The organism is Photorhabdus noenieputensis (assembly GCF_018448935.1).
Taxonomy (GTDB): Bacteria; Pseudomonadota; Gammaproteobacteria; order Enterobacterales; family Enterobacteriaceae; genus Photorhabdus; species Photorhabdus noenieputensis.
Map to the genome: position 1 here is coordinate 115,343 of NZ_RCWC01000005.1, position 57,671 is coordinate 173,013.

Genomic DNA, 57,671 nt, shown 5'->3' on the forward strand with positions numbered 1-57,671 from the left:
TTTAACCGTGGATCATACTTCATCTTATAACTCCATCTGTATAATATATCTTATTGAAATTTTATTTCATATTTTATCGGACTTAGCTATTTTTTCTTTAATTTTTCTGAATTGTTGGGAGCTGGATCAAGTTTACCTGTTGAGGATTGACACTCTGTTTTAATCTGTTCGATAAGATGATAAGTGGCTGCAATTGCGTTTGGCAAAAATCTTCCTGAGGCAGCCGCATTATCCAACTGTTGTCAGATGAATACTTGCGATCAACATGCACAGATATTCATTCTATTTGCAAATAGTCTAGAACGTTTACCAACGCAACTACAGTTTTCCTTGCGGTACGCATATAAATTATATAATTTAGCTAAATTATCTAGATGTTCGATGGTAAAGGTTATGATAAACGAACAAGATATTTATGAAAGGATCAAGCAGGTTTTAGCGAATGCGCCACGCAATCAGTACACGGCTGAACTACATCTACAAATGATTAAGTATGCCGATGAGCTGAAGAACATTACAGCTAAAGACTTTTGTGAAGGTGTTGGGCTTACCCAGAGTTTTGGCACTGAATTCAGTAAAATGCGCAATTTGACGCAGCGTTTGAAAACCGCAGGACTTAATACAGATCTGCTTTAAAACAATTTTATCGATGTAAATTACCAAGACCTGAACGATGAATATGCCTGTATAAGTGGAGTATAAGTATGACTATTCAGACCAATAAGTACGCTAAAGCACGTTTTTTCAAGTGTGCATTGCAGGTAAATTCTTCAGGCTACATAAAATATCGGGGGCAGCAACAGGCGCTTTCTGAAGATGACTATAACCAGCAATTGTTAAATGCTGCGCTAGAGATGGAAATTAAAGTCATTGGCCTGGCTGATCATGGGTCGGTGAATGGTTTTGAAAAGATCAGAGATCTCTTTGCACAACATGGAATCGTGGTGTTCCCCGGCTTTGAAGTTGCCTCCAGTGAGAAAATTCACTTCGTTTGCTTATTTGATGAATCAGCTTCGGCTGATCTGATAAAAATGCATTTGGGCGCATTGGGTGTGGATATAAACCAGCCGGAAGCCCCAGTGCAGAAATCTGCCACGGATATTATTAATTACGTAAACGATAAGGGTGGTTTCATTTTCGCGGCCCACTGTACTAATGATGATGGCGTGTTAAAACGGCGGATGAATCATATTTGGCAACATAAAGGGCTGTTGGCTGCTCAGATCCCAGGTCCAGTTGAGGATTTAAAGAGTGTAGAGAGCGACTTTTATCGTAAAGTTTTCCTGAATAAGGATGATAACTATCACCGCGAGCGGGAAATGGCTGCCATCAATGCCGCTGATGTGGCGAAGCCTGAAGATATTAAAGCTGATGGCGCTTCTTGTTTAATTAAAATGACCAAGCCCTGTTTCACTTCTTTCAAGCAAGCTTTTTTAGATGCTGGCTCCAGAGTGCGGCTAAATTCAGACAAATCGGAAAACTATGCGTCAGCTATCGAACGTGTTCGTTTTGTCGGTGGCTATCTTGATGGTATGGATATTGAATTATCGGATCACTTAAACGCGGTGATTGGTGGTAGAGGTACGGGCAAATCAACCCTGCTGGAGTGTATTCGCTATACTTTTGATTTAGAACCTTTTGGTAAAGCATCGAAAGCTCAGCATGACGCTATTGTAAAAAATAACTTAGGTCTCGAAAAAGGTATGGTTGAAGTAAGAGTTCGCTCTGCAACCATGCATGGCCGCATATTTACGGTGAGCCGCAAATATGGAAACCAGCCAGTAGTGGTGGAGAATGAAAACGGCAGAATTTCACCTTATCACCCCAAAGATTTACTGCCTGGCGTTGAGCTGTACGGTCAGAATGAAATTTATGAAATGACTCGGGATGTGCAAAGCCGAAACCTCCTTATTGAACGATTCTTGGAAGGTGAGCACGAACAGTTTGATAAAACCATAGCCAAAGTGCTAGAGAGCCTTAAGGATAATCGTGAAACCATTATTCGTGCGCTTAGCCAAAAAGCAGATGTTGAGGCAGAAGTTGAGCGCTTACCCAAGTTATTGGATCAGGCTAAACAATTCCAAGCGCTGGGTATTGATGAAAAGTTGAAAGTGATTCCAAAGCTGGAAAAGGAAAAACAACTGAGTGAGAGAGTTAATGAAGAAATTACTCGAATAAAAGAAGCTATCAACATCTTAAAAGACAGTTTGCCAGATACAGTATTTTTAAGCGACGCCAGCTTAGAAGGATTACCACACTCAGATCTTTTAAAACAAAAGCGTCAAGTTTTAGAAATGTTAAAGAGCTCTTTAACTCAATGTTTAATCCGGGTTGAAGAGCTCTCCAGTAAAGCCTCGGGTGATTTACTTCCTCTACAGCAACAACTGTCGGAAAGGTTGCGAGCGGAAGAACAACAACTTGAAAATGCGTTTAAAGACATACCTGCAAGTCAGGGTAAAACGGGTCGGCAGATTGGTGCTGAATATCAAACCTTACTAAAGCAAATTGAACAGATCCGCCCAAAAGAAACTGCCTTGCAAAACCGACAAACCCAACTCAACGAGCTCTATAGTCAGCGGAAGAAACTATTGCTTGAATTAGATCAGCAGACCAGTGCACGTGCTAGCGCCATGCAGAATTCGGTTAAACGGCTCACTCGCAAGTTGGATCAAAAGGTACGCCTTAGCCTGAATTCTAAAGGTAACCGCCAAGAACTAGTGAATTTCCTGAGTGGTTGCAACTTGGAAGGTGTTGGGCAGGAAAGACTAACGTGGGTTTTAGAGGGTGAGTTCACACCCGCTAATCTTGCTGCCACTATTCGCCAAGGTGAAGCTGAATTAACCTCTAATTTCGGTATATCTAATTCCGTTGTACGAGCGTTAAGCCGTTTGCCTGAGCGTAAACTGCTTGAGCTAGAAGAGTTGCTGCTTCCCGATACAATGGGGATTGAGCTGAATATCACTCACGGTGAACGGGAGGCCGTTTTCCGCCCAATTGGGGAACTATCGACCGGCCAACAATGTACAACAATTTTGCACCTGTTGCTATTGGACAACCCAGATCCGCTTATCCTTGATCAGCCGGAGGATAACCTTGATAACGCCTTTATTGCTGAGCGTATAGTTGCTGAGCTGCGCAGAACCAAACTAAGCCGGCAGTTTTTGTTCGCAACCCATAACGCCAATATTCCGGTATTTGGTGACGCGGAATGGATTGGTGTGCTGAGTGTGGAAGATAACAAAGGGTTGATCCTGCCAGAACAGCAGGGTGCGATCGATATGCCCGAAGTGCAAAAACTAGCGGCAGATATATTGGAGGGTGGTAAGAGTGCGTTTAATCAACGCCGTGAAAAGTACGGCTTTAACTGAATGCTTTACTTCCTTGGGAGAGAACGATGTTAAAAACAGAATTGTTGGAAATTATTGCCAATGGCGAAAACTCAGGTGTGGAGTTTAAGCGAGATGATATACGTCCTGAGCAGTTAGCCAAAGAAGTTGTTGCTATGGCCAACTTTCAAGGGGGACGGGTACTGCTGGGTGTGGAAGATGACGGCACTATTAGTGGCGTACAAAGGCACTCTCTTGAAGAGTGGGTTATGAATGTCTTTCAGGGCAAAATTCATCCGATGATTCTGCCGTTTTACGAAGAAGTGAAATTGGATGATGGCAAACTGGTTGCTATCATTAGCTTTCCCATCGGCATTTCGAAGCCCTACGTCGTTCGCCATAGCGGAAAAGAGGAAATCTATATTCGTGTTGGGACAACATCGAGGCTGGCAACTAGAGAGCAGCAGATGCGATTGTTCGAATTGGGTGGAATGCTGCATACCGAAGTAATGCCTGTGCCTCGTACAGATATGAGTTGTTTGGATGACGCTCGCCTAACCAATTATGTAAAGGACATCTTACGAGATCCCGATGTACCTAAAACGCCTGATGAATGGCAAACAAGGCTACTTGGACTGGGTTTTTTAACCGAAGCCGCAGGCAGTGTTTGCTGCACAATAGCTGGCTTGGTGTTATTTGGTAAAAGCCCGAGACGCTATCTCAAACAAGCGGGTTTACGAGTCATGGTATTTCATGGTGAAGATAAGGAATACCAAGCTGCGTTGGATGACATCATTGATGGCCCAATGGTCGGGCGCTGGGATCTTGAAAATGGTGATAAACGGCTAGTCGATGGCGGCGTTATTGAAAGATTTATAGAGGCTATGAGTCCCTTTATTTCTCAAGAGTCTGATCAGGTGAATGAAGAGTTAAGGCGAGAGACGCAGTGGTTTTATCCACTTGAGGCCGTTAGAGAAGCATTGGTCAATGCGCTGGCGCACCGCGATTGGACGCGTTTTGTTGAAATTGAGGTATCTAGTTATTCCGACCGGCTTGAAGTAATTAGCCCAGGTTCGTTACCAAACTCCATGACGGTAGAAAAAATGAAAGCAGGACAGCGTTCACCCAGAAATATCATTGTCATGGAAGTATTACGTGATTATGGCTATGTCGATTACCGAGGAATGGGTGTGAGGACAAAAATTATGCCCCTAACGAAAGCATTAACAGGTAAAGATCCTGAGTTTGATTTGACAGACGATCATTTAAAAACAATCTTGTTTCGGTAACAGATGTTGTGGCTGTTAGAACAGCGTATACCGCACTGTATTTGGCGCTATTTTTTTAAAAGCAATCGGAAAACGACTTTGCAATGCGCGATAGTATTTTGGTAAAACAGATCAAAGCGAAGTAAAAAAGAAAGTACTGTTATATATAAAAGTTTATATATAACAGTGCGTTATGTTTGATATGTTTCGATGGATTTTGAAGCGTTACACTTTAAAAATGACTACTTCACTTCCCAATACAAAAACTCGAAAAAATCCTTCCTAGCAGATCATCGGAGGTAAATTCACCCGTGATCTCACTCAACGCCTGCTGCGCCAGACGCAGCTCTTCTGCCAGCAATTCACCCGAACGGGCAATCACCAATTGTTCATGGCCCTGTTGTAAATGTTCTGCTGCGGTATTTAATGCTTGTAAATGACGACGACGAGCCAAGAAACCACCTTCGGTATTACTGCTAAAACCCATCGTCTCTTTTAGATGATCGCGCAATAAATCGATGCCTTCACCGCTACGGGCAGAAAGTCTAACCAGTGAGTAACCACTTGCTTCTGCAATACTTGTCTCTTCATCGGTCATATCTGTCTTATTACGAACGACTGTGATAGGAAGCGATTTAGGCAGGCGAGCCATAAATTCAGGCCAGATTTCCACAGGTTCAACCGCGTTCGTTGTCGTACTATCCACCATAAACAGTACACGATCAGCCTGCTCAATTTCCTGCCAAGCACGCTCAATACCAATACGCTCAACTTCGTCACTGGCTTCACGCAAACCCGCGGTATCAATGATATGCAACGGCATACCGTCAATATGGATATGTTCACGCAGCACATCACGGGTTGTACCGGCAATATCCGTCACAATCGCCGCTTCACGACCTGCTAATGCATTAAGTAGACTGGACTTTCCTGCATTAGGGCGACCGGCGATAACAACTTTCATCCCTTCACGTAAAAGGCTGCCCTGACGTGCCTGAGAACGCACTCGCTCAAGCTCAACTATCACTTCATCCAACTCAGCTTCGATTTTCCCATCAGAAAGGAAATCAATCTCTTCATCTGGAAAATCAATAGCCGCTTCTACATAGATTCGTAAGTGAGTAAGTGCTTCCACCATTTGATGAACTTGAGTAGAAAAAGCGCCCTGCAAGGAGTTCATCGCTGAACGGGCTGCTTGCTCCGAACTGGCATCGATCAGGTCAGCAATGGCTTCCGCCTGAGCTAAATCCAGTTTGTCATTAAGAAAAGCGCGTTCAGAAAACTCACCTGGGTTAGCGATTCGCACACCAGGCAGAATCAGAATACGTTTAAGCAGCAAATCGAGAATAACCGGCCCACCATGCCCTTGAAGCTCCAGTACATCTTCTCCAGTAAAAGAATTCGGCCCCGGAAAGTAAATAGCAATCCCCTGATCAAGTACCCGGCCATCTACATCACGAAATGGTAGATAATCTGCATAACGGGGTTTGGGTAATTTACCTAATACCACCTCAGCGACCTGCGCGGCTTTCGGGCCGGAAACCCGCAAAATACCAACCCCTCCTCGTCCTGGTGGGGTAGCCTGAGCAACAATCGTATCTGTGGTATTCATGGTTATCCCTCTATTGACTTTTTCGCTCAAATTACTTTTCACTCAAACAGTTAAGGCGGTCAATGACCGCCTTAACTGTTACAACGGCCAGCATATATTCATTCTGGCTGAAGCTATGTTTTATTTCGCTGGCTTTTTCTCACGACTATGCAAGCCGCGTTTTTCCAACCCACGATAAATTAATTGCTGCTGGATAATTGTCACCAGGTTACTGACGATATAGTACAGAACCAAACCTGATGGGAACCACAGGAAGAATATGGTAAATATGACAGGCATATAAGTCATAATCTTCTGTTGCATCGGATCTGTAATTGTTGTCGGAGACATTTTCTGAATGATGAACATTGTCACACCCATCAGCAATGGCAGGATGTAGTAAGGATCTTGCGCAGACAAGTCATCAATCCAGCCAGCAAATGGCGCATGACGCAATTCAACAGAACCCATCAACATGTAATATAAAGCAAGGAAGATTGGCATCTGGATCAACAGAGGCAAACAACCACCCAGTGGGTTCACTTTCTCTGCTTTATACAGTGCCATCATTTCTTGGCTCATACGCTGTTTATCATCACCAATACGCTCGCGCATAGCCGCCAATTTCGGCTGTAACAGACGCATTTTCGCCATTGACGTGTATTGTGCCTTGGTCAGCGGGTACATGATACCACGCACAATAAAGGTGATAACGATGATGGAGAAGCCCCAGTTACCAATAAAACCATGCAGGAACTTCAACAGCTTAAATAATGGCTGAGAGATAAACCACAACCAACCATAGTCTACCGACAGATCCAAGTGAGGCGCTACAGCGGCCATTTCATCTTGAATTTCCGGGCCAATCCACAATGTAGAGGAGATAGTTTTCTCACTATTAGCCGCAATAGAGATTGGCGCACTTTTATAGCCAATCGCAGCCATCTCTTTACCTAATGCGGCAGTGTAGAAAGTACTAGTTTCATTTGCCACGGGAACCCAAGCGGTAGCAAAATATTGCTGCAACATGGCAATCCAGCCACCTTTGGTGGCCACAGACAAAGGTTCACCTTCAATATCGCTAAAGCTATATTTTTTGTATTTGGTATCGTCTGAAGAATAGGCTGCACCACGGTAAGTATGCAGTGCGAAGTTACTGCTGCCTGTATCACGATGCTTTGGCAGTTCAACACTCTGTTTCAACTGACCAAAGAAAGTCATCTGTAACGGTTTTTCCGTCGTGTTATTAATATGGTAATCCACACTAATCGCGTATTCACCACGTTTCAGGACAAATGTTTTAACATAAACAATGCCATCTTTAGTGACGAAATTCATCGGGATACGCAATTCATCCTGCCCATCAGCCAATACATAGCTATCCTGTGCTGCGGTATACAGCGGGCGTTCACTATTCAGCGGATTATCTGGACCATCTTTCCCCGTCAACCCACTTTGCGCTTGATAAGTGAAAGCTGATGTTGTTTCCAATAACTTGAATGGCTGGTTTGAACCCAAGGTATCAGGATAGGCTAACAGGTCAGCCTCTTCGATATCACCTCCACGAGTATTGATGGTCAAAGAGAGCACATCAGTTTTAACCGTGATAAGTTTACCTTTTCCACTGCCTGGTACAGCTTGATTCTCACTGCTCGGCATATCCGTTTGTTGCGTGGCCTGTACTGTCGTTGGCTGCGGATTTTTATCTGTTTCCCATGCTTGCCAGACCAAGAAAGAAACGAACAGCAAAGCGATGAGAAGAAGATTACGTTGCGAATCCATCGTTAGTGTTCTCTGTTATCGTTGTTTTTTACGGGTGGGACAGGATCATCACCACCTTCATGTAAAGGGTGGCATTTTAATATGCGTTTCACCGTTAACCAACAGCCTTTTATCACCCCAAATCGGCATAATGCCTCAATGCCATATTGAGAGCATGTAGGATTAAAGCGACAACGAGGCCCCAACAGCGGGCTTATGACCAACTGATATCCCCGGATTAATGCGATCAGGAAGCGCGAGCCAAACGACAGTGACGACGCCATAATTTACCCAACGCCTCCGTTAACTCACGATTATCAAGCTCAGCAACACCTTTCTTAACCAATACCACAAAATCCATAGGAGGCAACTTATGTTGGTTTAAACGGAAGCTTTCACGGGCCAACCGTTTAATCCGGTTACGCTCATGAGCACGTTTAACATTTTTCTTGGCTATAGTAAGACCGATACGGGGATGCCCCAGCTCATTCAGGCGACCAAGGATAGTAATCTCTGGCGAACTTGCCCGTTGGGGTTGCTGGAAAACATAAGTGAAATGCTTGGGAGTTAACAAGCGTAACTCCCTCGGAAAAGCGAGCGTAACCACTAGATGGTTAGCTTTATTACTTAGAAACGGTCAGACGAGCACGGCCTTTTGCACGACGGCGAGCCAGAACCTGACGACCATTTTTGGTAGCCATACGAGCGCGGAAGCCGTGAGAACGGTTACGCTTCAGTACGGATGGTTGGAAAGTGCGTTTCATAGCGATTTCTACCTAACTTAAAATTATTACTGATTCAGTAAATGCGTTGGCAGCCAGTGAGAAATAGACACCGATGCCTCAATCGCAACATCAATATAAAAGAAGCGGGATTGTAATAAAATGTACAGCTCTGAGTCAATTTACATAACACAAAGTCGGCCGGCTTTTCTACTGAGTTGGATGTTTACCAACACTCTGCCCATGCGTACACCAGAAACCTTCACCAAGAATTATCGGTAAAAAACTCTGGCATCGCATATAGGGTGCAACATTATACGGACTACTGAACAAAGCGCAACGATCACCGGCAGATCTTCGTTTTCTGTTATGATCCTTAGTCCGATTTTATTTTAAATATCAACTTATTCTCGATCTGCATTTGACCGCCGCCATAACTTCACTACAACCCCTTTACAGCCCTATATTTCACAGACAATTTTATCCTGTGGATAAAAAGCGCTTAAACTGTGTAAAAGAATGAAGATCTATATCGTCTTTTGCGCTATGATCCCCAGCCATGATTTGGATCTTATCCTCGGATCATGGGGGGAGCGATGACATTAAAAATCGCCATACACATGACAATTGATCCTTCCTCACCTTAGAGGAGTCGTTGTTTTGTACCCAATATAATGAGCTAACCACTCCGATTTCTTTAATTGTTAATTGGCCTTGTTTTAGGGGAGTCCACCGTGTCACTTTCGCTTTGGCAGCAATGTCTTGCCCGATTGCAGGATGAATTACCTGCCACAGAATTCAGTATGTGGATACGCCCCCTTCAGGCAGAGCTAAGCGGTAACACTCTGGCACTTTATGCCCCAAATCGGTTTGTTCTGGATTGGGTAAGAGAGAAGTATATCAACAACATCAATGGGTTGTTGAACGACTTCTGTGGAGCAGAAGTACCATTATTACGTTTTGAAGTTGGCAATAAACCCGTTTCCCAAAACGATAGCCCACCACAAAGGGTTGTTGCTCACACGCCGGTTGCACCTGCACCACAAAACACATCAGTACGCCCTAGTTGGGATAACACTGCGGTACAACCAGAGCTATCTTATCGCTCTAATGTTAACCCAAAACATACTTTTGATAACTTTGTTGAAGGTAAATCCAACCAACTTGCTCGCGCTGCGGCAAGGCAGGTAGCTGATAATCCCGGCGGTGCTTATAATCCACTATTTCTTTATGGTGGTACGGGGTTGGGTAAAACCCATCTATTACATGCCGTAGGCAACAGTATTATGGCACGTAAGGCAAATGCCAAGGTGGTCTATATGCATTCTGAACGTTTTGTTCAGGATATGGTCAAGGCATTACAAAATAATGCAATAGAAGAGTTCAAACGCTATTACCGCTCTGTCGATGCATTACTGATCGATGATATTCAGTTTTTTGCCAATAAAGAACGCTCTCAAGAAGAGTTCTTCCACACATTCAACGCATTATTGGAAGGTAATCAACAGATTATTCTGACATCAGATCGCTATCCAAAAGAGATCAATGGGGTGGAAGATCGGTTAAAATCCCGTTTTGGCTGGGGGTTAACCGTTGCAATTGAACCACCGGAACTGGAAACCCGTGTCGCTATCTTGATGAAAAAGGCTGACGAAAACGAAATCCAGTTGCCCGGAGAAGTTGCTTTCTTTATAGCCAAGCGTCTGCGTTCTAATGTCCGTGAGCTTGAAGGGGCATTGAACAGGGTAATAGCAAATGCCAATTTTACCGGTCGAGCAATTACTATTGATTTTGTACGTGAAGCATTACGTGACCTGTTAGCACTGCAAGAAAAACTGGTTACCATTGATAATATTCAGAAAACAGTCGCTGAGTATTATAAAATCAAGGTGGCCGATTTACTTTCCAAACGGCGCTCCCGTTCCGTTGCCCGTCCAAGGCAAATGGCAATGGCGCTGGCAAAAGAGTTAACCAACCACAGCTTGCCTGAAATCGGGGATGCCTTTGGTGGACGTGACCACACAACTGTGTTGCATGCTTGTCGTAAAATCGAGCAATTGCGTGAAGAAAGTCACGACATCAAAGAGGATTTTTCTAACTTAATCAGAACATTGTCTTCCTAGTGCTATGAAATTTATCATTGAACGTGAGCAATTGTTAAAACCACTGCAACAGGTCAGTAGCCCGCTGAGTGGACGCCCTACTCTGCCTATTCTTGGTAATTTATTACTACAAGTTACAGAAGGCTCCCTGTTGCTGACCGGCACAGATTTAGAAATGGAAATGATGGCAAGAGTCGCGCTTTCATTGCCACACGAAGAAGGTGCAACCACGGTACCGGCACGTAAATTCCTTGATATCTGGCGAGGTTTGCCAGACGGGGCCGAAATCAGTGTAGAGCTGGATGGTGACCGCCTATTGGTGCGTTCTGGTCGCAGCCGTTTTTCGCTCTCCACATTGCCCGCGTCTGATTTTCCAAATCTTGATGACTGGCAAAGTGAGGTAGAGTTTTCACTGCCACAAGCCACATTGAAGCGCCTTATTGAATCAACTCAGTTCTCAATGGCTCACCAGGATGTTCGCTATTACCTCAACGGTATGTTGTTTGAAACCGAAGCAGAAGAGCTACGTACAGTTGCAACCGATGGTCACCGTCTGGCTGTCTGTTCTATGGGAATTGGTCAAAAGCTGCCTTCTCATTCGGTTATCGTGCCACGTAAAGGCGTGATTGAACTCATGAGATTGCTGGATGGCGGCGATACTCTGCTACAGTTACAAATCGGCAGTAACAATATTCGTGCCCACGTTGGCGACTTTATTTTCACCTCTAAATTGGTGGATGGGCGTTTCCCTGATTATCGTCGCGTATTGCCAAAGAACCCGGATAAAACCCTGGAAGCTAATTGCGATATGCTGAAACAGGCTTTTTCACGCGCGGCAATTCTCTCTAATGAAAAGTTCCGCGGAGTTCGCCTCTATTTCAGTAAAAACCAGTTAAAAATCACAGCAAATAACCCTGAACAGGAAGAAGCCGAAGAGATTGTCGATGTCAGCTACCAAGGTGCTGAAATGGAAATAGGCTTTAATGTTAGTTACGTGTTAGATGTTCTCAATACATTAAGATGTGAAGAGGTTCGTTTATTGCTGACGGATGCTATTTCCAGTGTTCAGATAGAAGACTGTGCCAGCCACAATGCGGCTTATGTCGTGATGCCAATGCGCCTGTAACCGGATTTATATTTCAGGTATATGACTCTCACGCGTTTACTTATTCGCGATTTTCGTAATATCGCCGCCGCTGATTTGCCTCTAGCTACCGGATTTAATTTTCTGGTTGGATCTAATGGCAGCGGCAAAACCAGCGTATTGGAAGCAATTTATACGCTGGGTCACGGACGCGCTTTTCGTAGCATTCAGACAGGACGGATTATCCGCCATGACTGTGATGAATTCGTTCTGCATGGGCGGCTAGGGCAACCGGAGAGTGAGCGGGAACAATCTATCGGTCTGAGTAAAAACCGTAATGGCGACAGTAAAGTCAGAATTGATGGCAAGGATGGTTGCAAAATTGCCGAGCTGGCCAAGATGTTACCTATGCAGCTTATTACCCCAGAAGGTTTTACCCTGTTAAATGGCGGGCCAAAGTATCGACGGGCCTTTATTGACTGGGGCTGCTTTCACAATGAGCCACGCTTTTTTTCTGCATGGGTAAACTTAAAACGGCTACTCAAACAACGCAACGCCGCACTACGACAAGTTACCCGTTATAGCCAGATACGGCCTTGGGATCAAGAATTGACACCACTCGCTAACCAAATAAATCAGTGGCGTGGTGAATATGTTACAAACATCACTCAGGATATTACAGATACCTGTAAGCAATTCTTACCTGAATTTACATTAAGTTTCTCTTTTCAACAGGGATGGGACAAAGAGAGTGATTATGCTGAATTACTGGAGCGCCAATTTGAGCGTGACAGAACGTTAACCTATACAGCTTCCGGCCCACATAAGGCAGATCTGCGCATTCGTGCAGAAGGAACGCCTGTAGAAGATATGCTATCCCGCGGTCAATTAAAGTTACTGATGTGCGCACTGCGGCTAGCACAGGGTGAATATTTCACCCGACAGAGCGGACAACAATGTCTGTATCTGCTTGATGATTTTGCCTCCGAACTGGATACCGGCCGCCGTCAATTGCTGGCCGCACGTCTAAAATCCACGCAAGCTCAGGTATTTGTCAGTGCGATAAATCCCGACCAAATAACAGACATGCTTGATGGAAATAGCAAGATGTTTCGCGTGGAAAATGGCAAAATAGAGGTTCAACCACAGGATTAAAAATGAGCGAGAAACGTTGATGTCGAATACATATGACTCCTCAAGTATCAAGGTATTAAAAGGGCTGGATGCGGTGCGTAAACGTCCGGGCATGTATATCGGTGATACAGACGATGGTACCGGCTTACACCACATGGTCTTCGAGGTTGTCGACAACGCTATCGACGAAGCCCTCGCTGGCCACTGTAGCGAAGTTATCGTCACTATCCATGCTGATAACTCTGTCTCCGTACAGGATGATGGCCGCGGTATTCCTACCGGTATACACGAAGAAGAAGGTGTTTCAGCAGCCGAAGTTATTATGACCGTGCTGCATGCGGGGGGTAAATTCGATGATAACTCTTATAAAGTCTCCGGCGGTTTGCACGGCGTAGGGGTTTCTGTTGTTAACGCCTTGTCTGAAAAGCTGGAATTAGTTATCCGCCGTGACGGCAAAGTTCATGAACAGACTTATCACCTTGGTGTGCCACAAAGCCCACTGAAAGTCGTTGGAGAAACTGAACAGACAGGTACCCGTGTCCGCTTCTGGCCGAGCATGGATACTTTCCGTAATAACACAGAATTCCAACATGACATTCTGGCTAAACGCCTGCGTGAACTATCCTTCTTAAATTCCGGTGTATCTATTCGCCTCATTGATAAGCGCACTAATATAGAAGACCACTTCCATTATGAGGGTGGAATTAAAGCGTTTGTTGAGTTCCTAAATAAAAACAAAACACCCATTCATCCAAATGTTTTCTATTTCTCTACCGAAAAAGATGGCATCGGCGTTGAAATTTCAATGCAATGGAACGATGGCTTCCAAGAAAATATTTACTGCTTTACCAATAATATCCCACAACGCGATGGGGGAACTCACTTAGTTGGCTTCCGTACTGCGATGACACGTACCCTTAATAGTTACATGGATAAAGAAGGGTACAATAAGAAATCCAAAGTCAGCGCCACCGGTGATGATGCTCGTGAAGGTTTAGTTGCCGTTATTTCCGTTAAAGTGCCTGATCCAAAATTCTCTTCTCAGACTAAAGATAAACTCGTCTCTTCCGAAGTGAAAACTGCGGTTGAAACGTTGATGAATGAGAAGCTGGTGGAATACCTACTGGAAAATCCAAACGACGCTAAAACTGTCGTCAGTAAAATTATTGATGCTGCTCGCGCTCGTGAAGCAGCCCGCAAAGCACGTGAAATGACACGTCGTAAAGGAGCACTGGATTTAGCTGGCCTGCCAGGCAAATTGGCTGATTGCCAGGAACGTGATCCGGCACTCTCTGAACTCTACTTAGTGGAAGGGGACTCTGCGGGTGGCTCGGCAAAACAGGGCCGTAACCGCAAAAATCAGGCAATTTTGCCGCTAAAAGGCAAAATCCTGAACGTCGAAAAAGCGCGTTTCGATAAAATGCTCTCTTCCCAGGAAGTGGCAACCCTGATTACCGCATTAGGCTGCGGTATTGGCCGTGACGAATATAACCCAGATAAACTGCGTTATCACAGCATTATTATCATGACGGATGCGGACGTCGATGGTTCTCATATTCGTACTTTATTGCTGACTTTCTTCTATCGTCAAATGCCAGAAATCATTGAACGTGGTCATGTGTTTATTGCTCAACCACCGTTGTATAAAGTCAAAAAAGGCAAACAAGAACAATACATTAAAGATGATGAAGCAATGGATGAGTACCAGCTATCCATTGCATTAGATGGCGCTTCACTTTACACCAATGAGCATGCGCCAGCCTTAAAAGGTGAACCACTGGAAAAACTGGTGACTGAATTTAATGGCGTTCAAAAAATCATTAAACGCATGGAACGTCTGTATCCGCTAAGTTTATTGAATAGCCTAATTTATCATCCGAAGCTGACCGAAGAAGCATTGTCTGATAAGGCGAAAGTTGAAGAATGGATTGAAATGCTGGTCACTCGTCTGAATGACAGTGAACAAAACGGCAGCAGCTACAGTTATCGCCTCCATGAAAATCGTGAGCGCCAAATGTACGAACCGGTTCTGTGTGTCCGTACACACGGAGTTGATACTGATTATCTATTGGACTTCGATTTTATCCACGGCGGCGAATATCATCGTATTACTCAATTAAGCGATAAACTTCGCAATCTGATCGAAGAAAGTGCCTATATCGAACGTGGTGAACGTCGCCAACCGGTTAGCAGTTTTGAACAAGCGCTAAACTGGTTGACTAAAGAGTCACGTCGTGGGTTGTCTATACAGCGTTATAAAGGTTTGGGAGAAATGAACCCTGAACAGTTATGGGAAACGACCATGAACCCGGAAACTCGCCGTATGATGCGTGTGACAGTAAAAGATGCCATTGCAACTGACCAACTGTTTACAACTCTAATGGGTGATGCTGTTGAACCTCGTCGAGCATTTATTGAAGAGAATGCCCTGAAAGCAGCCAACATTGATATCTAATTGATATTATTATCAATTTAAAAAAGCGCTCATATTGATTCTTTATGAGCGCTTTTTTTATCTGTTATTTCCAATAGATAAAGTGTAATTTATTTTATGATTTTACAAAATATAACTTAAAACTAATTTTTATATTTTCTTGGTAACATGCAAGCATATAAAATAGAAAATATCACACTACCTACTCTAATTACCTCACTATTTAAATTAATAAACATTGATATAATTTCATGATAACCATCATATTTAACAATGAATAATTGAGCAGTTCCAAACATGATTATTATAAAGAATGAAAAAACAGAGAGAATATAACTCCCTCTTTTCTCTATAATAACTTTAATAATAAAAAGTAAAAATAATATTACCAAAGACAAAAAATAGTACAGTAAAATATCCTGCCAAGTAGATTGAGTGGAAATTATAACATCTATATAGTCCATCATTATTTTTCCCTTTCTAGCTGATAAATACTCAGAGCTGTAGCGTTATCAACAATTAGTTCAGTAAATAAATTAATTTTGACATTTTATTATATCTTTGAAAAAATCATATAGAATATCTTCTTGGCATTAAAATAATATACAATAAGGAAAATATAAAACCACCAATCTTTATACTTTCGATTTTAAAATTAATAAAATTGGGTATATTGTACTCATATCCTGTTAAAGTTAATTGAGCACTATATAATATAAGAACCAAGATAACACCAAAAATAACCATAAGATTGTTATTTTTTTCTTCTATTATTATCTTAAGAATAAATAGAAAAAACAATATAACAAGAGATAAAACATAATAGTATAATATATCCAGCCATGATGATTTAGTAGAAATAATAATTTCGGCATAATCCATTATTCTTTTTCACCAATAATTTATCGTCAACATTTAAACTTCCTTGGGAACATTATCATGATTAAAATTGAAAATATCACCGCACTTACTCTTATTACCTCATCATTTAAATTCAAAAATATAAATGGTGGAATCAAGGAATAACTAAATTTAGATATAATTAATTGATCTGTACAAAAAGAAAACAAAAACAAAATATTAAGTATAAATATAGAAATGCTTTTTTTACTTTCTGTGTATTTTTTAAAAAATAAAAAAATATAGAAAAAAGCATCATAAATAAAAAATATAATACAAAATCCATATTAGATGATTGGGCAGATATAATTAACTCCTGACTCATATTATTTCTCTTCTCCTGTTGTCTTATAAACACTCCGAAGAGCAATACCATCAACCACTATCTCCATAAAAACGATTTACTGTATATTTAGATAAAAATAATTAAAATACTTTATATAATATAACAAAAATAAACCAACAAAGAAACAATGAACAGAGATATATAGAGCAATCCACTCGAATAACGAGTGGATTTTCATATAAATAGATAGATTAAAATTATTAAATCAAGATACGTAGCATACGACGCAGAGGCTCTGCTGCTCCCCACAACAATTGGTCACCTACAGTAAAAGCAGATAAATACTCTGGTCCCATATTCAGCTTACGTAAACGCCCCACAGGAGTATTCAACGTTCCCGTTACGGCTGCCGGGGTTAATTCGCGCATACTTAATTCGCGATCATTTGGAATAACACGAACCCAGTCATTATGCGCAGCCAGTAATTGCTCAATATCAGGAATCGAAATATCTTTTTTCAATTTCAGAGTAAATGCCTGACTATGGCAACGCAGCGCCCCGATACGTACACACAAACCATCCACAGTAATGATGTTATTACCGGTATTGAGGATCTTGTTGGTTTCTGCCTGACCTTTCCACTCCTCACGGCTTTGGCCATTATCAAGCTGTTTATCAATCCACGGAATCAAACTACCTGCCAACGGTACGCCAAATTGCTCAGTTGACATAGCACCGCTACGGATGAAATCCGTTACTTTTCTTTCAATATCCAGAATAGCCGATGCCGGCTCTTGCAGCTCTGTTGCTACCTGAGTATGCAAAGATCCCATCTGAACCAGCAATTCCCGCATATGACGAGCGCCCGCACCAGAAGCTGCCTGATAAGTTGCAACAGAAGCCCATTCAACCAAATCATTAGCAAATAATCCCCCCAAAGACATCAACATTAGGCTAACGGTACAATTACCACCAACAAAAGTTTTTATGCCTTTATCAAGACCTTGCTGAATATGCGTATGGTTAACTGGATCAAGAATAATGATGGAATCATCATTCATACGCAGCGCTGACGCCGCATCAATCCAATATCCCTGCCAACCTGTCGCTCTTAACTTTGGATAAATCTCATTAGTATAATCTCCACCCTGACAGCTAATAATAATATCCAAAGCACCAAGCGCTTCGATATCGAAAGCATTCTGTAACGTACCTTGCTGACCAGTAAAATCAGGTGCTGGCTGTCCGTGTTGTGATGTCGTGAAGAATACCGGACGAATAACATCAAAATCCCGCTCTTCAATCATACGCTGCATTAATACTGAGCCGACCATCCCGCGCCAGCCGATAAAGCCCACATTTTTCATCATTATTGTCCTACTTTGGTGAGTGTTGATCAGTGATTCTGATTACACCAAAGCTGACAAAATATGACCAAGGACGCAAGTGAATTTATTAATTAATTCACAAGATATTTAGCAACATAGCTAGCAGCAAGATATATAACGAATCTGGCATCCGAGTAAAAAGCCACCTGTTGGTGGCAAATATTTACAATTAACTTTTAATTTTCAAGTCACATTCAATGGAGTTTTAGTTTTTTCTTTGGGATGCGGCTTAACACTTATTACTTCACCAGGTTTGGAAATAAAGCGGACAAACGTTTCATGGCTGACGAAAGTTGCACCACAATTGATGTTTTGACATTGATTATAACGTTCTTTTGTATGACTGGAATGCTCAAAGCTGCTGCGTGCATGAGCCGCTTTACCACAAAGAGGACACTTGATCATATTTTCTTACCCTTAACTAAAACATGAACTCTCATAATGTGAACAATATAGCAATGAGATCTCACTTAAAGAACAATTATTTCATATCGAGATCATCAATTTTTAATTCCAGAGTCAGTGCTGTTGTAAAACCACCAGATCCATTCACTGTGTGAGTAACCGTCGTTAATGTCCATTCGGCAGCATCTATTTCTGGTTTAAAGCCGGTAACCTTAATGGGTATTTCAGGGTAGAGATCTGCACGCCCCTGAGCCAGTTGAATCGAAAACGTCGCTGCCCCACGTTGCATTTTTTCCCAGGCAACCTTAGCTGCACGTTTAGCACTAGCCTCATCAGCATAAGTACGAGAAAGCTCCAATACGTTACCTTTGCTACCGATCAAATAAGATTTTAATTTATCAGTATTTCCCTTATTTTTTCGTTCAACGGTTACAGTATGTTTTTTCTCTGGTTTACGGACGTCCAACCAGTTGGCTACCACACCGGTATAAGCCTCACGATCAGACAGGGTAAAATTATGATTGTCACCTGACCGACGTGTAATCACTAATGCAGGAATAACCGCACCACTAGCTGTTTTATTCTGTCCTTGCCGGATAAATATCAACTTGCCATTTTTTACTGAAGCAATTGCCCCTTCCTGCCTTGCCAAGCGGGTAAGAAAACTACCATCTGACTCATTCGTCTGATCAATATGGCTAATCAATATCTTCGCAATATCTTGATGCAAATCGGCGCTAAGGTTATTTCTAGCAGCTATAGTATGGACAATATCACCTATCGTTTTCTTATGATAAGACTCTTCACGTCTCATATTGAGAGATTCACGGAAATCAGCACTACGGGCACGAATCGTTAATTTGTCCGGTGCTCCACTGTAGCCAATTTCATCCACAGTAAAACGCCCTTTACTGATCAGTGGCTGATCACGCCATCCCAACGCCAATGAAATCACATTACCTCTGGAAGGTAGCACCAAACTTCCATCGGCATCATCCAGTTCAATATCAAGTTGGTCGGCTTCAAAGCCACGATTATCTGTCATTGTTAGTGACATCAGGCGCGATTGAATGCGCCCACTGATATCTTTATTATCAATTTCCAAAAGAAATGAAGGTGCACTGCCTTTTTCGGTCCCTTTGCCAAATTCAGACGTCATGACAATACCTCTCTAACTCTATCTGACAAATTGTCTGTAAGCATAGAGAACTGCTCCTGAAGATCACCGAACATTTCAATTAGAGAACTATCCACTCGCTTCAATGTTAACGTGAAATCAATTTTGCGGGCAGAACCATTCGACATAAATTCAGTTTTTGTCTGGTCGATACTCTGAATGACAAACATACCGTAAACCGTGCCGCTGCCATCGATAAAGGACCAAGCCTTACCGCTATCAGCCATCACTTGTAGTACCGTCAATGATAAACGACCACCAGTAATTTCTGGATATAACGAACCGGAAAGTGTCATTGTGTCGTTGTCCGGCCCCAGAAATTGCCAGGCAGGCCGCACCCCGATACGGCTATTAAAAGCATGTCGCCACGACTGATTATATTGCATACTCTGGTATGGTGTGGTTTTCAACATAAAAACAAATAAACCCAGTGCAGCCATCATAATTAGAATTCTCCTCTATCAGAGAATGAACTACGTAAACGAGCCTGCTGTCTACGTTCCCGATCATCCAATTCACGCCTAACCGCTGCTGCAATATCCTGCACAGACTGATCCGGCGCACCATAGATATTTATATGATAGACCGGAGATTCACTGCGGTACTCTATCACCTGACGTTTGTCCGCTTTCTTTTCCTGAATCTGCGGATAAGCATGAACCGGTAAACTCTGAACATGCAACGGTGCTGTTCTGGCTGCGGTAGAAGGTGCCATTACGCTTAAAGAAAATGCCGCAGCGGCAGCAAGTTTAGCAGTCTGTCGTCGGCTAATAACATTAACAGGGCCAGTGACAATCTCTGGTCCATATTCACCAACAATACCAAATCGACCAGCCGGAATAATGCCCCCTTTGTCATGTTTGGGCAGAACCGAATTAACATTAGGACTCACATTATTACTGGCATCTTTTGAAATATCTTCCTTTGACCGCATCCAGTCAGGGAGATATTCAGACAATGAAGTCAGTTTCTGTTTCAGGGCTTCCCATTTTTCATTAATCCCCTCCAATAAACTGTTAATTATCGCTGTGCCAACCTCTTTAAATTTACTGGGTAGATTCATTACGTCAGTAATAATTTCATTCCATTTATCCGAGATCGATATTTTAATATTCTCCCAGATATCCAATGTATTCTGTTTAACTAATTCCCAAGCATTACTGATACTAGTTTTAATATTTTCCCAAGTTTGCAGAACACTCTGTTTAATGGATTCCCATTTCTCAATGAGGTTAATTTTAATATTTTCCCAAAGCTGAGAAAATCTCGGCCCCAATGTTTCCCAGTTTTGCCAAATATAAACAGCAGCCATCGCAATGACACCAATAACGGCGAGGATTGGGTTAGCCATCATTAAACGACCGACAATCATCATAGTGCTACCCAACATTTTCAGAGCATTCCCGACTAATCCGAGCGCTCTCACACCAGTACTACCAAAGAAAGTAAGACTATATTTCGCTACAGCTAATGGAAGCAATATCGAAGCGATCGCCTGTGCCAATGCGCCAAACACAGTTAACATGCCTCCGACTACCATCGTAATAGTCGCAAGCGTTGCAGCCAAACGTGGATTGGCTTCCATCCACTCACTGACTTTATTGACTACATTGGTTACTTGCTGAGTGACTTCTCTTGCAGGACCTTCTACGCCAGAAAACATCTGAACGCCTAGATTACTCCAAGCAGCATTGAGTTTTTGGATATCACCAGTGAGATTATTCCTCACTACAGAGGTAACTTTTTGGGATTCACCTTGAACATTTTTCAGTTCAGCGATAAACGTCTGCAATCCCCCCTGCCCTGCCTGATTTACCAATACATCCAAAGCAGGAGCAGCATTTTCACCACCAATTGCTGTGAAATAACTTGTACGTTGTTTACCGCTCATTGAACGGGTTTTATCATCTAGTTCAACGAGAATATCAGGTAATTGCCGTAAATTACCTTTAGCATCACGAGTTTTAATATCTAGTTGTTTCAATGCGGCAACAGCAGCTCTAGGCGGTTCAGCCAATCGGCTTAGCACATTACTCAAAGCCTCTCCAGCTTCACTTCCCTTAATATTGGCATCACTTAGCTTTCTTGTAGCAGCCGCAACGGTTTCAATATCAATCCCCAAAGAAGTGGCCGCTGGAGCGACAGATTTCATGGTGTCACCCAATCCCGCCAACGTTGTTTTTGAACCAATAAGCGTTGCCGTCAAAACATCACTAACATGCCCCATCTCTTCGGATTGTAATTTAAACCCTTCCAGTACATTAGTACTAATATCAACCACATTGGCGAAATCTGTACCGCTTGCCTGCGACATTAATACCGCACCAGGCATCACATTCTTTATCTGGTCAGGAGAATACCCCTTGGAGGCATACAGGCCCTGTCCCTGTGCAATCTGACTGGCCGGAATCCCTGTACTTTTGCTCAACTCACGACTTTGGTTGAGCAACATGGCGTATTCAGGAGAATTTTTTTCAATATTGGTTTGTGCCTGAATTTTGGACATTTGAGCACTGAGATCATAACCCGGCATCAGAAAACTTTTACTGGTTGTCAGTATCTTACCGCCTGCCGATTTCGCATTAGCGCCATATTGGCTAACTCGATCACGAAGCTCTTTGATTTTGCTATAACGATTTCCACCACGATTTTCTTCCCTTTGGCTACTGATATGCACAGTTTCCTCGGTGTTTTTACTCAGCTCGCGACTTTGATTGAGCAACATGGTGTATTTAGGAGCATTTTTTTCAGTATTGGTTTTTGTCTGAATTTTGGACATTTGAGCACTGAGATCATAACCCGGCATCAGAAAGCTTTTACTGGTTGTCAGTATCTTACCGCCTGCCGATTTCGCATTAGCGCCATATTGGCTAACGTGGTCACGAAGCTCCTTGATTTTGCTATAACGACCTTCACCGCGATTTTCTTCCTTTTTGTCACTGGTATGCGCAGTTTCCTGCGCATATTCAGGAGCAGAATAAAGTTTAATTGCTTTATAAGTCTGATTTAATCGCTTGAATTCATCGCGATTTTGCCGGATAGAATCCGCCAACCTTTTATTATTTCGCTGTGCGGATTTCAAGGCGCTGGTCAGCTTATTAACGGACTGTATTACCAATTTAAGCTGTGACTGTGTATTACTCATTTTCTGCACCACTTCGTAAGATGGCCCGATGTCGCCAGTCCAGTAATTCCGGTAGTGACATTTCATCTGTCACTGCCGGAGACCAGTGGAAAACGGTGGCAATATCTGCCACCAATTCATCTACGGTTAGTCGGTCTGGAAACCGGACTTCGCCGACTTCGGTAACAAAAAATTGACCACCTCAACACTGAGATTAATCAGATCGCCGGGAGTCATTGACAACAGGTCGCTTTTAGTGAGCGCAGGTATGGTCACGCGTGGCAAAACCAATATCATTGAGTCCACATCCATCTCCAGCAAAGCCTGTAGCCGAGCACCACGCAGCGCGCCACTGTTCGGTTTGCGCACCACCACTTCAGTAATGTTGCTACTACCACGTGCAAGCGGTTCTTCTAATACGATTGTGCGCTGCTCGTCGTTTTGAGTAATTAGTGTTTCTGTCATGGTTCAACCTTGTTTATCCGATTAGATTAAAGACCCATAGCGCGACGGTGATCTGCCAAGCGATCCTCACCATTAACGACTTCAACCATGTTAACGGTATCCACCTCGATCAGAACTTCACCATCCCATGTCAATTTGAAATAGGTATTTTTAGCGCTGATTTTGGTCTGAGTATTATCTCCCTGCTTATAAGTACCGTGGTCAAACTCATGGAAACGGCCACGCATCACGATTTCAACAGCAATCACATCGCTGGTATCATCGCGCTGGTAGGAGCCCGCAAAGCGCAACATTACGCCGTCGGCTTTGGTCAGCCCCCATTGCCGATAATGTTGAGCTTCCATACCTCCTAGAGTAAATTCAACGTCCAATGCACCTTCATCCAAGCCTAAGTCCACGGTTGCGCTACCGTTCATACCAGCGCCACGATAGGTTTCCAGTTTACGACTCAGCTTAGGCAGAGTAAGTTCTTCCACTATTCCCTGATAACTATTGCCATCATTAAACAAGTTCAGGAATTTAAGTTTGCGAGGTAATGCCATCTGTGTCCCCTTAGCCGTTTATGCTTTTCGCGAAATCCATCAGGTAACGATCTGTAATACGCTGGCGTAACATCATGTTTTCCAGTGGTGGTACAGGTGTATAGTCGTAATCGAGGGTCAATTTGCCCGCTTTCAAGGTGTCTTTATCATTGGCGTTTTCGTCATACCAACACTGACCGTCAATAATGTAGCCCCCAGATTTCAGTTCACGGAACTTAGCATTGATACCTTCGATAATGTCTCGTACCAGTGAAGGAGTTAGTGGCTTATCGATTGCCCACATATGTGCTTCTGCCATAGTGTCAGCTAATACTTGAGCAGTACGAGTGTAACTTTCGAACTGGAACAATGGGTCATCAGCGCAGGTACGGGAACCCCAGAAACGGAAGCCATTTTTACGGATAAGTGTCGTGATACCATTTTGGTTTAACAAACCAGCATCAGTTGCTGGATCTTGAAGATCCCAGAAGACGTCTGCTGAAAGGCCGGTCACACCATTGACACCGATGTTGGACAGTGTTTTATGCCAACCTGTTTCTTCATCAATTTTTGCACGTAAACCCAGTGCACGAGCAGTAGCGTAGGCGATAGTGTCTTTATTAGAAACAGTATCCCAACTCAGGAAATCAGGCCAAATCAACATCAGCTCTCGTTGACTGAAGTTTTTGCGATATTCGATAACTTCTGAGATAGTCTTACTACCATAGGCGCTGATATAAGCCATTGCTCTCAGTTTCTGCGCGATACTCGCCAACTCAACAGCAACAGCCTTCGTATCCAACCCAGGAACGCCCAGAATACGTGGCTTCACACCTAGCTGGCTTTGTGCTGCCAACAGTGCCTGTATACCGGTTTTCTTACCTTCATTAGTTGTAGTACCAATGATGTTGCTGGTAGTTTGCTCTTCCGTTTCACCTTGTGCTACACGGACAACAACAGTAACGGGTTTAGACTGGTCTGAGATAGCTTTGAGTGCCTGAGGCAATGTACCGGTTTTACCAGCTTTGCCAATGGCGAGTGAAACATCAGTAATCAAGACCGGAGTATTTAATGGAAAAGTTTTTTCGTCTGCTTCAGGACCAGTACACACCATACCAACAATAGCGGTACTAACTGTGGTGATGGTACGTGTGCCTTCGTTAATTTCCTGTACACGGACGCCGTGATGATAATCTTGTGCCATATTAGCGGTTCTCCTGTTAAGGTGTTCCGCTATGTTGAAGTATCCGAATTATTAAATCATTCGATGAGAAATGTGTGAGAGATGATACAAATCAGGTTGCTTAATTTATTATTTTTTCTAATAATTTAATTACCTGTACTTCATAGATAGAGGAAAAATAAACCTCTATAAATCAATATCTGCTTCTTCTGTCGCAAACTTTTAGCTCTGTTCATCGATTATTTTTTCACAGATTTTACCGACCAAAATAGATGATAATTTATACATATCAACGCATTTCTCTGTAAACCACAGTTCTGGTCATTTATTGACACCTGAATATAGCCAATTTTCATCATATGAGCCCCTGCTTAGTACCAAGACGAAACTATTCTCTCGGAAATTTCACGGATAAATGAGTTTTGAAAAATCTTGGTTTGATAGAAACAGTGAATTTGGCGAAAAATGCTCTTCCTAAGGACTCAACTGAATCATTCACGTCCGGCAATCACAATATTAAAACAGGTGGAAGTTATTCCAGTTTGTCACTCACAAAGGGAGATGGCCGATATGTTTTCATAGAAACTACTTCTCATGAAGAAGGCTCTTTTTGTGCAATAGGATATCGTGAGTTTGATTCCTCAAATATAAATGTTGTTCACCTCCCTCGAAAGAGCGGCTATGTTGCAATAGCTAATGAGCATTATTCTAAATCAGAATCTGACAGTCGATTTATTCAGTTAAATACGAATACAAAAACATCAGGTTATATATTAGCTAAAACCGTAAACTATTATGATGATCCTAATTCACGTCATTTGGGGCGTTCGGGATTTTTGAGACCCAATGGAATTGATAATCTAGGGGCATTAGCAATTCATATAGCTCATCCTGGAGTTGATAGCTCTCAGCATGCTCACGGGCTTTCTTTCGGGTATGGAGGTTATTCAGAAGCATTCAGCATTTCTACTTACGCTTTCGATGAAAATGGTAACTTCAGAGGAAAACGTAAGATATTAACAGAGGATGATATCCTTGTTGGTATTCCATTGCCGTGGTCTAAGCCAACTGCACCAGCAGGTTATCTTATTTGTAGTGGTCAGCAGTTTAACAAATCTATGTACCCTAAATTAGGGGAAGCATATCCCTCTGGTACACTTCCTGATCTACGTGGTGAATTTATTCGAGGTTGGGATAATGGGAGAAGTATTGATTCTGGGCGGGAGATATTATCCCATCAAGACTCAACAAAGTTACCTAATCTTTACACCCATGCAGCCTCTGCAAATATAGGAGTATTGGTATCTCCTCCTATTAATCGCTTTTCAAGTAATTATCCATCAGAAATTATGGCTAGTGATTTTGAGGAAGCAGAATTCGGGAGCGGCCAATATTTTTCAACCCAATTAAGTCCTTATGGTTCAGTTTCATTATCTACAATTAGAGTACGCCCCCGCAATATCGCATTTAACTACATAGTGAGAGCAGCGTAATGACAACACAGAAACAAAAATATTCCCTAGAACCAGAAGCCGCAATATTGGGAAATAACGGATTAGCAACCAAGGCTGGTTGGCTGACAATCTACCAGGCAGAGCCTTATTCCAGAGAATTTATTGGTGCCAGACCAGAATATTTAATGGAAGGAGTGGGACTTCCTGCCAATTCTTATCCAGATGCACCAAAAATTCCAGATTCTGATAATATGGCTGTTTGCCGCAGCGAAGATAAAAATTATTGGCAAATTGTACCTGATTACCGAGGAAAAATAGTTTATAACACACAAACCTTAGCACAATATGAAATTACAGAGTTAGGTGAACTACCAGAATTTCTGACATTCAAACAACCTGTCACTGATTTTGATAAATGGGATGGTAAACAGTGGGTAACTGACAAATATGCTATAAAGGATAGCCAGATTAAACAGGCAAAGCAGCAGCGGATAGCACTATTACGACAAGCGAATGAAAAAGTTACATTATTACAACATGCTGTAGATATTAAATTGGCCTCAGAAAAAGAAAAGTTATTGTTGTTAGATTGGAAAAAGTATTTAGTATTACTGAGTCGTATTGACATTTCATCATCGCCAGATAATATTAACTGGCCTGAAAAACCAGAATAAAATAATAACGGCCTGTTTTTCAGGCCGTAGATTTAAAACTTATAAAATAATTTGTAAGTGTTTATCGTTTCTGAAACCATTTTTATATTAAACTGGCGGATTCGACTAATAATCCACAATTAATTTCAAAACAATATGTATTTATATTTAATTACATATTGTTGTAACTAAACCAGTAACACTCAATGTTTCTTGGTAGTTCACAAAAATCACTAACAATAATAAGGAAATTATAAACAATCATTTCTCTGCAATAAGAATTGATGACTATACAATTAGCAATGTTATTTAGAGTATAGAATGTAAAAATTGAAATTATATAAATAGCCAACTCAATATGGTTGGCTATTTATAGATGATAATGTTAAATTAAAAATTATCACCATAAAAATAATTTATTTTATTCTGGTTGCTCTGGCCATTCAATATCTTGTACCGTGGTATCCAGTCGATTTAACGCTACGCGATATTTTTTCCATTCCATCAGCATTGTTATTTCGTTATCAGTAGCAATGCCTAAATCGATAGCATCCTGCAATGGTGCCATTTTAATTGTCGCTTGTTCCAATAAATAATATTGTTGTCGGTGATAGGCTTTATTTTTCTGTTCGATAATGGCCTTCTGATATAATGCTTGAGCCTCTTGATCACTGAAACCCATAGAGATTAATTGATGGGGTTCAGCTGGCACATTAACATATTCATAGCCATTTCTATCTATTAACTTATTTAATGTTATCATATATCCTCATTATGGTTTCTTTTGATAACGTGTGTCATATTCCAGAGAGTAAGGTGTTGTATTATCATTATATTCTTCGCCTAATAATGGTTCGTTAATAGATAACGATTTCACCATCCACTTCATTTCACGCTTAAGATCTGCACTTGACCATCTATATATTTCAACCTCGCCTTCTTCACGTGAATAATGGATTGGTTGGAAATTACTAGTCACAAAATAGGTTAAACCACCACGTAAATAACAACCACTATAAACGTAACAACCTACAACATTACCAGATTTAACATCACCATAGAGAGGGTATTTACCATCGGCGGGTCTGGCGATGCTTATCATGGCGTAGCGGATCGCTTTTATTGTTTTACGATAGGTTTGATTTATGCGTTTAATATTTAAATATTGTGCATCACCACCCCACAGATGCTCTCCCCCTTCTATTTGTGTAAATAGTCCAGCAACATGTGTCACGCCTTCACCGAATGGCTTTTTTTCTGCATCATATGGATAGGGCCTATGAAGTGTTAACCAGGAATTCGCTCCGATATTAGGTGGGAAGCCCCACCAAACCGGATAATAACGGTCAGTACTTAGGCCAGTAAGATCAATTGTAGTGGTATAGCGCGGTTCACTCTGAATATCTGACGCCGTAGGTCTATTGAGTGTGTTATATTCTTGAGCCCAAGGCGTCCACGGTAAATTATGATATTTGCTGCGCGTATATATTCGACTGCTGTTATAAATAAAATAACGTTGAGTCACAGCATTATTTTTCAGAACGACGAGTGAACCAGCAAGCGATTCAGGGTAGTTAGCACCATTTTGGGCATAAATATTGTAATCTTGGTAATAGATCCCTGGTATTTTGTAGTTATCCAAATTTGCCTTATCACCCAAATAAACCGCCTGCCCATTAAAGATATCCTGGGACGTAATATTGATATCCTCAGTCAGGACTTTGTCATTCACTTTCCGGCTATTCTGCACCGCTCCCTTAGCCAAATTCACCGTTTCTATCAAACCAAGGTTTTTAAAAATTCGCTAATCCGTGATAATTTCGACAATAATAGTCTCATATTGGTATTGAGTGGGGTTACATATGGCGAAGATTGGCTATATTCGGGTGTCAACAAATGACCAAAACAGTGATTTACAGCGAAACGCATTGATAAGTATAAATTGTGAGCAGATTTTTGAGGATAAAATTAGCGGAAAAACATCCAACAGACCAGGTTTAAAACGAGCTTTAAAACAACTTAAAAAAGGTGACACTTTAGTTGTTTGGAAACTGGATCGATTGGGGCGTAGCGTAAAAAATATGGTAACTTTAATTTCTGATTTAAGTGAACGCGGTATTCATTTTCAAAGCTTGACTGATAGTATTGATACCAGCACTTCTATGGGGCGATTTTTCTTTCATGTTATGAGTGCTCTGGCTGAAATGGAACGGGAATTAATCGTTGAAAGAACAAATGCAGGATTAATAGCAGCTCGTGCCCAAGGGAGAATTGGTGGCAGGCCAGTATCACTTTCATTCGTTGAGCAACAACAAGCAGCAAGATTGCTGGCAAAAGGCCACACACGGAAACAGTTATCATTAATTTACAACACATCGTTATCTACAATATATAAGTATTTTCCAGTAGATAAAAAAAATTGTCGATAAAATTAGTATTTGCAGTGCGGCTAGTTAAACATTTAATTTTGTATTCGTAATATCCAAGGCTAATTGGTTATTAATTTATGCAAAATATATCACGTTTCTTTATCTATACAAAAAAACTTCCGCCGCACTATACATACTATAAAGGAGCACAGAGTAAGTTAACAATTAACTATTCTAGCAAAAGAATTTATTGTGTATGAAATTCACTGCATCTGGCCGTTTTTTGGGTAATGAATTACCATCAGCATAGATTTTACACATCTCAGTAAATTAATTTACTTACACTTTAAAAGTGTGTCAGTGCCTGGAAATCACCAGGTAAACACGCCCAATAAAGTTGATTTCATTAATTGCGCAGTCAAAAGTCACATCGTTATCACAAACTCGGATCTTACTGACTGGGATTTTTGTGATTTTTTTAATGCTATGCATGCCTTCAATATCAATTAACCATAAACCATCCTGAACATCAGGTTCTTCTGTGTCTAGCAAATACCAAGAGTTATTGTTATCTACAATCAGAGGTTTTTTTATTTCTTTAGCAATAAGTTGATTATCTAAAATCACCGGCTCGTCATTGTTCAGATTTCCACCAATCAGTTTAACGCGTTGTATTGTTGGAGTAATCATGTTTTTTAAAGATTCCCTTTTTTTTTCTCCGTTAGGGAACATTTCTCCTTGTCCTGTGCTTAGCCATAACAATGAAGCATTGGTTTCAAGGTTGCATTGGATAACCCAGTCTGCTGGAAAACTGTCCCTTAAATAACGGTTCGCCATTGTACTTTTAGACACACCTAAATGATCGCTCAATGCTTGACGTGATTTAAACCCGTATGCACTAACAAGGCGTTCGATAGCTTGTTTTCCTCCACTATCTGTACCCATTTTTATCTCAGTTATGTTTTTTTTCATTGAAAGTACAGTTTAGTGAGTTTGCCGTCTCCACAAAGCCCTTTGCTCAAGAGCTATAGTGATCCCAAATCAATTTATTAGATCCGATAAGGGATATTGCATCATGGGCATATAAATTTCAATCTATATACTTTGTGAAACTATATCATCTAAATAAAAAGAAAAAATCCCCTAAGCAATAAAATAAGAAAAATTTATTAATTACAACGAATTGTGATCGAAAAGAAACCTTTTTAACCATTAATTATTTCAGTAAAAACAATAATTAATATATTAACACTATCAAATATAGTTCCTAAAAAAGATAAAAAACCACTTTAAATTTTTCTAATCAAAGTGTACTGTTCTTATATACAGTTATGTTATACGGAGGTAAGTTTGTCAGTGGACTTTCTTATGGAATCAGTAATAGCGCAACGTATTAATTTTATAGCCAGAATGGCAACGAGCTGTGAATGTAGTCATGCTGAGGATAAAGAACTTGCTTTGGTTTGGATTGCTGAGTTGTCGACACCACTTGCAAAACAACTTATTAACTACCACGAAACGCTTGAAGAATAAATGCGGTAGATAAATGTGGAAATTCTGTATGATAAATAATCTAAAGTTTCTAAGTTGATTATGATTGCATTGGAAAATGGGCTGAAAAATAGATTTTCCCTATGAATTCAGCAAATTTTGGAATTATTAAATTAGCCACTGAAAAGTGGCTTCTTGCTTCTCATTTGTACTGTTTCCTTAACAATATTGTTTCATTGGTTCTCTCCTACTATTCAGCGCACCATAACACTTTAACTTAACAATATTGACTAAATTAGAGAGGGTATACCTAATGAAAATAATTGCACAGCAGAATGATACTGTTGATGCTTTATGTTGGCGTCATTATGGTCGGACTCAAGGCATGACAGAACAGGTACTGCTAGTTAACCCAGGTTTGGCTGAATACGGTGTAATCCTGCCACATGGCACAGCAGTTGAGATGCCGGAAATTATGACAGCTACAACGAAACCTATTTTGCAACTATGGGATTAAATATATCCATACTAACTTGATGTTTTTTAAACAAAATTATCACTCTATATCAGGAAATTAAACTTATCTATTCTTCTGGCTAGATAAATAACTAGTTGAATTGGAACGTTATACTTAATATATAGTTAAGCAGCGCAAATTTGAGTTTTTTGAACTATTAGAGTCAAGCTTTAACAAAAGAATTACCTAGTAATATAGATTACATAAGGGCCTTTCTCGATTGCGGGAAGGGCTTTTTAATTTATGTTGTTACATTTTCCCTTTTCAAGAAACTTGTTTTGTCTTTCTTACAATTCCTCTTTGATGTTGGTAACTGCCTTTGCTGGCATTCTTTCATACATAAATCCACAACCACCAAATGGCATTTTTCCAAACATGGATACACAACTAACAGAACTTTTGCGCTTATTGCGTAACCTGATCAGAACTGGTGTTGTTACCGAGGTAGATCATGCCCGAGGTATGTGCCGAGTTGCGACAGGTAATCTTGAAACCGATTGGCGGCCTTGGTTGACAATGCGAGCCGGTCATTCCCGTACCTGGTGGTCCCCCAGTGTCAGTGAACAGGTTTTATTACTATCTGTTGGTGGAGAACTGACCACCTCCTTTGTATTACCGGCTATATATTCTGATCAATTTCCTGCGCCATCAGCTTCTTCCGAAGCTGTTCATATAGCTTTTCCTGATGGAGCAGTAATGGAATATGAACCGTTGTCTGGTGCCTTAAAGGTAACAGGCATTAAGACTGCTAAGGTACAGGCTTTATATTCCATAGCCCTTGAAGCAACGAATATAGAGCTAAAAGCACATAATGAAATAAAACTAAAAGCAAACAACGAAATAAAACTAGAGTCATATAACGAGATTAAATTGGAGTCATACAACGAGATTAAGCTGGATGCAAAAAACAAAATTGACTTGAAAGCACTCAACAAGATTGGGTTGGATGCAAAAAAAGAGCTCGAACTGAAATCACATGAAGTCAAGTGTGAAGCAGAAGAAAAAATCGAATTGAAGGCATCAGAATTGACGTTGAAAGGAAACACGAAACTGGAAGGTAATGTTGAAAATACAGGAGGAAAACTCAGTTCTAATGGTGTAACCCTACATTCGCACCAACACACTGGCGTCATGGCAGGCGGTGCGACAACAGGAGGTCCAGTATAATGATGTACCTTGGAATGAATCGACAAACCGGTCGTAGCCTGACGGATCTGGATCATGTACGCCAGTCTGTCAGCGACATCTTACTAACCCCCGTTGGTAGTCGTTTGGAACGTCGTACTTATGGCTCTCTGCTACCAGAATTAATTGACTGGCCACAGAACGCGGCTCTACGCCTGCAAATTATGGCAGCCACCTATACAGCTATCAGCCGCTGGGAACCGAGGATTAATCTGACGGCTATCACCATAAATACCCAACAAGACGGCAAAATGACAGTAGATATATCTGGTCATTATCAGCTGTCCCCTGAGGGGTTTTCTCTATCTATCCCTGTGAGGTAAAACAATGCCGACCATTGATCTAAGCCAGTTGCCACCACCTGATGTCGTCGAGCCACTGGATTATGAAAGCCTGTTGGCTGAACGTAAAACCAAATTAATATCCCTTTATCCTGAAGAACAACGGGATGCTATTACTCGAACATTGGAATTGGAATCCGAACCTCTGGTTAAGTTACTTGAGGAAAATGCGTACCGGGAATTGATATTGCGCCAGCGGGTTAATGAAGCTGCCCGTGCAGTAATGTTGGCCTATGCAACCAATAGCGATTTAGACCAGTTAGGAGCGAACTATAACGTTACCCGGGCAGTTATGGAGCCTGATAGTACCTTCCGTGATCGTATCCAAAGAGCCTTCGAAGGGCTAAGTGTTGCAGGGCCGATAGGTGCGTATGAATATCATGCCCTTAAAGTTAATGAAAGTATTCATGCTAATAGAAATGAATACAAAGGTGAATATCAAACTGTTTCAGATGTTTCCGTCATCAGCCCATCACCAGCCAATGTGACTGTGACTATTTTGTCGCGGAAATGGAAATGGGAAAAAGATAAACAAGACGAAGAAGATAAAGAGCACAAAGGTGTAGCTTCACAAGAGTTACTGGATAAAGTGATTGCGGCACTTAATGACGAAAACGTCAGACCTGTTGCTGATCGGGTAAAAGTACAGTCAGCCAACATAGTGGAATATCAAATTGATGCTGTGCTTTATCTCTATCCGACACCTGAATCTGAACCTATCCGTAAACTGGCTCAACAAAATATGGATAAGTACGTGCTAGATCAACATAAATTGGGGAGAGATATTCGGTTATCTGCCATTTATGCTGCCCTGCATGTTGCAGGTGTGCAGCAGGTAGAACTGAGAGCCCCGGCGAAGGACATCATTCTGTGTAAAGATCAAGCTCCTTATTGTACTGGCGCAAAACTGGAAATAGGTAAAACACAAACTGCTGATTGTTCCAAACCAAATCCAAGTTTGATAGTGGGAGGTTCTGATGAATGACCGCCTGTTACCAACAGGTTCTACGGTTTTGGAGTTGGCTGCTGCTAAGGCATGTTCGCAATTGCAGAATATTCCAGTACCGCTTCGCCAACTCTGGAATCCTGATACTTGCCCTGAGGAGTTATTACCCTATCTGGCGTGGGCGTGGTCGGTTGATCGCTGGGACGAAAAGTGGTCGGTAAGCACTAAGCGTGACGTGATAAAAAACTCGCTGTTTCTGCACAAACATAAGGGAACCATTGGTGCCGTCCGTCGCGTGGTAGAACCGCTTGGTTATCTCATTCAAATAAAGGAATGGTGGCTGAACAACGAAACACCGGGCACATTCCGGTTGGCGATAGGGGTACAGGAAAACGGGATCACCGAAGAAACTTTTTTAGAGCTGGAACGGCTAATTTCTGATGCCAAGCCTGTAAGCCGTCATTTGATAGGTTTGTCAATCAATCTGGATGTTAAAGGCGAATTTTATTGCGCTGCGACGAGTTATAGTGGAGATGACCTCACTGTTTACCAATATCTCCCTGACGTCATCACAACTAGCGACAATGCTCCTTTAGGAGCTGCAATTCATTTGATCGAGACAGATACATTGAGGGTTTCACCATGAAATACTTTGCAATTTTAACTAACCTAGGTGCGGCGAAATTGGCGAACGCTGCTGCTTTGGGGACAAAAGTCGATATTACTCACATGGCTGTTGGTGACGGTGGCGGTAAATTACCAGATCCTGACGTTAATCAGACAAAATTAGTTAATGAAAAGCGTCGTGCTGCAATTAATACATTAAGTGTCGACCCGGTAAACACAAACCAAATTATTGCCGAACAAATCATCCCCGAAGGTGAGGGTGGTTGGTGGATGCGTGAAATTGGTTTGTTTGACGGTGAAGGTAACTTGATTGCAGTAGCAAACTGCCCAGAAACCTATAAACCACAATTACAGGAAGGTTCGGGTAGAACACAAACTATCAGAATGATCTTGATTGTTAGCAATACGGATTCAGTAACGCTGAAAATCGATCCCTCTGTCGTTCTGGCAACTCGTGATTATGTAGATAGCTCCATTCAGAAACATGAAAAAAGCCGTAATCATCCAGATGCCACATTGACAGAGAAAGGTTTTACAAAACTTAATAGTGCCATTAACAGTAATGATGAAACTACAGCGGCAACACCCAAAGCGGTAAAAGCAGCTTATGATAATGCTAATAGTAAATTGTCAAAAAACCAAAATGGCGCGGATATCCTAGATAAAAATGCTTTTGTGAAAAACCTTGGTTTATTGGAAAAGCTAATTCCGATAGGTGTACCACTTCCTTGGCCAACGGCCACACCGCCGGATGGGTGGGTGCAATGTAATGGCGCGGCCTTTGATAAAGCGAAATATCCGGAATTAGCCAAGGCTTATCCTGGTGGTAATTTGCCCGATTTGCGAGGGGAATTTATTCGCGGTTGGGATGACAAACGTGGCGTTGATCCGGATCGTACATTATTGGTATGGCAAGAAGGGTCTTATTTACTACAAGAAATTCAACAAGCTGTTGATAATGTTGTTAACTTCTCAGTTAATGAGCGTACAAAATTACAATGGGATGCTCCCCAAAATAAAGATGTTCCATTGAGAGCTAGATCTGTCGGTACAGCAACAACTTGGACTACCAATGCAGCTTATATCGGGGTATCAAGGCCACGTAACGTAGCGTTTAACTACATTATAAGGGCAGCATAATGCTCATGTCTGTACTTGAAGAGATCCCAGTAGGAATACCACTGCCTTGGCCGACTGACATACCACCAAATGGCTGGGTGAAATGTAATGGGGCAATCTTTGATAAGTCTTTATATCCAAAATTAGCGGAAACTTATCCCAATGGTAGATTACCTGATTTACGGGGTGAATTTATCCGAGGCTGGGATGATGGACGTGGGGTGGATATTGGTCGATATATCCTATCCTCCCAATTGGCAGATATTGCTCCACATAGCCACAGGATTGGACGGATGTGGTCCAACTCAAATGGTGGAACTGAAGGGGTGGGTACACCAAGCTATATTCTCAATAGTGTCTACCAAAACGTTAACTACGGCATTGATCCTCGCGGACTAGGCATCGCTATCGGAATGGGAGCTGGTGGTTTCGGTTATATGGATAATGCGATTGCTGCTTCAACAGGAATAGAAACACGTCCACGAAACGTGGCATTTAATTATATTGTGAGGATTGCCTGATGAATAAGGCTGTACTGGATAAAAATAATATTGCCATCAGTACCGGAAGTATCGTTGTGTTTAATTACGATGCGATTACGCTGGAATATTTAAACAGTTCTGATGAGTATCTTCCTATTGGTGTCGGTCTTCCTGCTAATTCTTGCACAGACGCGCCACCTGATACCCAAGAAGGGTATGTCGCCTGCCGTTCATCTGATTTAACCGGTTGGCAAATGGTACCAGATTATCGAGGAAAAATAGCCTACGACACACAAACTGGGGAACAGAAGGAAATCATTAAACCGGGTGAATTATCAGAAACGCTGACATTCAAACAGCCAAGCACCAATTTTGATAAGTGGAATGGTGAAAAATGGGTAACGGACATTGAAGCTCAAAAAGCTAATCAGATTAAACAGGCAGAGCAACAACGTGTCACTCTTCGCCAACAGGCTGATGAAGCCATGACTTTATTACAATATGCTATTGAGACTGAGATGGCCTCAGACACAGAGAAAGCGTTATTGCTTGCCTGGAAGAAGTATGTGGTATTACTAAGCCGTGTTGATACTTCAATGGCTTCAGATATTGAGTGGCCACAAATACCAGAATAATACAATTATCAAGACCGGGTGTTATTCTATCCCCGGTCTTTTTTCAGTTATGATAGGCTATGTTGACCAATCGATTTCCGATGCCTTTGAAATATCAACCCAGTTAAGTATGACTTGGTATTTTCTCCATTCCAGAAAAGCCTGACGCATCAGGTAAGCACTCATTGATAGTCTTGGAAAAAGGTCAGCGGTTTGTGAACTGCGGGCCTATATTATTTATACCGGTTGTGTGGGCCACTCAATATCTGGTGCTATGGTGGGATCAATGCGGTTTGCCTGCATTCGGTATTTTTTCCAGGCTTTGAGCCGCTCTATCTCTTCCAGAGTTGCTTCATCCAGATCAACGGCATCTTGTAAGGGGGCAATGGTATTGCTGGCAAGGGCTAGCAATTCTTCTTTACATCTTTCTGCTTGAACAATTAACTCAACCTTTGTGTACTTACGTGGAACAATAGCACCATTTATATATTGCCATTTGCCAGAAATATCACAAAAATCAGGCAGATTACTTACCTCAGCGACACTCATTCCTTCTGGGTTAAAAGCTGATACATCTCCTGATATAGAACGAATTACATTATTAAAATCATACATTACTTTGATTGTGCTAGGATTAAAGCTTTTCTGGCATTCATACCAGTCCTGACCGTCTTCTGATTTCAAATAAATGACATTAAAATCTTTAATGATTTTTCTGGCTTGTTCTGAGTCAGGTGTATATTGGGAAAAATTTTTAATGTTTTGCATATATTCATCACCTTACTAAATATTGGATATATTCATCCATATGCCGTTAACTTTCTTCTGTATTGGCCTGCGGTTTACAGTGTCAACTAGTTCATTTCTATTTCCATTTATTACGGCAGTAATGGCATACCCACTTGCGTCTGTATCTCCAGAACTTTCCCGTAATTGCGCTCTCTCTTTGGCACCAAAGCGAATGTCTTGAATGTAACGCGTGTCTGATTCCGATCTTGTATAAGCGCCAATAATCGCAGCGGTTGGTCTATGTCCTTCATGATAGACTTGATACCCTCTAACCCGAAGATTATCAGATTTAAGGCTCATCCATTCATTGGTTGGCCCTCCAGAGAGAGCATGCTGCCATTTGAAATATTCGTTACCATTATCCCCCGTTTTAAACCACATATAGGAGTCTGCATCACCATCTCCGGTGTTTTTAAAACCGATAGAGGCAAAGTCGGTGTTTCTGTTCCAACTCAGCATAGAATCAGTAGTAATAGTTATGTCGCCGGTTACATTGCCACCGCTGCGTTGCAACGCATCTGAGGCTTTAGTAACGGTTTCCATTAAACCGAGTTCACTCACAGTGGGTTTATTCAGGGTATTATATTCTTGGGCCCAAGGTGTCCACGGTAAATTATGATATTGACTGCGCGTATATACCCGGCTGCTGTTATAAACAAAATAACGCTGAATGATCCCAGCGGCCTGTAAAACGACGAGTGAACCAGCAAGCGGTTCAGGGTAGTTATTACCTGATCCTGCTTGTACATTCAAACTCTGATAATAAAGACCTGGCGTTTGATAATCATTTAAATCAGCTTTATCGGGGATGGGTATTACCTGCCCATTAAAGATATCCTGAGACGTAATATTGATATCCTCAGTCAGAACTTTGCTATTCACTTTCCGGCTATTCTGCACCGCTCCCTTAGCCAAATTCACTGTTTCTATCAAACCAAGATTTTTCAAAACTCACTAATCCGTGAAATTTCCGAAAGAATAGTTTCGTATTGGTACTAAGCAGGGGGATATATGGAGAAGATTGGCTATATCCGGGTGTCAATAAATAACCAGAGCTGTAGTTTATGAAAAAATGTGTTGATAAGAGTAAATTATGAACTATTTTAGAGGATAAATTTGTAGTAAAAATAACTAATTGAAGGTTTAATTTTATACTATACAATAAGTACTAATAAAGTTTCATTTTGCATAAAATATAAATATTGTTTATCTTAAATTTAATTATGCTAACTCCATTCCCAAACAAAGTTTAGGTCAGTTATTTTCAAGATAATCAGAATTAAATATGAACAGTAAACCCGCAGTTATAAGCTGCGAGTTCTACCTATTAGCAATTGGGTATCAACGTTTCTTTTTCTTTCCCTGAACCGCCTTAAAACGCGGATTAGATTTACAAATAACGTATAATCGCCCACGACGACTTACGATTTTGCAATCCGGGTGGCGAGTTTTTGCCGTTTTAAGTGAACTTAACACCTGCATTTTTTATAATCTCTCAATTTATTTATTACCAATAAAACGCCCGAATTTTTTCTGGAATCGAGCAGTGCTGCCTTCCTGAGATAAAGTTTTCTGCTTACCCGTATAGAAAGGGTGTGATTCCGATGACACATCAATAGTGACATATGGATATTCTTCCCCATTCAAGGTAATTGTCCGTTCTGTGCGAATCGTGGAGCCAATTGTAAAGTAGGCATTAGCACTAGTATCGTGAAATACAACTACCCGGTAGTTTGGATGGATATCTGGTTTCATAATTTCGCCAAATTGTAATAATATAACATTACAATAGCGTGATTTATTTTTATCGGCAAGAAAATAATGTAAATTTTCTCAGCTCAAAAAAAAGCCTCTGCGCATTTAATGCACAGAGGCTTTTTTCAACTTCTTATGATAAAACGATTATTCTACAGTCACTGATTTAGCCAAATTACGAGGCTGATCAACATCAGTCCCTTTAATCAGAGCAACATGATAGGAAAGCAGTTGCAGCGGCACAGTATAAAATATAGGTGCAATCAGCTCTTCAACATGCGGCAACGGAATAATCTTCATTCCTTCACTATTGGTAAAACCCGCGTCCTGATCAGCGAACACATATAGCAATCCACCACGGGCACGTACTTCTTCGATATTAGATTTCAGCTTTTCTAGCAGTTCATTGTTCGGAGCTACAATGATAACCGGCATATCTGCATCAATCAGCGCTAGTGGGCCATGTTTTAATTCACCGGCAGCATATGCCTCAGCATGGATATAAGAAATCTCTTTTAATTTCAGAGCGCCTTCAACCGCAATCGGATATTGATCACCACGACCAAGGAACAAAGCGTGATGTTTGTCAGAAAAATCTTCCGCCAGCGCTTCAATAACTTTATCTTTCGATAACATGCTTTCGATACGGCTTGGCAGTGCATGTAATGCATGAACAATTTCTTGCTCCTGTTCTGCGTCAACACCTTTCAAACGTCCAAGGTAAGCCACCAGCATCAGTAATACTGTCAACTGAGTTGTAAACGCCTTAGTTGAAGCAACGCCAATTTCTGCACCGGCTTTGGTCATCAGAGCAAAATCAGATTCACGTACTAAAGAAGAACCCGCTACGTTACAGACAGTCAACGATGTGAGATAGCCAAGTTCTTTAGATAAACGCAAAGCTGCTAATGTATCCGCAGTTTCACCCGATTGAGACAATGTAATCAGTAAGCTTCCTGGACGGCGTGCTGATTTGCGGTAACGGAATTCAGAAGCAATTTCCACATCACAAGGAATACCAGCCAATGCTTCAAACCAATAACGGGAAACCATACCTGCGTTATAGGATGTACCACAAGCAACTATCTGAATATGCTCTACTTGAGCTAATAATTTAGCTGCGTTAGAGCCAAGTTCAGACAGATCTACTTGCCCATGACTCAAGCGTCTTTCCAGAGTGCTTTTAATTGCCATTGGCTGTTCATAGATCTCTTTTTGCATGTAATGACGGTAGACACCTTTGTCGCCAGCATCATATTGAATATTGGATTCAATCTGTTCCCGTTCAACCGCGTTGCCCTGAGTATCAAAAATACGCACAGTACGACGAGTTACTTCAGCAATATCCCCTTCCTCAAGGAAGATAAAACGACGAGTAACAGGCAATAGCGCCAACTGATCAGACGCCAGAAAGTTTTCTCCAACACCCAAACCTACAACCAAAGGACTACCCGATCTTGCAGCAATTATTGTTCCAGGATCACGGCTATCCATGATGACTGCACCATAAGCACCACGCAGCCGAGGAATAACTCGTTGAATAGCTTCTAACAAAGTACCACCTTGTTTTTGTTCCCAATGAACAAGATGGGCAATAACTTCTGTATCAGTATCAGAGATAAATTGATAACCAAGTTCAATTAACTGAACACGCAACTCTTCATAATTTTCAATAATACCGTTATGAACAACAGCAATATAATCAGATATATGCGGGTGAGCATTTTTCTCGTTAGGTTCACCGTGTGTAGCCCAGCGGGTATGAGCAATACCTGTCCCGCCAAGGACCGGCTGCTTATCAACCTCATCAGCAAGTACTTGTACCTTACCGACTTCACGCAGACGGATCATATTTTTTTCGTTATCAACAACCGCCAAGCCAGCGGAGTCGTAACCACGGTATTCCAAACGACGCAATCCTTCAATCAGGATTTCTGCAATATCTCGTTGTGCTACTGCACCAACAATTCCACACATCAGTTTTATTCCTAAAAATAGGGCTGATGAAAGCCCTTTATATGTCAAGAGCCTGATTGTTTTCCGGTTTTTCCGGTCCCCGAGCCTGTAGAGTGGGGATTATTATTTTATTTTTTTTCCTTCACAGGGCGTTTCCACCCCTGAATATGCGTTTGTTTTGTTCTGCTTACTACCAGTTCATTTTCAGCTATGTTTTTTGTCACTGTTGTCCCTGCCCCGATGGTAGCGCCTTTAGCAACAGTCACCGGAGCAACAAGCTGAGTATCAGAACCAACAAAAACATCATCACCAATAGTGGTTTTAAATTTATTAGCACCGTCGTAGTTACAGGTAATAGTACCTGCACCAATATTTACATTACGACCAATGTCTGCGTCGCCAAGATAAGTCAAATGCCCAGCTTTAGAACCTTTACCCAGATATGATTTTTTCATCTCAACGAAATTCCCAACATGGGCTTTTTCAGCGAGTTTAGAACCGGGACGCAAACGAGCAAAAGGCCCAACAGTACAACCAGTTTCCATTTCAGAATCTTCAACTATTGTATAAGGGCTTATAATAGAACCATCACCAATGATGCAATTCTTCAATACACAACCGGTGCCAATCTGTACGTTATTACCAAGAGTTACATTACCCTCAATAATGACATTAGTATCAATAACCACATCACGGCCATGAATTAGTGTGCCACGTAAATCAAAACGGGCAGGATCTAACAGCATAACACCCGCTAGCAATAATTGTTCCGCTTGCTCAGATTGATAAATACGCTCAAGAGCGGAAAGTTGAAGGCGGTTATTTACACCTTCCATTTCACTCAAGCGAGTTGGGTGTACCGTTTCAATTTTTCTGCCTTCTTTATAAGCTAGGGCAATCACATCAGTCAGGTAGTATTCACCCTGAACATTGTTGTTATCCAATTGGGACAACCAACGTTTTAAATCACTACCATTAGCAACCAGAATACCTGTATTTATTTCGTTAATTTTACGTTGATCTTCAGTCGCGTCTTTTTGCTCAATGATGCCAGTTACTTCTCCGTTTTCACGAACAATACGACCATAGCCTGCTGGATTGTCCAAAATTGCTGTCAATAAGCCGATACCACCCTCAGGTTTAGCAGCTAGTAGGCGTTCAAGGGTATCTGCACCAATAAGCGGTACGTCACCATACAATATTAAAATATCTTCATCATCAGCGAAATGTGGTGCTGCCTGTTGCATCGCATGACCAGTTCCTAACTGCTCTGCTTGTAATATCCAGTTCAGTGTTTGAGCAGAAAGGGTTTGCTTCATCAAGTCACCACCATGTCCATAAACTAGGTGAACATTTTTAGCGCCCAATGCCATTGCAGTATCAATCACATGCTGAACCATCGGTTTACCGGCCAGCAAGTGCAGCACTTTAGGGAGATCAGAGTACATGCGGGTTCCTTTACCCGCGGCAAGGATCACAACACTTTTTGCACTGTTAGACATAAGAAACCCGATAACTCCAATTTAAGATAGAAAAGTAAACCTGTTTGTAAGATAAATTACTACATATTTCGCAATACAAAAAAGCCAGTTAGTTTTCACCAACTGGCTTTTTTATTTAACCGCCTGTATTACATCGCTTTTTTTGTTAATTCGATTACACGAAGTTTTGCAATCGCTTTAGACAATTCAGCAGATGCCTGAGCATAGTCAACATCACCGTGAGAATTACGGATGTGTTCTTCAGCTTTACGCTTAGATTCCAACGCCTTAGCTTCATCCAAATCTTTACCACGGATCGCAGTGTCAGCCAGTACGATAACGCCGCTCGGTTGTACCTCAAGGATACCCCCAGAAAGGTAAATGACCTCTTCTTCACCGAACTGCTTAACAATACGTACCATGCCAGGTTTTATGGCAGTCAGTAGCGGAGCATGTCCTGGGTAAATGCCCAGTTCACCTTCACTACCTGTCACCTGAATTTTCTGTACCAAACCTTCAAACATCCGGCTTTCAGCACTGACAACATTCAGATGGTAAGTCATTGCAGCCATGTCAACCTCCGGTCAGCCGTATTAAAGTTTCTTCGCTTTTTCCACAGCTTCTTCGATGGTACCTACCATGTAGAATGCCTGTTCTGGTAGGTGGTCATAGTCGCCGTCTAAGATACCTTTAAAGCCACGGATAGTATCTTTCAAGGAAACGAACTTACCTGGTGAACCAGTAAAGACTTCTGCAACGAAGAACGGCTGAGACAGGAAGCGCTGGATCTTACGAGCACGCGCAACTACCAGCTTATCGTCTTCTGACAGCTCATCCATACCCAGGATGGCGATAATATCTTTCAGTTCTTGATAACGTTGCAGGATAGATTGAACACCACGGGCAACGTTATAGTGCTCCTGACCAACAACCAATGGATCGAGCTGACGGCTGGTAGAATCCAGCGGATCAACCGCAGGATAAATACCCAAAGAAGCAATCTGACGGCTCAGTACTACGGTCGCATCCAAGTGGGCGAAAGTCGTCGCTGGAGATGGGTCAGTCAAGTCATCCGCAGGTACGTAAACAGCCTGTACGGAAGTGATAGAACCGGTTTTGGTAGAAGTAATACGTTCTTGCAGAACGCCCATTTCTTCCGCCAGAGTTGGCTGATAACCTACCGCAGATGGCATACGACCAAGCAATGCGGATACTTCAGTACCTGCCAAGGTATAACGATAGATGTTATCAACAAATAACAGAACATCGCGACCTTCATCACGGAACTTCTCAGCCATTGTCAGACCAGTCAACGCAACACGCAGACGGTTTCCTGGCGGCTCATTCATCTGACCATATACCAGAGATACTTTATCCAGTACATTGGAGTCTGTCATTTCGTGGTAGAAGTCGTTACCTTCACGGGTACGCTCACCTACACCGGCGAATACCGAATAACCCGAATGCTCAATCGCAATGTTACGGATCAACTCCATCATGTTTACGGTTTTACCTACACCCGCACCACCAAACAGACCAACTTTACCACCCTTAGCGAATGGGCAAATCAAGTCCATTACCTTAATACCGGTTTCCAGTAGTTCCTGAGAGTTAGATAACTCTTCATAGCTTGGAGCCGGACGATGAATAGCCCAACGCTCTTCTTCACCGATATCGCCTTTCATGTCGATTGGTTCACCCAATACGTTCATGATACGGCCCAATGTCGCTTTACCAACCGGAACTTCAATTGGATGGCCTAAATCAGTGACACTTAAACCACGGCTTAAGCCATCAGAAGTACCCATTGCAATACAACGAATAACGCCGCCGCCCAACTGCTGCTGAACTTCCAGCACCAGCTTAGCTTCGCCGTTTTGAACCTCAAGAGCATCGTATACTTTTGGTACGGTATCTTGAGGGAATTCGACGTCCACCACGGCGCCGATTACCTGGATAATCTTTCCAGTAGCCATCTTGAATCCTCTACGTAATTCATAAACCTAGCTGTTAAACCGCGGAAGCACCCGAGACAATCTCGGTCAGCTCCTGAGTTATGCTGGCCTGACGAGCTTTGTTATAAACCAACTGCAACTCTTTGATCAGGCTGCCACCATTATCAGTTGCGGCTTTCATCGCTACCATTCGTGCGGCCTGTTCACTAGCCAGGTTTTCAACGACGCCCTGATAAACCTGCGATTCTACATAACGACGCAGCAGTATATCTAGCAACGCCTTAGGATCAGGTTCGTATAAATAATCCCAGGATTTCTTCTTCAGTGTTTCATCATCTCCGGCAGGCAGAGGCAATAACTGAGTAATAGTCGGTTCCTGGGACATTGTATTGATGAACTTGTTTGTCACCACATACAATTTATCCAGACGCCCTTCATCGAATGCCCGCAGCATGATATTCACTGGCCCGATCAATTCGGATAGCGAAGGGTTATCTCCCATGCCTGTTACCTGAGCAACAACGTTGCCCCCAACAGAAGCAAAGAAAGAGGTAGCCTTAGAGCCGATAAGCGCCAGATCACACTGGACACCTTTATCAGACCAGTCTTTCATTTCTGAAAGCAGTTTTTTGAACAGATTAGTGTTCAAACCACCGCACAAGCCACGATCGGTAGAAACAACCAGATACCCAACACGTTTGGTTTCACGCTCTTCAAGGTATGGATGTTTATATTCCAGATTACCTAACGCAAGGTGACCAATCACGCTGCGTATGGTTTCTGCATAAGGACGGCTGGCCGCCATGCGATCCTGCGTTTTACGCATTTTGGACGCAGCAACCATCTCCATCGCTTTAGTGATTTTTTGCGTGTTTTGCACGCTGGCGATCTTGGTACGTATCTCTTTTGCGCCGGCCATTCCTGATTCTCCTCATTAACCAGACGGCCCATGTTTAGTTAAACCGGGCCGAATAGTGTTACCAGGACTGAGTTGCCTTGAAGGAATCCAGCAGAGCTTTTAGCTTTGCTTCGATCTCTTCATTGTAACCACCAGACTGGTCAATCTCTTTTAGAAGATCAGCATGTTCACGGTTGGCATATGCAAGCAACGCAGATTCGAAATCAATAACCTTAGCAATTTCGATATCTTCCAGATAACCACGTTCCGCAGAAAACAGAGACAACGACTGTTGTGCAACAGACATTGGGGCATATTGTTTCTGTTTCAGCAATTCAGTTACTTTTTGACCATGATCCAACTGCTTACGAGTTGCATCATCAAGGTCAGAAGCAAACTGAGAAAATGCCGCTAGTTCGCGATATTGAGCCAGAGCAGTACGAATGCCCCCAGACAATTTCTTAACGATTTTAGTCTGAGCAGCACCACCTACACGGGATACGGAAATCCCTGGGTTAACTGCTGGACGAATACCCGCATTGAACAAACTAGATTCCAAGAAAATCTGACCATCAGTAATTGAAATAACGTTTGTTGGTACGAATGCTGATACGTCACCTGCCTGAGTTTCAATGATAGGCAGGGCCGTCAGAGAACCCGTTTTACCTTTCACTTCACCATTAGTGAATTTTTCTACATATTCCGCGTTAACACGCGCAGCACGTTCGAGCAAGCGAGAGTGCAGATAGAAAACGTCACCAGGGAATGCTTCACGTCCTGGCGGACGACGGAGCAACAGAGAAATTTGACGATAAGCTACAGCCTGCTTAGACAAATCATCGTAAACAATCAGCGCATCTTCACCGCGATCACGGAAGTATTCGCCCATTGCACAACCGGAATATGGTGCCAGGTATTGTAATGCCGCAGATTCTGAAGCAGTCGCAACAACCACAATAGTATTGGCAAGAGCACCATGCTCCTCTAATTTGCGAACAACGTTCGCAATAGTAGAAGCTTTCTGACCAACTGCGACATAGACACATTTTATGCCTGAGTCACGCTGGTTAATGATTGCGTCAATAGCCAGTGCTGTTTTACCCGTCTGACGGTCACCGATAATCAGTTCACGTTGACCACGACCAATAGGGATCATGGCGTCAACGGATTTATAACCAGTTTGTACCGGCTGATCAACAGATTGACGGTCGATAACACCTGGAGCAATCATTTCAACAGCAGAGAAACCATCATGCTCAACAGGGCCTTTACCATCAATTGGCTCACCCAGAGTGTTTACTACACGACCAAGCAGACCACGACCAACAGGTACTTCAAGAATACGACCAGTACATTTGACCTTCATGCCTTCTGCTAAGTCAGCATACGGCCCCATGACAACCGCACCTACGGAGTCACGCTCCAAGTTCAATGCGATTGCATAACGATTGCCAGGCAGTGCGATCATCTCACCCTGCATAACTTCGGCTAAACCGTGAATACGAATGATACCGTCGTTAACGGATACAATCGTACCTTCATTGTGAGCTTCACTCACTACATTGAACTGAGCAATGCGCTGCTTGATCAGTTCGCTGATTTCGGTGGAATTCAGTTGCATATGCTCCAGTCCCCTTAAGACTGCAAGACGTCTGTTAAGCGATCTAAACGGCCACGAATACTACCATCGATCACCAAATCACCCGCGCGGACAACCACACCAGCAATAACAGACTTATCAATTTTGCAATTCAGCTTAACTTTGCGTGACAGACGTTTTTCCATCGCTACAGAAATTTTAGCCAGCTGTTGTTCTCTCAGTTCGGCGGCAGAAATCACTTCAACATCAACAGTTGATTCAAGTGATGCGCGCAATTGAATAAATTGCTGCAAAACTTCCGGCAACGCCAATAAGCGACCGTTCTCTGCCATAACACGAATAAAATTCTGAGCATGTTCATCGACCTGTTCACCGCAAATTGCGATAAAGGTATTAGCTAATGTTTCCGATGCCAATGAACCGGAAAGCAGCTCACCAACCTGCTCATTACGAGTCACCTCAGCTATGAACGCCAGCATATTCTGCCATTGTTCAAGCGATTGTTTTTCCACAGCAAAGTCAAAAGCTGCTTTGGCGTAGGGGCGAGCTACAGTAGCGAATTCAGACATGCCCCTCCCTCCTTACAGTTCAGCGACCAGTTTATCAACGATGTCGCTATTAGCAGCTTCATCCACGGAACGCTCGATGATTTTCTCGGCACCTGCGATAGCCAACATAGCGACCTGCTTACGCAACTCTTCCCGAGCACGCTTACGTTCGGCATCAATTTCTGCCTGAGCTTGCGTTACGATTCTGTTACGTTCCTGCTCAGCTTCCACTTTTGCATCATCAAGGATCTGGGCTTTTTGTTTATTAGCCTGTTCAATGATGACCTGAGCTTCCGCTTTCGCTTTCTTCATTTGGTCGGTCGCATTGGCTTGCGCTAAGTCCAGGTCCTTTTTGGCACGTTCCGCAGAAGATAAACCGTCAGCAATTTCTTTTTGACGTTTTTCTATGGCCGCCATGATCGGTGGCCATACGAACTTCATACAGAACATAACAAACAAGACAAACGCAATGGCCTGGCCGAGGATTGTTGCATTAATATTCACAGCACAATACCTCTTTTAAAATTAATGAGTTGACGTAGTTTCAGATTATTTCTACAAACTACGCGACAGCAAACATTACGTACAAGCCAAGGCCCACAGCAATCATTGGGATGGCGTCAACCAGACCCATAACGATAAAGAACTGTGTACGCAGCAGAGGAATTAAATCTGGCTGACGAGCAGCGCCTTCCAAAAATTTACCTCCGAGGATGCCGATACCGATCGCAGCACCGATTGCCGCTAGGCCCATCATTACAGCGGCAGCCATGTACAGCAGATCCATATTCAGGTTTTCCATGACAGTCTCCAGTTTGTTTCAGTTAAAACACAGTTAGTTATTGTGGTAAAAAATTAATGTTCTTCAGATGCCATCGACAGATAAACAATCGTCAGAACCATGAAAATAAAGGCTTGTAACGTAATAATCAGTATGTGGAAAATAGCCCAAGGCAGGCTGAGCAACCACTGCGACCACCACGGTAACAGACCAGCTATAAGAATAAAGATCAATTCACCCGCATACATGTTGCCAAACAGTCGCAGACCGAGTGATACCGGTTTTGAAAGCAGGCTAACGCCTTCCAGAATTAAGTTAATTGGAATAAACAGTGGATGATTAAAAGGCTGTAAAGTCAGCTCTTTGGTAAAACCACCAATCCCTTTCATCTTAATGCTGTAGTAGAGGATGAGGACAAAGACACCAATAGCCATCGACAAGGTAATACTGACATCTGCTGTTGGTACGACACGCAGAGCAGGTAAACCAAAGAAATGTTCACCGATATAAGGAAGAAAATCGATTGGCAATAAGTCCATCACGTTCATTAATAACACCCAAACGAACACTGTTAGTGCCAAAGGGGCAATAACTTTGCTCTTGCCGTGATACATATCACGAACGCTGTTATCAACAAAACCCATGATCAATTCTATAGCAGTCTGAAGTTTGCCAGGTACGCCGCTGGTGGCATTAACCGCAACCTTTCTGAATACATACAGAAATAAAATCCCTAATATGACTGAGAAAAAAAGCGAGTCAATGTTCAACGTCCAGAACGTTGCAGAACCACCAGAGTTGGGATCGACCAACTCAAAGGTACGTAGGTCCAACTGAAGGTTATTCAGGTGGTGGCCTATGTAGTCCCTTGCAGTTGAAACTTCTCCTGATGCAGACATGATGCCTCTTACCCTTTTATTGTTGAAAACCTAACCGTTTATCACAGCAGGTGCGATGATTTGCACAATCAGCACCGCTAAATAAACTAAACCTAGTGGTGCAAACGCCGCTTTAAACACGCCCAAAGCAACAACCAGCACAGCTATTGTAATAATAACTTTCAACCCTTCGCCAACAGCGAAAGACCATGCAATACGTACAGGAACCTCTTCTTCTTTTGCTTTTTGAAAACTGGCAAACAGCATGAATATGGCATTAGGTAACCAACATGCTAACCCACCAGCAAAAGCAGAAGCGCCCCATTCTATACTTTTGGTACAAAAAGCCACACTGAGAACAACAAAAGTCATTAACTGCAAAAAAAGCAGCTTCAGTGCAATTTTACCGCTGTAAAGGGATACAGACATGACTTTTGTTTTCTCCCCTTGCACGCCTTGCATATCAGGTTTTGCTAAATGTTGTATAAAACTGCCTTTGCTTAAGAGTGTCAAGTGACAAAAACGTGCAAATTATACGGGCCGCCAAAATGAATTCAATCCATAAGTAGCGAAAAGGTGAACAATTATTTAAATTTTTTATTTTGGCGTCAGATTGCCAGCTAATGATTGTGCTGATTTTTTGTTTTTAATAACTTCATACATTTCAGAGTTAAGTGTGACTTAAATCACATAAATTTTTCAATTGTTAATTATATTTAACATTGATAGGAAATAAAAATAGAACAAATTAATAATAAAATCAATTTGTTAATTTAATTTCATACAAAAGAGTGATTATATTATTGATTTAAATCACCCAACTAATTTCTGGCTAGTTTAAAAAAGTGAATCTGATGAAAAAACGCTTTATCTGATTTTAAAAGGTTCAACTATCTTAATATCAAGATAACGTTATTTTTGTGTAATAACTTGGTAAATTAAAGCTGAAACGAGGCAAACCATAATTAACGATGCTGATTACAGTATAATTGTGCTCAACATCACTAATTATTTATAACTTTATTGACAAATAACAAAATCAGTTTGATTTAAGGATAACCAAATGACGTTGCCCTTCCAGTTCAGGAACATTTAATTTAATAACCGAATCGACAGAAATTCCAACAGGCAACATAGTCAGTTCCTCTTCTGGAAGCACACCTTTAAGTGCATAGAAACGCCCATGAATAGGCTCAGGCAAATGACTGCACCAAGAGACCATATCTTGCAACGAAGCAAAAGCACGGCTTATTACTCCATCAAAAGGTGGCTTAGAAGAATACTCTTCAACCCTACTTTGTACTGGTTCGATATTTACTAAACCAAGTTCATGCTGAACTTGACGCAAAAATCTCACTCTTTTACCTAAACTATCCAGCAATGTGAAGTGAGAATCAGGACGAACAATAGCTAACGGAATACCGGGCAACCCAGGGCCTGTGCCCACATCGATAAAGCGATAACCTTGTAGATGAGGGCTGACAACAATGCTGTCCATGATATGACGTACTAGCATTTGTTCTGGATCACGTACTGACGTGAGATTGTAAGCCTTATTCCACTTATTGAGCATATCAACATAGGCTACAAGCTGCTGTTTCTGCTGTAATGACAGTTCTATTCCTGCTTTGGTCAGCAACAATTCTAGTTTGTTAAGCACAATAAAAATCCTCTCAGGCACTGCGGCGCAGCAAGCCTTGTTTTTTCAGCCATACAAGTAAAATTGAAATTGCAGCAGGTGTTACCCCTGAAATACGCGAAGCCTGACCAATTGAACTTGGTTTATGATCATTAAGTTTAGCAACAACTTCATTAGAAAGACCGCTGATTTGACGGTAATCGAGATCAACCGGTAATGATGTGTTTTCATTACGTAGCTGTTTTTCAATTTCTTCCTGCTGGCGAGCAATATATCCCTCGTATTTGACCTGAATTTCAACCTGATCAGCGGCTTGTGGTTCTTCAAGACCTGGAGAAAACAGGGGCAATGAGGTCAAAAGTTCATAGTTCATTTCAGGACGACGCAGTAGATCTTCACCATTAGCCTCTTTCGACAATGGCATTTTCAATATATTGTTAATGTCATCAAGATTATTTGAATTAGGGTGAATCCAAATATTACGTAAACGCTGACGTTCTTGTTCAACCATTTCCACTTTACGGCAATAATGTTCCCAACGTAAATCATCTACCAACCCTAATTCACGGCCTTTTTCTGTTAAGCGTAGGTCTGCATTATCTTCACGTAGCATCAAACGATACTCAGCTCGAGAAGTAAACATACGGTACGGTTCTTTAGTCCCTAAAGTACATAAATCGTCAACTAAAACGCCAATATAAGCTTGATCACGGCGAGGGAACCAGCCTTCTTCTTCTGAAGCGTAACGAGCTGCATTAAGACCTGCGAGGAGTCCTTGAGCAGCAGCCTCTTCATAACCCGTAGTGCCGTTAATTTGTCCAGCAAAGAATAGACCGTGGATAAATTTACTTTCTAATGTTTGTTTTAGATCTCTTGGATCGAAGAAATCATATTCTATTGCATAACCAGGACGAATAATGCGAGCATTTTCCATTCCTTGCATGGAGTGAACAATTTGCATCTGTACATCAAATGGTAAGCTGGTAGAAATGCCATTTGGATAGATTTCATTACTGGTCAATCCTTCAGGCTCAAGGAAGATCTGATGAGCGTTACGATCCGCAAAACGCATGACTTTATCTTCGATTGAAGGACAATAACGAGGACCGATCCCTTCAATGATCCCTGCATACATTGGGCTACGATCCAAATTATTGCGGATCACATCGTGAGTTTTTTCATTCGTGTGAGTGATGTAACACGGTATTTGTTGTGGATGTTGTTTAATATTTCCAAGGAAAGAGAATACCGGTGTTGGATTATCGCCTAGTTGTTGTGTTAACTGACTAAAATCAATGGTTCTGGCATCAATACGTGGTGGTGTTCCTGTTTTTAATCTGTTTACACGTAAGGGTAATTCACGTAAGCGCTGTGCCAACGAAATCGCTGGAGGATCACCAGCCCTTCCACCACTATAATTTTCCAGACCAATGTGGATCTTACCGTCAAGAAATGTTCCTACGGTTAGAACAATAGCTTTGGCTCTGAACTTAAGGCCCATGCGTGTTACTGCGCCAGTAACTGTGTCATTTTCAACAATGAGATCTTCTACAGGTTGTTGGAAGATCATCAGATTAGGTTGATTCTCCAACGCCATACGCACAGTTTGACGGTAGAGAATCCTATCCGCTTGGGCACGTGTTGCCCGAACCGCAGGCCCTTTACTGGCATTCAAGGTTCTAAATTGAATACCAGCTTGGTCGGTCGCTTTGGCCATTAAACCACCAAGCGCATCAATCTCTTTAACCAGATGTCCTTTACCGATCCCACCAATTGCTGGGTTACATGACATTTGGCCCAAAGTGTCAATATTGTGGGTCAGTAATAAGGTTTGACGGCCCATACGAGCGGCTGCCATAGCAGCTTCAGTACCGGCATGACCACCACCGATAATGATGACGTCAAATTGTTCTGGATAAAACATGGTGATGAACCTTTAGTTATAAGAATGCTCAGTGTTGTATTAAGGGAAGAGAATTCTACTCAAGTTTTGGTGATAGACCAAGTAGGTGAGATCACCGGTAATTAAAAGAAGATCTTTTTTATTTAAAGATCTGTTTATTAGATCTTTTATTAGGATCATGATCTTTTGTGGATAAGTTATTTTTTCTTAGAAAGATCATAAAGCTGTAAAGGATCATTTGTTGTGAATGATCCGTGATCCCACGAGGTATAAACTGGGATCTAAATCGGTAGTTATTCACAAGGTGATCATTGTCAGATAGTTATACTATGGATAACTACGGGTTAACCCCGGCTTTTTAGATAAGTTATCCACACTCGTTTGCTGTTTTTTTGTTCTTTTTAGAGTGACTTTGCCCAATCTTTAACCCATTCTTCCGCGGGATCTTCGGGGATCGCATGCTGTTGAATATCAATTTCCAGACGATCACCGAGGCGTTTAGCTCCGTTTCCTATTAATAATTGGTCAAATGATCTTATTGCACCGCAAAAAGTATCGTATTCAGAACTACCAAGGCCAACAGCGCCAAACGTTACCTTACTGAGATCAGGTTTTTGTTCAGAAATTTCTGCCGCCAATGGTTGTATATTTTCTGGCAATTCTCCTGCTCCATGTGTGGATGTGACGACTAGCCAGATCCCATTCTGAGGAAGTTCATCTAAAGAGGGGCCATGTAGCATTTCAGTGGAGAAACCAGCATCTTCCAAAATTTCAGCCATATGCTCAGCTACGTATTCAGCACTGCCCATCGTGCTACCGCTGATTAAGGTAATAGTGGCCATAGTGATCCCAACAGATTTCAAGAGTCGCTATTGTACGCTGTGAATCTGTTGGGATCTACCTGTGGATAATGTGGTTATAACAAATTTTATTTTATGGCTTGATTGTCCGCATGATCGGGTTTTGTAAGGAGATAAGGGTTTCTGTTGATTGAATTTCATCGATAGTCTGTATTTTGTTGATAAGTACATCTTGAAGGGATTCAATTGAACGGCACATAACTTTGATAAAGATGCTGTAGTGGCCTGTTGTGTAGTAAACCTCAACCACTTCATCCAGGTTGTCTAGTTTTTTCAGGGCTGATGGATAATCTTTGGCACTCTTAAGAATAATGCCAATAAAGCAACACACATCATAACCAAGTTGTTTCGCGCTGATATCTACTCTGGTACCGGTGATGATTCCTGCTTGCTTCATTTTTTCCACACGAACGTGAATTGTTCCTGGGCTGACTGCAAATTTCTTTGCTAGTTCGGCATAAGGTGTACGTGCGTTGTCCATTAAAGCGTGAAGTATGTCACGGTCTAGATTATCGATCTGATAAATTTCTGCCATTTTCAGCCCCGTTTTTTAATGAATTTTCATTTTTAGGATGTAAAAAATGAATTTTATGAATCATAAAGTCTATTTTTATTAAAGTATATTGAATTTACCCCTCATTTTATTGCTTAATGTTTCCAACAGGACATCAGGGCCACCTAAAAAATTAGAGAATAATATTATGAAAAAGTCGTTTATTGAAAAGCAGCAGCAAATCAGTTTCGTGAAATCTTTCTTTTCCCGTTTGCTGGAAAGCAAACTGGGTCTGATCGAAGTACAAGGGCCAATTCTAAGTTGTTTGGGAGATGGTATTCAGGACAACTTGTCTGGTCATGAAAAAGCTGTTCAGGTAAAAGTTAAAACTTTACCGGATTCAACTTTCGAAGTAGTGCATTCATTGGCTAAATGGAAACGTAAAACACTGGGTCGTTTTGGCTTTCAAGCTGAACAAGGGCTTTACACTCACATGAAGGCATTACGTCCGGATGAGGATCGCTTAACACCAATCCATTCTGTTTATGTTGATCAATGGGATTGGGAAAAAGTGATGGGAGATGGGCAACGCTCACTTGCTTATCTTAAACAGACAGTAGGTAAAATTTACGAAGCAATAAAAGAAACAGAAAAAGCTGTCAGTAAAGAGTTTGGTCTGGCACCGTTCCTGCCAGATCAAATTCACTTTGTTCATAGTGAAACGCTTCTGAGTCGTTATCCGGATCTGGATGCAAAAGGCCGTGAACGTGCTATTGCTAAAGAATTAGGTGCTGTTTTCCTCATCGGTATTGGTGCGAAATTATCTGATGGTCAATCTCATGATGTGCGTGCGCCTGATTATGATGACTGGACGACACCAAACTGTGATGGTTTTTTCGGTCTAAACGGTGACATCATTGTCTGGAACCCTGTTTTGGAAGATGCGTTTGAGATCTCTTCTATGGGTATCCGTGTTGATGCAGAAGCGCTGGAGCGTCAGTTATCACTGACTGGTGATGAAGAGCGTTTACAATATGATTGGCATCAGGCGTTACTTAAAGGCGACATGCCACAGTCGATTGGTGGTGGTATTGGCCAATCCCGTTTAGTGATGTTACTGTTGCAAATGAAACATATCGGTCAGGTTCAATGCAGTATCTGGTCACCTGAAGTACGCGAAACTGTAGAAGATATGCTTTGATTCCATTAGTGACGCCATTTTCGTAGTAAACGGCTTTTAAGTCCGGTATCAAAGCGCCAGATATGATCGAATATCCGCATAATATCGGGCTTACCATATTGGGACATGGAGACCGCATGGAAGCGGTGTTGCTGATGCAGTTGCAGATTTTTTATCTGATGGATTAGTGAGTCCGGCAAACGCTGGGCAATGAAATCTGAGATAACAACGGCATCAGCATCTTTCCAACGTTGTTCTTCCATTTTTTCTATTGTGTTTGTCAGACAGAAAGCGAGATCCGTCCCTCCCCTGAAAGTCTGGCTGAGAAAACGAATAGCCTGTTCCAGACCATCTGGTGAAGATAGCTCATAGTGCACAATTTCTGTCGTAAATAGCATGATATGGCAGTTACGATTATCAGCTAGAGCAATGCGTAACAGTGCCAGACAAAAGGCTTTAGCACATTTCTCATTGAATCTCCCCATAGAACCGGAAGTATCTACACAGATAATAAATGGTCCTCGTGGTTTTTCTTCCTGGCTATAATGAGTGACCGGCTGCAATGTTGTTTTTTCTCGCCAGTTATCACCTTGTAAGCGATAGGTCAGGAGTTTTTTTTCCACTAATTTGCGATAAAATTCATATTCCAAATCTTCAATTCCTAATATCGCCAATTCTATTGGCAATAGACGCAAAATATCATCACTTTGTCCGATTCCATTCACCTGTTCAGGAACGGTATCGGGTGTTCGTTCGATTGTGGTAAATGGTTCGAAAAAATGATTTTCCTGTGGTTTTGATTTTGCAGATTGGCTGCGTCCAAGTAATTGAGCTAATTTTTCCAGTTCCGGCTGTTGGCGAAGAAATTCACTATAGCGGATCAATAACTGCTTATCATTTTGGGAATGATTTAACTGACTTTTACTCATGTCCCATAACCGGCCTGCTGCCCTATCATTTTCACTAAAAATAGGATCAAGATTACCGCTTAGTGTCAGCCTTTGCTGTAGTTCTGCTAGTAATTGCTCTTTTTCTTGTTCCAGCAATTGCTTATGGAAGGTTGTGGTTTGCAGGATCAAACTGATCCTCCATCGTTGAATAAATAGAGTTTGCAGTGTATTTGAATTAGCAATAGTGTTGGTTGCGAGTTTCTGGGCTTCTTCACTAAAAGGGGATTCGATTCGGTTCAGGGTTTCTAAAATGTCGGGAAGTTTAAGGTAAAAATGATTTGTATTGGCAGAGAGGAATTGTTGATATAACTGAAATTCTTCTGCCAGAGTTGCAGGGATGAGAGTTTCTTTAATCCTGTGCTGTAAATCGTGTTTCCAGCCGGGGATATCTTTTAATAGTGCACGTTTCAAACGCGGGTGTTTTTCAAAAAAGATAGCTAACTGAGGGGAAGCTAGAAGCGTTAATATGATCTCTTCTATTATCTCTCCTTCGTTTATTGATAGTAAAAGATCGAGGGTTGTCAGACTAATCATTTAATTAGTTACCCATTTTTATTTTGAATTGATTAATTTTATCGGCTAATTGGATAAAACTTTGCTCTATCGTAGCAAGCCAATGATTTTCAATAAATAGACATGGCCGATGTTGATTAAACAGTTGATGTTGGTGATGGATTTCTTGATTAATTTTTTCCAATTTTTCCAGCCACTCGCTGTTTTCTTCCTTTTGCTGATACTGACGGCTTGGTAAATATAGCGTGGATGAACGACGGCTGATATCAAAAATCTCTGGCTGATGTGCTGAATTAATTTCGGCTGCTATGTTTTGTGGAAAACCAATGCCGTTCAGACGGGCTGATAGCTCTCCGCCTTTGCTTATCCAAATATTCAACGCTTTTTTTTCCAATTCAATGAAATTGACTTTAATATCATGGAGATGAAGAGGTGTATGTAGGAATAGAATCAAATTTTCTTCATTGATATGATCGGGTAGTGAATATTGTATTTTGTGTCCAAACCGACGGGTTTGTTTTTCCAGTTTTAGCGCCTGCTGATCATTTTTATCCTGACGGGCTTGAGTCCATTGGTGATAGAGCGAATCAATTTGTTGAGATAATATTCTTTGCTGGTATGCCTGTTCGATCATGAGAGTATTCAGGTACTGAGGTAATAATTTAAAAGAGTGGAGATCATGCCACAAACAATCTTTTAGCAATATTAAATCAAGAGGGGATATTTCTTTTCTACCATTAAAGAAAGCACTGGCTTGTAATAAATGAATGGCTTTCTTCCAGCGCCGATCTGAAACGTAAGGTGAATGCTCTATTGTATCAAG

The 57,671-nt window shown here is 41.8% G+C and carries 61 protein-coding genes (1 of these 61 cut by a window edge); 20 read left to right on the plus strand and 41 right to left on the minus strand.

Going from position 1 to position 57,671, the window contains the following annotated elements; all coding sequences use genetic code 11:
• The first annotated feature begins 396 nt into the window (after positions 1-396).
• From EAE91_RS05955 to EAE91_RS05965, 3 genes are all read left to right on the plus strand, one after another.
• Positions 397-636 (plus strand): HTH-like domain-containing protein, encoded by a 240-nt coding sequence (locus tag EAE91_RS05955; RefSeq protein ID WP_041381254.1) that lies wholly within the window; start codon positions 397-399, stop codon positions 634-636.
• A 68-nt stretch (positions 637-704) separates the two neighbouring features.
• Positions 705-3,368, plus strand: coding sequence for a TrlF family AAA-like ATPase (locus EAE91_RS05960; protein WP_214087681.1), 2,664 nt, complete (start codon positions 705-707; stop codon positions 3,366-3,368).
• Between the two features lie 77 nt (positions 3,369-3,445).
• Positions 3,446-4,615, plus strand: a complete 1,170-nt coding sequence (locus tag EAE91_RS05965) for an RNA-binding domain-containing protein (RefSeq protein ID WP_339918494.1) — start codon at positions 3,446-3,448, stop codon at positions 4,613-4,615.
• 226 nt (positions 4,616-4,841) lie between these two features.
• Here EAE91_RS05965 and mnmE read toward each other — a convergent pair whose 3' ends face one another.
• The 5 genes from mnmE to rpmH form a co-directional block, all read right to left on the minus strand.
• A complete protein-coding gene (mnmE, locus tag EAE91_RS05970) occupies positions 4,842-6,206 on the minus strand; it encodes a tRNA uridine-5-carboxymethylaminomethyl(34) synthesis GTPase MnmE (protein ID WP_214087683.1) in 1,365 nt (454 codons plus the stop codon).
• Between the two features lie 120 nt (positions 6,207-6,326).
• On the minus strand, positions 6,327-7,967 hold the full coding sequence (gene yidC / locus EAE91_RS05975) for a membrane protein insertase YidC (RefSeq protein WP_214087684.1): 1,641 nt from the start codon (positions 7,965-7,967) through the stop codon (positions 6,327-6,329).
• A gap of 2 nt (positions 7,968-7,969) precedes the next feature.
• Positions 7,970-8,230: a membrane protein insertion efficiency factor YidD gene (gene yidD / locus EAE91_RS05980; RefSeq protein WP_075489364.1), complete on the minus strand. Its 261-nt coding sequence runs from the start codon at positions 8,228-8,230 to the stop codon at positions 7,970-7,972.
• The gene (gene rnpA / locus EAE91_RS05985) at positions 8,194-8,553 is read right to left on the minus strand and encodes a ribonuclease P protein component (protein ID WP_214052846.1); all 360 of its coding nucleotides are present in this window, start codon (positions 8,551-8,553) and stop codon (positions 8,194-8,196) included. The genes yidD and rnpA overlap by 37 nt, the downstream gene beginning before the upstream one ends.
• Positions 8,554-8,569: 16 nt before the next feature.
• Positions 8,570-8,710 (minus strand): 50S ribosomal protein L34, encoded by a 141-nt coding sequence (gene rpmH / locus EAE91_RS05990; protein ID WP_000831330.1) that lies wholly within the window; start codon positions 8,708-8,710, stop codon positions 8,570-8,572.
• Between the two features lie 692 nt (positions 8,711-9,402).
• Between rpmH and dnaA the strand changes: the two genes are divergently transcribed.
• From dnaA to gyrB, 4 genes are read left to right on the plus strand one after another with little or no spacing between them, the layout of a single operon-like run.
• Complete coding sequence (gene dnaA, locus EAE91_RS05995) at positions 9,403-10,791, plus strand: chromosomal replication initiator protein DnaA (RefSeq protein WP_118987636.1); 1,389 nt, start codon at positions 9,403-9,405, stop codon at positions 10,789-10,791.
• A gap of 4 nt (positions 10,792-10,795) precedes the next feature.
• On the plus strand, positions 10,796-11,896 hold the full coding sequence (gene dnaN, locus EAE91_RS06000) for a DNA polymerase III subunit beta (protein ID WP_214087685.1): 1,101 nt from the start codon (positions 10,796-10,798) through the stop codon (positions 11,894-11,896).
• Between the two features lie 21 nt (positions 11,897-11,917).
• The gene (gene recF / locus EAE91_RS06005) at positions 11,918-13,009 is read left to right on the plus strand and encodes a DNA replication/repair protein RecF (protein WP_214087686.1); all 1,092 of its coding nucleotides are present in this window, start codon (positions 11,918-11,920) and stop codon (positions 13,007-13,009) included.
• Positions 13,010-13,028: 19 nt separating this feature from the next.
• Positions 13,029-15,443: a DNA topoisomerase (ATP-hydrolyzing) subunit B gene (gyrB, locus tag EAE91_RS06010; protein WP_214087687.1), complete on the plus strand. Its 2,415-nt coding sequence runs from the start codon at positions 13,029-13,031 to the stop codon at positions 15,441-15,443.
• A gap of 122 nt (positions 15,444-15,565) precedes the next feature.
• On the opposite strand, the gene EAE91_RS06015 is transcribed toward gyrB, so the two are convergent.
• The 11 genes from EAE91_RS06015 to EAE91_RS06065 form a co-directional block, all read right to left on the minus strand.
• On the minus strand, positions 15,566-15,889 hold the full coding sequence (locus EAE91_RS06015; protein ID WP_214087688.1) for a hypothetical protein: 324 nt from the start codon (positions 15,887-15,889) through the stop codon (positions 15,566-15,568).
• Between the two features lie 103 nt (positions 15,890-15,992).
• Positions 15,993-16,304, minus strand: a complete 312-nt coding sequence (locus tag EAE91_RS06020) for a hypothetical protein (protein ID WP_214087689.1) — start codon at positions 16,302-16,304, stop codon at positions 15,993-15,995.
• A gap of 564 nt (positions 16,305-16,868) precedes the next feature.
• Entirely contained in the window at positions 16,869-17,975 is a 1,107-nt protein-coding gene (gene asd, locus EAE91_RS06025; RefSeq protein WP_214087740.1) for an aspartate-semialdehyde dehydrogenase, read from the minus strand.
• A 204-nt stretch (positions 17,976-18,179) separates the two neighbouring features.
• Positions 18,180-18,401 carry an ogr/Delta-like zinc finger family protein gene (locus EAE91_RS06030; protein WP_214087690.1) on the minus strand — a complete coding sequence of 74 codons (222 nt, stop codon included), beginning with the start codon at positions 18,399-18,401 and terminating at the stop codon, positions 18,180-18,182.
• 76 nt (positions 18,402-18,477) lie between these two features.
• Complete coding sequence (locus EAE91_RS06035; RefSeq protein ID WP_214087691.1) at positions 18,478-19,560, minus strand: phage late control D family protein; 1,083 nt, start codon at positions 19,558-19,560, stop codon at positions 18,478-18,480.
• Entirely contained in the window at positions 19,557-20,021 is a 465-nt protein-coding gene (locus EAE91_RS06040; RefSeq protein WP_214087692.1) for a phage tail protein, read from the minus strand. The genes EAE91_RS06035 and EAE91_RS06040 overlap by 4 nt, the downstream gene beginning before the upstream one ends.
• Positions 20,022-20,023: 2 nt before the next feature.
• Positions 20,024-22,723, minus strand: a complete 2,700-nt coding sequence (locus EAE91_RS06045) for a phage tail tape measure protein (RefSeq protein WP_244868692.1) — start codon at positions 22,721-22,723, stop codon at positions 20,024-20,026.
• Positions 22,716-22,835: a GpE family phage tail protein gene (locus EAE91_RS06050; protein WP_011144425.1), complete on the minus strand. Its 120-nt coding sequence runs from the start codon at positions 22,833-22,835 to the stop codon at positions 22,716-22,718. Before EAE91_RS06050 ends, EAE91_RS06045 begins: the two co-directional genes overlap by 8 nt.
• Before the next feature lie 14 nt (positions 22,836-22,849).
• Positions 22,850-23,167: a phage tail assembly protein gene (locus EAE91_RS06055; RefSeq protein WP_036782409.1), complete on the minus strand. Its 318-nt coding sequence runs from the start codon at positions 23,165-23,167 to the stop codon at positions 22,850-22,852.
• Between the two features lie 26 nt (positions 23,168-23,193).
• Positions 23,194-23,709: a phage major tail tube protein gene (locus tag EAE91_RS06060; protein ID WP_105396541.1), complete on the minus strand. Its 516-nt coding sequence runs from the start codon at positions 23,707-23,709 to the stop codon at positions 23,194-23,196.
• Between the two features lie 10 nt (positions 23,710-23,719).
• On the minus strand, positions 23,720-24,892 hold the full coding sequence (locus EAE91_RS06065) for a phage tail sheath protein (RefSeq protein WP_214087694.1): 1,173 nt from the start codon (positions 24,890-24,892) through the stop codon (positions 23,720-23,722).
• Positions 24,893-25,293: 401 nt separating this feature from the next.
• On the opposite strand from EAE91_RS06065, the gene EAE91_RS06070 reads away from it, so the two are divergent.
• Together EAE91_RS06070 and EAE91_RS06075 are read left to right on the plus strand one after the other, a co-directional pair.
• Positions 25,294-26,364, plus strand: coding sequence for a phage tail protein (locus EAE91_RS06070; protein ID WP_214087695.1), 1,071 nt, complete (start codon positions 25,294-25,296; stop codon positions 26,362-26,364).
• A complete protein-coding gene (locus EAE91_RS06075; protein WP_214087696.1) occupies positions 26,364-26,999 on the plus strand; it encodes a tail fiber assembly protein in 636 nt (211 codons plus the stop codon). The genes EAE91_RS06070 and EAE91_RS06075 overlap by 1 nt, the downstream gene beginning before the upstream one ends.
• Positions 27,000-27,399: 400 nt before the next feature.
• Here the strand turns inward: EAE91_RS06075 and EAE91_RS06080 are convergent, their stop codons facing one another.
• Positions 27,400-27,741 carry a tail fiber assembly protein gene (locus EAE91_RS06080; RefSeq protein WP_214087697.1) on the minus strand — a complete coding sequence of 114 codons (342 nt, stop codon included), beginning with the start codon at positions 27,739-27,741 and terminating at the stop codon, positions 27,400-27,402.
• A 9-nt stretch (positions 27,742-27,750) separates the two neighbouring features.
• Positions 27,751-28,749: a pyocin knob domain-containing protein gene (locus EAE91_RS06085; protein WP_214087698.1), complete on the minus strand. Its 999-nt coding sequence runs from the start codon at positions 28,747-28,749 to the stop codon at positions 27,751-27,753.
• Positions 28,750-28,840: 91 nt separating this feature from the next.
• Here EAE91_RS06085 and EAE91_RS06090 point away from each other — a divergent pair, with 91 nt between their 5' ends.
• Entirely contained in the window at positions 28,841-29,407 is a 567-nt protein-coding gene (locus tag EAE91_RS06090) for a recombinase family protein (protein ID WP_214087699.1), read from the plus strand.
• A 297-nt stretch (positions 29,408-29,704) separates the two neighbouring features.
• Here the strand turns inward: EAE91_RS06090 and EAE91_RS06095 are convergent, their stop codons facing one another.
• Positions 29,705-30,319: a phage repressor protein CI gene (locus EAE91_RS06095; protein ID WP_214087700.1), complete on the minus strand. Its 615-nt coding sequence runs from the start codon at positions 30,317-30,319 to the stop codon at positions 29,705-29,707.
• Positions 30,320-30,715: 396 nt separating this feature from the next.
• On the opposite strand from EAE91_RS06095, the gene EAE91_RS06100 reads away from it, so the two are divergent.
• The 9 genes from EAE91_RS06100 to EAE91_RS06140 all read left to right on the plus strand — a co-directional run bounded on the left by EAE91_RS06100 (position 30,716) and on the right by EAE91_RS06140 (position 36,690).
• Positions 30,716-30,880, plus strand: coding sequence for a hypothetical protein (locus EAE91_RS06100; protein ID WP_214087701.1), 165 nt, complete (start codon positions 30,716-30,718; stop codon positions 30,878-30,880).
• 271 nt (positions 30,881-31,151) lie between these two features.
• Positions 31,152-31,355, plus strand: coding sequence for a tail protein X (locus EAE91_RS06105; protein ID WP_214087702.1), 204 nt, complete (start codon positions 31,152-31,154; stop codon positions 31,353-31,355).
• Positions 31,356-31,730: 375 nt separating this feature from the next.
• Complete coding sequence (locus EAE91_RS06110) at positions 31,731-32,522, plus strand: phage baseplate assembly protein V (protein WP_214087703.1); 792 nt, start codon at positions 31,731-31,733, stop codon at positions 32,520-32,522.
• Positions 32,522-32,863, plus strand: coding sequence for a GPW/gp25 family protein (locus EAE91_RS06115; RefSeq protein WP_214087704.1), 342 nt, complete (start codon positions 32,522-32,524; stop codon positions 32,861-32,863). The genes EAE91_RS06110 and EAE91_RS06115 overlap by 1 nt, the downstream gene beginning before the upstream one ends.
• 4 nt (positions 32,864-32,867) lie before the next feature.
• Positions 32,868-33,866, plus strand: a complete 999-nt coding sequence (locus EAE91_RS06120; protein ID WP_214087705.1) for a baseplate assembly protein — start codon at positions 32,868-32,870, stop codon at positions 33,864-33,866.
• Positions 33,859-34,473, plus strand: a complete 615-nt coding sequence (locus EAE91_RS06125; protein ID WP_036783328.1) for a phage tail protein I — start codon at positions 33,859-33,861, stop codon at positions 34,471-34,473. The genes EAE91_RS06120 and EAE91_RS06125 overlap by 8 nt, the downstream gene beginning before the upstream one ends.
• On the plus strand, positions 34,470-35,594 hold the full coding sequence (locus EAE91_RS06130) for a phage tail protein (protein ID WP_214087706.1): 1,125 nt from the start codon (positions 34,470-34,472) through the stop codon (positions 35,592-35,594). The genes EAE91_RS06125 and EAE91_RS06130 overlap by 4 nt, the downstream gene beginning before the upstream one ends.
• Positions 35,594-36,094 carry a phage tail protein gene (locus EAE91_RS06135; protein WP_214087707.1) on the plus strand — a complete coding sequence of 167 codons (501 nt, stop codon included), beginning with the start codon at positions 35,594-35,596 and terminating at the stop codon, positions 36,092-36,094. Before EAE91_RS06130 ends, EAE91_RS06135 begins: the two co-directional genes overlap by 1 nt.
• Positions 36,094-36,690, plus strand: a complete 597-nt coding sequence (locus EAE91_RS06140) for a tail fiber assembly protein (RefSeq protein WP_214087708.1) — start codon at positions 36,094-36,096, stop codon at positions 36,688-36,690. Before EAE91_RS06135 ends, EAE91_RS06140 begins: the two co-directional genes overlap by 1 nt.
• Before the next feature lie 57 nt (positions 36,691-36,747).
• Here EAE91_RS06140 and EAE91_RS24930 read toward each other — a convergent pair whose 3' ends face one another.
• The 20 genes from EAE91_RS24930 to asnC form a co-directional block, all read right to left on the minus strand.
• Positions 36,748-36,855, minus strand: a complete 108-nt coding sequence (locus EAE91_RS24930) for a tail fiber assembly protein (RefSeq protein ID WP_214087709.1) — start codon at positions 36,853-36,855, stop codon at positions 36,748-36,750.
• A gap of 51 nt (positions 36,856-36,906) precedes the next feature.
• The gene (locus EAE91_RS06150) at positions 36,907-37,437 is read right to left on the minus strand and encodes a tail fiber assembly protein (RefSeq protein WP_214087710.1); all 531 of its coding nucleotides are present in this window, start codon (positions 37,435-37,437) and stop codon (positions 36,907-36,909) included.
• Between the two features lie 15 nt (positions 37,438-37,452).
• Positions 37,453-38,406, minus strand: coding sequence for a pyocin knob domain-containing protein (locus tag EAE91_RS24075; RefSeq protein ID WP_244868693.1), 954 nt, complete (start codon positions 38,404-38,406; stop codon positions 37,453-37,455).
• 393 nt (positions 38,407-38,799) lie between these two features.
• Positions 38,800-38,940 carry a type B 50S ribosomal protein L36 gene (gene ykgO, locus EAE91_RS06160; protein WP_012776225.1) on the minus strand — a complete coding sequence of 47 codons (141 nt, stop codon included), beginning with the start codon at positions 38,938-38,940 and terminating at the stop codon, positions 38,800-38,802.
• Positions 38,941-38,958: 18 nt separating this feature from the next.
• Positions 38,959-39,213 carry a type B 50S ribosomal protein L31 gene (locus tag EAE91_RS06165; protein ID WP_214087711.1) on the minus strand — a complete coding sequence of 85 codons (255 nt, stop codon included), beginning with the start codon at positions 39,211-39,213 and terminating at the stop codon, positions 38,959-38,961.
• Positions 39,214-39,360: 147 nt separating this feature from the next.
• Positions 39,361-41,190, minus strand: a complete 1,830-nt coding sequence (glmS, locus tag EAE91_RS06170; protein ID WP_214087712.1) for a glutamine--fructose-6-phosphate transaminase (isomerizing) — start codon at positions 41,188-41,190, stop codon at positions 39,361-39,363.
• 107 nt (positions 41,191-41,297) lie between these two features.
• Positions 41,298-42,671 carry a bifunctional UDP-N-acetylglucosamine diphosphorylase/glucosamine-1-phosphate N-acetyltransferase GlmU gene (glmU, locus tag EAE91_RS06175; protein ID WP_214087713.1) on the minus strand — a complete coding sequence of 458 codons (1,374 nt, stop codon included), beginning with the start codon at positions 42,669-42,671 and terminating at the stop codon, positions 41,298-41,300.
• Positions 42,672-42,799: 128 nt separating this feature from the next.
• On the minus strand, positions 42,800-43,222 hold the full coding sequence (locus EAE91_RS06180) for a F0F1 ATP synthase subunit epsilon (protein ID WP_011144452.1): 423 nt from the start codon (positions 43,220-43,222) through the stop codon (positions 42,800-42,802).
• A gap of 21 nt (positions 43,223-43,243) precedes the next feature.
• Positions 43,244-44,626 (minus strand): F0F1 ATP synthase subunit beta, encoded by a 1,383-nt coding sequence (gene atpD, locus EAE91_RS06185; protein WP_214087714.1) that lies wholly within the window; start codon positions 44,624-44,626, stop codon positions 43,244-43,246.
• Between the two features lie 34 nt (positions 44,627-44,660).
• On the minus strand, positions 44,661-45,524 hold the full coding sequence (gene atpG, locus EAE91_RS06190) for a F0F1 ATP synthase subunit gamma (protein WP_214087715.1): 864 nt from the start codon (positions 45,522-45,524) through the stop codon (positions 44,661-44,663).
• A gap of 58 nt (positions 45,525-45,582) precedes the next feature.
• Positions 45,583-47,124 carry a F0F1 ATP synthase subunit alpha gene (atpA, locus tag EAE91_RS06195; protein WP_036814820.1) on the minus strand — a complete coding sequence of 514 codons (1,542 nt, stop codon included), beginning with the start codon at positions 47,122-47,124 and terminating at the stop codon, positions 45,583-45,585.
• 14 nt (positions 47,125-47,138) lie between these two features.
• Positions 47,139-47,672 carry a F0F1 ATP synthase subunit delta gene (atpH, locus tag EAE91_RS06200; protein WP_214087716.1) on the minus strand — a complete coding sequence of 178 codons (534 nt, stop codon included), beginning with the start codon at positions 47,670-47,672 and terminating at the stop codon, positions 47,139-47,141.
• A 12-nt stretch (positions 47,673-47,684) separates the two neighbouring features.
• Positions 47,685-48,155 carry a F0F1 ATP synthase subunit B gene (atpF, locus tag EAE91_RS06205; protein ID WP_214087717.1) on the minus strand — a complete coding sequence of 157 codons (471 nt, stop codon included), beginning with the start codon at positions 48,153-48,155 and terminating at the stop codon, positions 47,685-47,687.
• A gap of 58 nt (positions 48,156-48,213) precedes the next feature.
• On the minus strand, positions 48,214-48,453 hold the full coding sequence (gene atpE, locus EAE91_RS06210; protein WP_000429386.1) for a F0F1 ATP synthase subunit C: 240 nt from the start codon (positions 48,451-48,453) through the stop codon (positions 48,214-48,216).
• 53 nt (positions 48,454-48,506) lie between these two features.
• Positions 48,507-49,331, minus strand: coding sequence for a F0F1 ATP synthase subunit A (gene atpB / locus EAE91_RS06215; protein ID WP_214087718.1), 825 nt, complete (start codon positions 49,329-49,331; stop codon positions 48,507-48,509).
• Between the two features lie 30 nt (positions 49,332-49,361).
• Entirely contained in the window at positions 49,362-49,739 is a 378-nt protein-coding gene (atpI, locus tag EAE91_RS06220; RefSeq protein ID WP_214087741.1) for a F0F1 ATP synthase subunit I, read from the minus strand.
• A 610-nt stretch (positions 49,740-50,349) separates the two neighbouring features.
• Positions 50,350-50,970: a 16S rRNA (guanine(527)-N(7))-methyltransferase RsmG gene (rsmG, locus tag EAE91_RS06225; RefSeq protein ID WP_214087719.1), complete on the minus strand. Its 621-nt coding sequence runs from the start codon at positions 50,968-50,970 to the stop codon at positions 50,350-50,352.
• A 13-nt stretch (positions 50,971-50,983) separates the two neighbouring features.
• Entirely contained in the window at positions 50,984-52,873 is a 1,890-nt protein-coding gene (gene mnmG, locus EAE91_RS06230; RefSeq protein ID WP_214087720.1) for a tRNA uridine-5-carboxymethylaminomethyl(34) synthesis enzyme MnmG, read from the minus strand.
• A 380-nt stretch (positions 52,874-53,253) separates the two neighbouring features.
• Entirely contained in the window at positions 53,254-53,694 is a 441-nt protein-coding gene (gene mioC / locus EAE91_RS06235; protein WP_214087721.1) for an FMN-binding protein MioC, read from the minus strand.
• A gap of 91 nt (positions 53,695-53,785) precedes the next feature.
• Positions 53,786-54,247, minus strand: a complete 462-nt coding sequence (gene asnC, locus EAE91_RS06240) for a transcriptional regulator AsnC (protein ID WP_214087722.1) — start codon at positions 54,245-54,247, stop codon at positions 53,786-53,788.
• A 166-nt stretch (positions 54,248-54,413) separates the two neighbouring features.
• Here asnC and asnA point away from each other — a divergent pair, with 166 nt between their 5' ends.
• On the plus strand, positions 54,414-55,406 hold the full coding sequence (asnA, locus tag EAE91_RS06245) for an aspartate--ammonia ligase (RefSeq protein ID WP_214087723.1): 993 nt from the start codon (positions 54,414-54,416) through the stop codon (positions 55,404-55,406).
• Positions 55,407-55,411: 5 nt separating this feature from the next.
• Here asnA and viaA read toward each other — a convergent pair whose 3' ends face one another.
• Together viaA and ravA are read right to left on the minus strand one after the other, a co-directional pair.
• Positions 55,412-56,869: an ATPase RavA stimulator ViaA gene (gene viaA / locus EAE91_RS06250; protein ID WP_214087724.1), complete on the minus strand. Its 1,458-nt coding sequence runs from the start codon at positions 56,867-56,869 to the stop codon at positions 55,412-55,414.
• 4 nt (positions 56,870-56,873) lie between these two features.
• Positions 56,874-57,671 carry the 3' portion of an ATPase RavA gene (ravA, locus tag EAE91_RS06255; RefSeq protein ID WP_214087725.1) on the minus strand. It continues 702 nt past the right edge of the window, so 798 of the gene's 1,500 nt are visible here — the last part of the coding sequence; its start codon lies beyond the right edge, outside the window — the gene reads right to left on this strand; it ends in the stop codon at positions 56,874-56,876.

What these genes read in the sequence shown, in the direction of transcription:
- glmS (WP_214087712.1), bottom strand. Translation starts at nt 41,190, where the DNA reads ATGTGTGGAATTGTTGGTGCAGTAGCACAACGAGATATTGCAGAAATC.
- asd (WP_214087740.1), bottom strand. Translation starts at nt 17,975, where the DNA reads ATGAAAAATGTGGGCTTTATCGGCTGGCGCGGGATGGTCGGCTCAGTA.
- EAE91_RS06115 (WP_214087704.1), top strand. Translation starts at nt 32,522, where the DNA reads ATGATGTACCTTGGAATGAATCGACAAACCGGTCGTAGCCTGACGGAT.
- EAE91_RS24930 (WP_214087709.1), bottom strand. Translation starts at nt 36,855, where the DNA reads ATGAGTGCTTACCTGATGCGTCAGGCTTTTCTGGAATGGAGAAAATAC.
- EAE91_RS06030 (WP_214087690.1), bottom strand. Translation starts at nt 18,401, where the DNA reads ATGATCAAGTGTCCTCTTTGTGGTAAAGCGGCTCATGCACGCAGCAGC.
- EAE91_RS06015 (WP_214087688.1), bottom strand. Translation starts at nt 15,889, where the DNA reads ATGATGGACTATATAGATGTTATAATTTCCACTCAATCTACTTGGCAG.
- EAE91_RS06035 (WP_214087691.1), bottom strand. Translation starts at nt 19,560, where the DNA reads ATGACGTCTGAATTTGGCAAAGGGACCGAAAAAGGCAGTGCACCTTCA.
- atpI (WP_214087741.1), bottom strand. Translation starts at nt 49,739, where the DNA reads ATGTCTGTATCCCTTTACAGCGGTAAAATTGCACTGAAGCTGCTTTTT.
- EAE91_RS06105 (WP_214087702.1), top strand. Translation starts at nt 31,152, where the DNA reads ATGAAAATAATTGCACAGCAGAATGATACTGTTGATGCTTTATGTTGG.
- asnA (WP_214087723.1), top strand. Translation starts at nt 54,414, where the DNA reads ATGAAAAAGTCGTTTATTGAAAAGCAGCAGCAAATCAGTTTCGTGAAA.
- EAE91_RS06100 (WP_214087701.1), top strand. Translation starts at nt 30,716, where the DNA reads ATGGAATCAGTAATAGCGCAACGTATTAATTTTATAGCCAGAATGGCA.
- mnmE (WP_214087683.1), bottom strand. Translation starts at nt 6,206, where the DNA reads ATGAATACCACAGATACGATTGTTGCTCAGGCTACCCCACCAGGACGA.
- atpE (WP_000429386.1), bottom strand. Translation starts at nt 48,453, where the DNA reads ATGGAAAACCTGAATATGGATCTGCTGTACATGGCTGCCGCTGTAATG.
- atpA (WP_036814820.1), bottom strand. Translation starts at nt 47,124, where the DNA reads ATGCAACTGAATTCCACCGAAATCAGCGAACTGATCAAGCAGCGCATT.
- EAE91_RS06120 (WP_214087705.1), top strand. Translation starts at nt 32,868, where the DNA reads ATGCCGACCATTGATCTAAGCCAGTTGCCACCACCTGATGTCGTCGAG.
- yidD (WP_075489364.1), bottom strand. Translation starts at nt 8,230, where the DNA reads ATGGCGTCGTCACTGTCGTTTGGCTCGCGCTTCCTGATCGCATTAATC.
- EAE91_RS06090 (WP_214087699.1), top strand. Translation starts at nt 28,841, where the DNA reads ATGGCGAAGATTGGCTATATTCGGGTGTCAACAAATGACCAAAACAGT.
- ykgO (WP_012776225.1), bottom strand. Translation starts at nt 38,940, where the DNA reads ATGCAGGTGTTAAGTTCACTTAAAACGGCAAAAACTCGCCACCCGGAT.
- EAE91_RS06180 (WP_011144452.1), bottom strand. Translation starts at nt 43,222, where the DNA reads ATGGCTGCAATGACTTACCATCTGAATGTTGTCAGTGCTGAAAGCCGG.
- EAE91_RS06130 (WP_214087706.1), top strand. Translation starts at nt 34,470, where the DNA reads ATGAAATACTTTGCAATTTTAACTAACCTAGGTGCGGCGAAATTGGCG.
- atpH (WP_214087716.1), bottom strand. Translation starts at nt 47,672, where the DNA reads ATGTCTGAATTCGCTACTGTAGCTCGCCCCTACGCCAAAGCAGCTTTT.
- recF (WP_214087686.1), top strand. Translation starts at nt 11,918, where the DNA reads ATGACTCTCACGCGTTTACTTATTCGCGATTTTCGTAATATCGCCGCC.
- EAE91_RS06055 (WP_036782409.1), bottom strand. Translation starts at nt 23,167, where the DNA reads ATGACAGAAACACTAATTACTCAAAACGACGAGCAGCGCACAATCGTA.
- viaA (WP_214087724.1), bottom strand. Translation starts at nt 56,869, where the DNA reads ATGATTAGTCTGACAACCCTCGATCTTTTACTATCAATAAACGAAGGA.
- glmU (WP_214087713.1), bottom strand. Translation starts at nt 42,671, where the DNA reads ATGTCTAACAGTGCAAAAAGTGTTGTGATCCTTGCCGCGGGTAAAGGA.
- EAE91_RS06135 (WP_214087707.1), top strand. Translation starts at nt 35,594, where the DNA reads ATGCTCATGTCTGTACTTGAAGAGATCCCAGTAGGAATACCACTGCCT.
- asnC (WP_214087722.1), bottom strand. Translation starts at nt 54,247, where the DNA reads ATGGCAGAAATTTATCAGATCGATAATCTAGACCGTGACATACTTCAC.
- atpD (WP_214087714.1), bottom strand. Translation starts at nt 44,626, where the DNA reads ATGGCTACTGGAAAGATTATCCAGGTAATCGGCGCCGTGGTGGACGTC.
- EAE91_RS06095 (WP_214087700.1), bottom strand. Translation starts at nt 30,319, where the DNA reads ATGAAAAAAAACATAACTGAGATAAAAATGGGTACAGATAGTGGAGGA.
- atpB (WP_214087718.1), bottom strand. Translation starts at nt 49,331, where the DNA reads ATGTCTGCATCAGGAGAAGTTTCAACTGCAAGGGACTACATAGGCCAC.
- EAE91_RS05960 (WP_214087681.1), top strand. Translation starts at nt 705, where the DNA reads ATGACTATTCAGACCAATAAGTACGCTAAAGCACGTTTTTTCAAGTGT.
- yidC (WP_214087684.1), bottom strand. Translation starts at nt 7,967, where the DNA reads ATGGATTCGCAACGTAATCTTCTTCTCATCGCTTTGCTGTTCGTTTCT.
- EAE91_RS06110 (WP_214087703.1), top strand. Translation starts at nt 31,731, where the DNA reads ATGGATACACAACTAACAGAACTTTTGCGCTTATTGCGTAACCTGATC.
- EAE91_RS06075 (WP_214087696.1), top strand. Translation starts at nt 26,364, where the DNA reads ATGACAACACAGAAACAAAAATATTCCCTAGAACCAGAAGCCGCAATA.
- mioC (WP_214087721.1), bottom strand. Translation starts at nt 53,694, where the DNA reads ATGGCCACTATTACCTTAATCAGCGGTAGCACGATGGGCAGTGCTGAA.
- gyrB (WP_214087687.1), top strand. Translation starts at nt 13,029, where the DNA reads ATGTCGAATACATATGACTCCTCAAGTATCAAGGTATTAAAAGGGCTG.
- EAE91_RS06040 (WP_214087692.1), bottom strand. Translation starts at nt 20,021, where the DNA reads ATGATGGCTGCACTGGGTTTATTTGTTTTTATGTTGAAAACCACACCA.
- EAE91_RS06045 (WP_244868692.1), bottom strand. Translation starts at nt 22,723, where the DNA reads ATGAGTAATACACAGTCACAGCTTAAATTGGTAATACAGTCCGTTAAT.
- atpG (WP_214087715.1), bottom strand. Translation starts at nt 45,524, where the DNA reads ATGGCCGGCGCAAAAGAGATACGTACCAAGATCGCCAGCGTGCAAAAC.
- EAE91_RS06140 (WP_214087708.1), top strand. Translation starts at nt 36,094, where the DNA reads ATGAATAAGGCTGTACTGGATAAAAATAATATTGCCATCAGTACCGGA.
- mnmG (WP_214087720.1), bottom strand. Translation starts at nt 52,873, where the DNA reads ATGTTTTATCCAGAACAATTTGACGTCATCATTATCGGTGGTGGTCAT.
- EAE91_RS06165 (WP_214087711.1), bottom strand. Translation starts at nt 39,213, where the DNA reads ATGAAACCAGATATCCATCCAAACTACCGGGTAGTTGTATTTCACGAT.
- EAE91_RS06060 (WP_105396541.1), bottom strand. Translation starts at nt 23,709, where the DNA reads ATGGCATTACCTCGCAAACTTAAATTCCTGAACTTGTTTAATGATGGC.
- EAE91_RS06065 (WP_214087694.1), bottom strand. Translation starts at nt 24,892, where the DNA reads ATGGCACAAGATTATCATCACGGCGTCCGTGTACAGGAAATTAACGAA.
- EAE91_RS06080 (WP_214087697.1), bottom strand. Translation starts at nt 27,741, where the DNA reads ATGATAACATTAAATAAGTTAATAGATAGAAATGGCTATGAATATGTT.
- EAE91_RS06150 (WP_214087710.1), bottom strand. Translation starts at nt 37,437, where the DNA reads ATGCAAAACATTAAAAATTTTTCCCAATATACACCTGACTCAGAACAA.
- EAE91_RS06020 (WP_214087689.1), bottom strand. Translation starts at nt 16,304, where the DNA reads ATGGATTATGCCGAAATTATTATTTCTACTAAATCATCATGGCTGGAT.
- EAE91_RS06125 (WP_036783328.1), top strand. Translation starts at nt 33,859, where the DNA reads ATGAATGACCGCCTGTTACCAACAGGTTCTACGGTTTTGGAGTTGGCT.
- dnaN (WP_214087685.1), top strand. Translation starts at nt 10,796, where the DNA reads ATGAAATTTATCATTGAACGTGAGCAATTGTTAAAACCACTGCAACAG.
- rpmH (WP_000831330.1), bottom strand. Translation starts at nt 8,710, where the DNA reads ATGAAACGCACTTTCCAACCATCCGTACTGAAGCGTAACCGTTCTCAC.